Source organism: Rathayibacter sp. AY1A2 (assembly GCF_002930935.1).
GTDB lineage: Bacteria > Actinomycetota > Actinomycetes > Actinomycetales > Microbacteriaceae > Rathayibacter.
The window spans coordinates 1-40,713 of the sequence record NZ_PSTP01000026.1 but is presented as its reverse complement, the minus strand read 5'-3'; the positions used below and the strand labels follow the sequence as shown (position 1 = coordinate 40,713).

The window sequence follows — 40,713 nt, the reverse complement described above, 5'->3', positions numbered from 1 at the left end:
CGTGAACTTCATCGTCTCGACGGCCAACCCGAAGGGCTCCGGAGCGACCGTCCCGGTCCCGACGGACTCCGCGGCTCCGCCCGCTCCGCCCTCGGCCGCGTCGCAGCCGTCGGTGCCGCTCGCCGACTCCGCGCCGCCGGCCTACGGGTCGCCGCCGCCCCCGCCGGCGTACCCCTCGGCGCCCGCCTACTCCTCCGCGCCCGGCCACCCCGCCGCCTACGCGGCCGCACCGGCGCCCGTCGTCCCGCGCACGCTGAGCCTCGTCGGGATGATCCTCGGCATCGTCGGCCTGGTCATCACGCTCTTCGCCGCCGGCTTCGGCTTCCTGCTGTCGGCTCCGGCCGTCGTGCTCGGATTCCTCGGACGCCGGCGCGAGCCGGCCGCACGCGGCTTCGCGCTGACCGCGATCATCACCGGGTTCGCCGGCATCGCCGTCTCGCTGATCTACCTGGCGGTCTTCCTCGTCTTCGTCGTGGTCGCCCTCGCCGCCGGCACCTCCGGCTACTGAGCCGGCGCGGGCCGCTCGACGCGCTCCGCGAGCAGCGCGCGGTGGCGCCCGGCGATCCGCGTCAGGATCAGCACCGCGCTGCCGGTGCCGGAGAGGCCCAGCCGCTTGCGGAAGCGGGCGGGGTCGACGTCCACCCCGCGCTTCTTGATCTCGAGCACGCCGATGCCGCGGGTGCGCAGCTCCTTCGCCAGCGTGCGCTCGTCCAGCGGCAGCTCGGCGAGGACCCGGAAGCTGCGGAGGAAGGGCGAGGCAGCCGCATCGTCGCCCGTCAGATAGGCGATGCCGGGCGAGAGCATCCGCGAGCCGCTGGAGCGCGCGAGCTCGCCCAGGAGGCGCGCGCGGATCGCGGAGCCGTCCGGCTCGTGCACGAACGCGCCGAGGGGGCCGACCTCCTCGTCCTCGCTGTCGCCCGCCGCGGTGAGCTCGGAGGAGCCGGTCGCGCCGAGCAGCAGAGCGGAGCGGCGCACGCCCGTGCGCGCCAGAGAACCGAACCAGAGCCCGGTCTCGACCAGCTCCCCGTCGACCGAGACCCACTGCGCCTCGGCGTCCCGCGGCAGGCGCTCGCGGTCGAAGCCGGGACCCACCTTCACGCCCACGGGACGATGCTCGGCCAGGCCGAACGCGAAGTCGAGCGAGGGGGAGTAGTCGTCCGGATCGTCGAGCCGGCGGGTCTCGCGGTGGCCCGCCGTGCGGCGTGCCGGGTCCAGGTAGACGGCGTCGAAGCCGTCGAGGTCGAAGGCCTCGGCCGTCGAGTGCACGGCGCTCGCCGCGGGGAACGGGGCGAGGTTGAAGCTGGCCAGGGTCGCGGTGACCTCGTCGGCCTCGACGGCGGTGACCGCCAGGTCGATCGCGGCCATCGCGAGGGCGTCGCCGCCGATCCCGCTGCCGAGGTCGGCGACGCGCGCCGCTCCCGCCGCGGCGAACCGGCCGGCGTGCAGGGCGGCGACGCGCAGCCGCGTCGCCTGCTCGAGTCCCGCGTCCGTGAAGAGCATCGAGCGGGCGAACTCTCCGAACTTCGCCTCCGCCTTCTGCCGGAGCCTCGCCTGGGTGAGCACCGCGGCGACGAGGACGGGGGAGTGGCCGGCGGCCCGGAGGCGTGCCACGGCCCGCACCAGGTCGTCGGACCGGTAGCCGTCGAGGGAGTCGAGGAGCCGGAGGCCCTCGGGGGAGAGGAGCTCGACCAGCTCGTCGCGTCGCATCCGGCCATGGTAGGCCACGGCTTCCCGGCGGGTCCGCCGCCCCGCTTGGCACTCTGATTGCACGAGTGCCAGCGGAGCCCCTACGATGGATCTAGCACTCTCGGAGCGTGTGTGCCAGAACCGCGTTCCGCCCACATCGTCGTCAAGAAAGAGGTCAACCGTGTCGGTGTCCATCAAGCCGCTCGAAGATCGCATCGTCATCAAGCAGGTCGAGGCGGAGCAGGTGACCGCTTCCGGTCTCGTCATCCCCGATACCGCCAAGGAGAAGCCGCAGGAGGGCGAGGTCGTCGCCGTCGGACCCGGTCGCATCGACGACAACGGCAACCGCGTGCCGCTCGACGTCGCCGTCGGCGACAAGGTGATCTACTCCAAGTACGGCGGAACCGAGGTCAAGTTCGGTGGCGAGGACCTGCTGGTCCTCTCCGCTCGCGACGTCCTCGCGGTCGTCGTCCGCTAGGCAGCATCCCTCGGAAGGGCCCGTCGACCTCGGTCGGCGGGCCCTTCCGTCGTTCCCGGTCCTCCTCGCGGCCAGTGGCCTGATCCGCCCGCTACGGGGCCGTCTCCCCACCCCGCGGCTGCGTAGCATCGGGGGAGTGACCAGCTCCCGCACCCCTGCCGAGTCCGTCTCGCCGTCCCCTTCGGACGTGCCCGTCGGCGAAGGAGTGGAGGCGCTCGGAGCGGCGGGACGCCCGGGCGGGATGTCCGGCACGGGGCTGCTGTTCGCGTTCTCGGCCTACCTGCTCTGGGGTGCGATGCCCCTCTACTTCATCGCGATGGCGCCGGCCTCGCCGTTCGAGATCGTCGCGTTCCGAGTGCTCTTCTCGCTCGTCTTCTGCGTGATCCTGCTCACGGTCCTCCGCGGCTGGCGCTCCTTCGGCGCGCTGCTGCGCCGCCCCCGCCTGCTCGGCGTGATGGCGATCGCGGGCGTGCTCATCTACGTCAACTGGCAGGTCTACGTGATCGCCACGACCACGGGCCACGTCATCGAGGCGGCCCTGGGCTACTTCATGAACCCGCTGGTCACGGTGCTGCTGGGCGTCCTGGTGCTGCGCGAGCGCCTCCGGCCACTGCAGTGGGCCGCGATGGGCGTCAGCGCGGTCGCGGTGCTGGTCATCGCGGTGGGCTACGGATCCTTCCCGTGGATCTCGCTCGCCCTCGCCTTCTCGTTCGGCCTCTACGGCCTGGTGAAGAGCCGCGTCGGCGGCACGGTGGACGCGGTCGGCGGACTGACGCTCGAGACGCTCTGGCTGACGCCGCTCGCCGTCGTGCAGCTGGCGGTCGTCGGCTCCACGGTGGGGCTGACCCTGACGACGGAGGGGACGGGGCACGCCCTCATCCTCGCCTCGGCCGGCATCGTCACGGCCGTCCCGCTGCTCCTGTTCGCGGGCGCCGCGCGCCGGCTCCCGCTGTCGATCGTCGGCTTCGTGCAGTACCTGACGCCGTTCCTGCAGTTCCTCGTCGGGGCCTTCGTCCTGCACGAGGAGATGCCGCTCGAGCGCTGGATCGGCTTCGCGCTGGTGTGGGCCGCCCTGGCGATCTTCTCAGGCGACCTCGTCGCCGCGGAGCGCAGACGGCGCCGATCCTCCGTCTGATCTGCGGAACGCGTCGTCCTGGCGCGGCGCGACAGCGGAATGGTAACGATCCGGTCGCGAAACGTATTGGTAACACCCCTGTATTGTTCACGGCTGCTTCGGAGGTTAGGTTGGCCGAGCGGTTGCCACCGGCGCCGCTCCCACTGACACACACCTCTCAAGGAGCAACATGGGCGTTTACGCGAAGGCCGGCTCGGCCCGCGCGCGGTCCCTCCGGGCAACCCTCAGCGGCGTCGCCATTCTGGGCGCCAGCGCTCTCGTCCTCGCCGGCTGCGCCGGCGGCGGCGACAGCGGATCGAGCGGCGACAGCGGCTCGGGCGACCTGTCCCTCAAGATCGGCACGATCCTCCCGCAGACCGGCACCCTCGCCGTCCTCGGCCCGCCCGAGATCGCGGGCGTCGACCAGGCGGTCGTCGACATCAACGACGCCAAGGCCGGCATCACGATCGACGTGGAGCAGAAGGACTCGGGCGACACCACGACCGACATCGCGACGCAGTCGGCCACGTCCCTCATCGCCGACAACGTCTCCGCCATCATCGGCGCGGCGTCCTCGGGCGTCTCGAAGACCTTCATCGACCAGGTGACCCAGGCGGGCGTCGTCCAGATCTCGCCGGCCAACACCTCGCCGGACTTCACGACCTACGACGACGACGGCTACTACTGGCGCACCGCTCCCTCGGACGTGCTCCAGGGCCGCATCCTCGGCAACAAGATCCTCGGCGACGGCAAGACCAACGTCTCGATCCTGTACATGAACGACGCGTACGGCACCGGCCTCGAGAAGAACATCAAGGAGACCCTCGAGGCGGGCGGAGCATCCGTCGCGGCCGAGGAGATCTTCGAGCCGGCCTCGACCGACTTCAACTCGGCGCTGACCTCGGTCCTCGCCCCGAACCCCGACGCGCTGGTCGTCATCTCGTTCGACGAGATCAAGACCATCGCGGAGCAGCTCTCGGCCAAGGGCTTCGACTTCTCGAAGCTCTACGGCACGGACGGCAACTACGGCGTCATCGGCGAGTCCGACACCAACGTCGACATCGCCGGCGCGCAGTTCACCAACCCGGGCGTCCAGGCGTCCGAGGACTTCCAGGGCAAGCTGCAGTCGCTCGTCGAGTCGCAGGGCAACGACGCGCTGACCGTGTTCAGCTATGCGCCGGAGTCGTACGACGCCACGGTCCTGACCGCTCTCGCCGCGCTCCAGGGCAAGGCGACGGACGGTGCGACCATCCGCGACAACCTCATGTCGGTCTCGGAGGGCGGCACCAAGTGCACGACCTTCGCCGACTGCGCGAAGCTCATCGCCGACGGCGAGGACGTCGACTACGACGGCCTCTCCGGCCCGATCTCGTTCGACGAGAACGGCGACACCAGCGAGGCCTCGGTCTCGATCTACAAGTACGGCACGGGCAACACCACCTCCTTCGAGGAGACCGTCGAGGGTTCGCTGAACTGACGACGCGGTGACGCGGCTCCTGCCGCATCCCTGAGGGGCTCGGTCTTCGGACCGGGCCCCTTCGCCGTTCCCGGAGGGCAGAGGCGGAGACGCGCCGGTCGCGCGGACGCAGCGAGGCGCGGCGGTCGTCCGCGCGGGCGTCCGCTGTCGGGTGCGGGCGGACGGCTGCGCGGCGTCCAGGGCCTGGCGTCGCGTCGAGGAGACACCCGGGAGGAGGAGCGGCTCGGACGGCCTGTGAACGCCTCCGAGCGCCTCTCCCGGCCTCGAGGGGCGCCCTGCCGGACCGCGGGCGGGAGCGACGACGTCGAGCGGGAACGCAGAAGCGCGCGCCCTCCCGAGGGAGGACGCGCGCTCGTGGAGTGCGGAGGACCTAGGAGGCGCGGAGCAGCTCCGCCTCCTGCGCCAGGCGGTACGTGACGAAGGAACGGCTGTAGTTGCGGCGCTTGCCGCCGGTGGTCTCGGCGATGACGACCTGGGCGTAGACGCCGACGACGCGCCAGCGCTCGTAGTCGCCGATCGCACCGGTGCCGAAGCCGGCTCCGAGTTCCACAGGGGCGGGGGTGTAGCTCTTCATGGTCGGCTCCTTCGAGGCGGACGACGCGGCGCTCGAGGCGCTGCGGGGAGGGGAGGAGATCGGCGACCGATCGCGGTCCCTACCGGGGGAGAGGGGAGCGGGACGTCCCCCTGCAGGGCTGTCCCGTGTCCCCAAAACTACGGCAGGCAGGGCGATATCCTGTCCCCCTCGTGGGGGTCGCTGGTGCGGAGAGACTCTCGCTGTCCTGCCCTCGTCCCGCGGACAGGAGACCGAGTGTCCAGACCGTCGTTCCGCCGACTTGCCGGGGGTTCGGCGGGCATCGCGGAGAGACCGGTGAAGGCGTGTCCGCGCCGGGAGAGCGGCTCCCTCGCCTCCCTTCTCCGGTACCCCGTGCCGGCGCATCTCCGGGCACCGAGCCGCCTGCCTTCCCGCCCTGCTCGGAGTGGTCTCCGAGCCGCCCGGCGCCCTGGGCGAGCGGCCCCGCCTCCGCCCCGGAGCCGCCCCGGCCCCTCGGCCCCGCTCGCGCCCGATCCGCGCCCCGGCAACGACGAAGGGCCCGCCGTCCGGAGACGACGGGCCCTTCGCAGCGGGGATCAGCCGCCGACGGTCGGGGTGCTCGTGGTGACCTCGTTGGTCGTCGCGAGCGTGCCCAGGTAGAGCTCGATGACCTTGGGGTCGTTCATCAGCTCCCGGCCCGCGCCCTCGTAGGCGTCGCGGCCCTGATCGAGGACGTAGCCGCGGTCGCAGATCTGCAGCGCCCGCCGCGCGTTCTGCTCGACGATCATGATCGAGACGCCCGCGCGGTTGATCCGCTGCACGTTGACGAACGTCTCGTCCTGCCGCATCGGGGACAGGCCGGCGCTGGGCTCGTCGAGCAGCAGCATCGACGGGTCCATCATCAGAGCCCGCGACATCGCCACCATCTGGCGCTCACCGCCCGAGAGCGACCCCGAGCGCTGCTTGAGCCGCTTGCTGAGCTCCGGGAAGAGCTCGGTGACGAACTCGAGCCGCTCCTTGTACAGCTTCGGCTTCTGGTACATGCCCATCTCGAGGTTCTCCTCGATGGTTAGCGACGGGAAGACGTTGTTGTTCTGCGGCACGAAGCCCACGCCCTTGGACACCAGCTTGTCGGCCTTGAGGCCGGTGATGTCCTCGCCGTTCAGCAGGACGGTGCCCTGGCGGATGTTGACCAGGCCGAACATCGCCTTCAGCAGCGTCGACTTGCCTGCACCGTTCGGGCCGATGATCCCGACGAGCTCGCCGCGCTTCACGTAGACGTTCGAGCCGTTGAGGATGTTGACCCCCGGCACGTAGCCCGCGTGCAGATCGTGCGTCTCGAGGGTGTTCGGAGTCGTCGTGTCGGCGGTCATCTCTCGTCCTTCTCGAATTCGACGGCCGGGGCGTCGGTCGTCGGGGCGACGCTCGTCGGCGCGGAGGCCGACGGGGACGCCGTTCCGGCCGCCGGAGCGTCGTGGCCGGGCGTCGGGATGCCGGCCTTATCCGCCTGCCGCTCCACGTCCTCGCGGACGAGGTCGGAGTCCATCTCCTCGGCGATCTCGAGCTGGCCCTCGATCGTGCCCAGGTCGGTGTCGTGGTGCGCGCCGAGGTACGCGTCGATGACGGCCGGGTCGTTCATCACGGTCGAGGGCGGGCCCTCGGCGACGACCTTGCCCTCGGCCATCACGATCACCCAGTCGGCGATCGTGTTGACCATGTGCATGTCGTGCTCGACGAAGAGCACGGTCATGCCCTCGTCCTTCAGGTTCACGATGTGACCGAGGAGCGACTGCGTCAGCGCCGGGTTCACGCCGGCCATCGGCTCGTCGAGCATGACGAGCTCGGGCTCCGACATCAGCGCCCGCGCCATCTCGAGCAGCTTCTTCTGGCCGCCCGACAGGCTCGACGCGTAGTCGTCCCGCTTGGTGTCCAGCTTGAACTTCTCGAGCAGGCGGATCGCGCGCTGCTCGATCGAGTCCTCCTCCTTCGACCACAGCGGGCGGATGAGCGAGGTGAAGATGTTCTCGCCCTTCTGCCCCTTCGCGCCGAGCAGCATGTTCTCGAGCACTGTCATGCCGCCGAGCGCCTTGGTGAGCTGGAACGTGCGCACCATGCCCATCCGCGACACCCGGTAGGCCGGGACGTTGGCGAGGTTCTTGCCCTTGAAGTTCCACTTGCCGGTGTTGGGCTTGTCGAAGCCCGTCAGCAGGTTGAAGAACGTGGTCTTGCCGGCCCCGTTCGGGCCGATCAGGGCGGTGATGGATCCGCGGGGGATCTCGAGGTGCTCGACGTCGACCGCGGTCAGGCCGCCGAAGCGGCGGCTGACGTTGTCGGCGACGACGATGGGGTCCTTCTTCCTGACCCCGGGGACGATTGCTTCCTCGGTGATGTCCGAGACCGGCGTCTTAGGCAAAGTGCAGATCCTTCTTCTTGCCGAAGATCCCCTGGGGTCTGAAGATCACCAGGAGCATGAGGGCTACCCCCACCACGATGAACCGGATGGGTCCGGTCTGCACGGTGGTGAGGCGGATGAGGTCGTTGTTGAGGACCCCGGTGTCGATCCCGAGCGTGAGCAGTCCGTCGGTCAGACCGAGGACGACCCAGAAGATGATCGAGCCGACGACGGGTCCGAAGACCGTCGCGGCGCCGCCCAGCAGCATGATCGTGTAGAGGAAGAACGTGAGCTGGGTGCCGTAGTTGTCGGGCTGGAGCGAGCGGGGGAGGATGAACAGCGCTCCTGCGAGGCCTCCGAGCACGCCGCCCAGGATGAGCGCCTGGATCTTGTACGAGAAGACGTTCTTGCCGAGCGAGCGCACGGCGTCCTCGTCCTCGCGGATGCCCTTGATGACGCGGCCCCAGGGGCTGCGCATCAGGAGGAACACCAGGAGGCAGGCCAGGAGCACGAGGCCCCAGCCGACGATCCGCACCCACCACTGGTCCTGGCTGTAGGTGAGCACGCCGATGCCCCAGCGGCCCTCGGGCAGCGGGTTGAGGTCGTTGAACGCCTTCGCCGCGCCGTTGATGCCCTCCGAGCCGCCGGTGATCGCCGAGAACTCGGGGGTCTTGACCGAGAGCCGGATGATCTCCGCCGCCGCGATCGTGACGATCGAGAGGTAGTCGGCCCGCAGCCGCAGCGTCGGGATGCCCAGGATGAGCGCGAAGACGGTCGCCGCGACGATCGTCGCGAGGAAGGAGCCCCAGACGGGCCATTCGAACTTGACCGAGGTGATGGCGAAGGCGTAGCCGCCCACTGCCATGAAGCCGGCCTGTCCGAAGTTGAGCAGCCCCGTGAATCCGAAGTGGATGACCAGGCCGATGGTCGCCAGCGCGTACGCGGCGACAGTGGGATCGACGATCTGCCCGATCGCCAGCCAGATGAAGTTGAGGTTCATGGTGTCCTAGCCGATCCGTTCCTTGCGGCCCAGGATTCCCTGCGGCCTGACCAGGAGGATGATGATCATGAGAACGAGCGGAGCCACGTACTTGAGGTTCTCCGGGATCCAGATCGTCGAGATGTTCATCATCAGTCCGATGATGAGCGAGCCGACCAGCGCGCCGTAGGCGGAGCCGAGTCCGCCGAGCGTGATCGCCGCGAAGATCAGCAGCAGGATCGACGCTCCCGTGTCCCAGCGCAGCGACTGGTAGTAGCCGATGTAGACGCCCGCCAGCGCGGCGAGAGCGCCCGACATCACCCAGACGACGCGGATGACGCGCTCGACGTTGATGCCCGAGGCGGAGGCGAGGGCCCGGTTGTCCGAGACCGCCCGCATCGCCTTGCCGATCTTCGTCTTCGTGAGGACGTAGGCCACGGCGACGATGCAGACGACGCCGACGACGGCGCCGACGATGTCGGTGAACTTCAGGCTGATCCCGAGCTCCGGCACCGTGAAGAACGGAGCGGTGCTGTTGGGGAGCGAGAGCCGGTCGGCTCCGAAGAAGAAGACGAACACGTAGCGCAGGGCCAGCGAGAGGCCGATCGTCACGATCATCAGCGGGATGAGCTGGATGCCCTTCTTCCGCAGCGGCTTCCAGAGCAGTCCGTCCTGGACGAAGCCGAAGGCCCCGCCGAGGATCACCGCGATCGGGATGGCCAGCAGCGCCGGGAGTCCGAAGACCCCGGAGAAGAGGTACGCCATCAGCGCGCCGAAGGTGACCAGCTCGCCGTGGGCGAAGTTGTTCAGGCCGGTCACGCCGTAGATCAGCGAGGCGCCGATCGCCGCGAGGGCGATCAGGAGCCCGAAGATCAGGCCGGTGACGACCTTCGGCCAGAAGATGATCCAGAACGTGTCGGCCGACACCGGCTGGTTCACCGCATTGGACGTGCCGTCGGGGTTCGTCGCGTCGTTGCCGGTCGTGCCCTCGGTCGCGGGGCTCGTCGGAGCCGCGGAGTCCGTCGGGACCGGGACGGTCGCTCCGGAGCCCTTCGGGTTGGCCGTCGAGACGATGAAGTTCACGATCTGGTTCTGCGAGGCGACGATCTTCACCTGCTTCGGGTTCTGACCCGCGGCGGGGTAGCCCTTGTCGGCGGGCAGGGACTCCTCGTCGACCGTCACCGTGTAGGTGCCCGCGGCGTCGAGGGGGAACGTGGCCCGGCCGTCCTCGCCGGTGGTCACGGTCGCGGAGGCGTCGCCGCCGATCTCGACGGTCACCCCCGTCAGGTTCTCGTTCGTCCCCTGCACGCGGACCCAGGCGATGATCGACTGGTCGGCGGTGGTGGCGGCGAGTGCGGCAGGGGCCGCCGCGGCGATCCCGGTGAGGGTCGCGGCGAGCAGACCCAGGGCCAGGAGCCGGTCTCGGAGCCTCGGGCGTCTCCTATCCACGGGGCGCCTCCCGGTCCGTCGGATGCAGGGTCGTCGAGCGCTGGCGGCGCATCGAACGGCTGGCTGTGAGCAAGACGTCTACCTCTCGTCAGGGTGCACAGACGGATGGGGTCTCCGGGCACGCCCGAATCGCCGTCGTCAAACAACGTTGGTTGACCATACGTTCCGCATGTGTCGGCGGTGTTTCACCGTCCGCACTTACGCGTGACGACATTATGAGGGAGAGGAGAGCGCTCCAGCGCCCATCCGCGGCCCGGCGGCCGCGCCGTCGAGGAATACCGCGGGCCCTGCGGCGCTTAAGATCGAACAACCGTGGCGCTCGTGAGCGGACTCCTCCCGTCCTCTCCGGGCTCCCGCACTCGACCTGCTAAGGGGCATTGATGGACCAGCCGGATCCCTTCGGATTCCTCGGACTCACCTACGACGACGTCATGCTCCTTCCGGGGCACACCGACGTCATCCCGAGCGAGGCCGACACGGCCTCCCGTCTCACCAAGCGCATCAGCGTGGCGACCCCGCTGCTCTCCGCGGCGATGGACACCGTCACCGAGGCGCGCATGGCGATCGCGATGGCCCGCCAGGGCGGCTTCGGCGTCCTGCACCGCAACCTCTCCATCGCCGACCAGGCCGACCAGGTCGACCGGGTGAAGCGGAGCGAGTCGGGCATGGTCTCGAACCCCGTCACCACCACCCCGGACGCCACCGTCGCCCAGGTGGACGACCTCTGCGGCCAGTACCGGATCAGCGGCCTCCCCGTCGTCGACTCCACCGGCGTGCTCGTGGGCATCATCACCAACCGCGACATGCGCTTCGTCTCGCCGTTCGAGAAGGCGACCACGCTCGTCCGCGACGTGATGACCAGCACCGGCCTGATCACGGGCCGCGTCGGCATCCCCGACAGCGAGGTCATCGCCCTCTTCGCGCAGCACAAGATCGAGAAGCTGCCGCTCGTCGACGCGCAGGGCAAGCTCGCCGGCCTCATCACGGTCAAGGACTTCGACAAGTCGGAGCAGTACCCCAACGCCACGAAGGACGACGAGGGCCGCCTCCGGGTCGGCGCCGCGATCGGCTTCTTCGGCGACGCCTGGCAGCGCGCCACCGCCCTGCTCGACGCGGGAGTCGACGTGATCGTCGTCGACACCGCCAACGGCGACTCCGCCGGCGTGCTCGACATCATCCGCCGCCTGAAGTCCGACTCCGCGTTCGCCGGCGTCGACGTCATCGGCGGCAACGTCGCGACCCGCTCCGGGGCGCAGGCCCTCGTCGACGCGGGCGCCGACGCCATCAAGGTCGGCGTCGGCCCCGGCTCGATCTGCACCACCCGCGTCGTCGCCGGCGTCGGAGTCCCGCAGGTCACCGCGGTCTACGAGGCGTCCCTCGCCGCGCGCGAGTCCGGCGTGCCGGTGATCGCCGACGGCGGCCTCCAGTACTCCGGCGACATCGCCAAGGCGCTCGTCGCCGGCGCCGACACCGTGATGCTCGGCTCGCTCCTCGCGGGCTGCGAGGAGAGCCCCGGCGACCTCGTGTTCCAGAACGGCAAGCAGTTCAAGACCTACCGCGGCATGGGCTCCCTCGGCGCCCTGCAGACCCGCGGCGAGCGGACCTCCTACTCGAAGGACCGCTACTTCCAGTCGGACGTGCCCACCGACGACAAGCTGATCGCCGAGGGCATCGAGGGCCAGGTGCCCTACCGCGGCCCGCTCGCGAACGTGGCGTACCAGCTCGCCGGCGGGCTCCGCCAGTCGATGTTCTACGTCGGAGCGCGCACCATCCCCGAGCTGAAGGAGCGCGGGAAGTTCGTGCGCATCACGGCGGCCGGGCTGAAGGAGTCGCACCCGCACGATGTGCAGATGGTGGTGGAGGCGCCGAACTACCGGCGCTGAGGGGTCTGGTGGGGGCCGGCGGCGGATCGGGATCGCGGCCCCTCTGCCCGATGGGCCTGCGGCCCATACGCCCACCACGCCGGAGGGGCCGGGATCCCGATCCGCCGCCTCCCTCCGGGAGACGAGCACCGATTCTCGGCTGAGGGGCGGGGGACGCAGCGCGAGCGGCGCGGGGCGCCGCCGCGACTGCGGGGGGAGGGCCTCCGCCTTTCCGCATGCGGGGGAGTGGTCGTGCCTCACCGCGTGAGCGCGACGGAGTGGGGACTGGCGTCCCGTGTCCCAGCAAGTCGTCGTCGCGGCCGCGCAGGCTTCACCTGCTGGTGGTGTGCGCCCGCTCGCGTCGATCGCGGCCTGGTGTGGAGCCCGGTGGGAGCGGAAGCAAGCGATCCGCTTTCCAGCGGATCGGCGTAGCGCGGACGCGTGACGCTCTGCGGAACGCGACCGCCCGCTCGGGCCGACCGCGGGCGAGCGGCGAGCGGAGCGAGGAGCGAGCCACGGCTGATACCGCTCAGCGGTGACCGGCGATCCGCGTGCGAGCGGATCGTCGTAGCGCGGACGCGGGACGCTCTTGGGAACGCGACCGCCCGCTCGGGCCGACCGCGGGCGAGCGACGAGCGGAGCGAGGAGCGAGCCACAGTAAACTCTGCGTCATGGAGATCGAGATCGGGCGCGCCAAGCGCGCCCGCCGCGCGTACGCCTTCGACGACATCGCCGTCGTCCCGAGCCGCCGGACGCGCGACCCCGAGGTCGTGTCGGTGAAGTGGTCGATCGACGCGTACCAGTTCGCGACGCCGATCCTCGCCGCGCCGATGGACTCGGTGGTGTCGCCGGCGACGGCGATCCGGCTCGGGCATCTGGGGGCGCTGGGCGTCCTCGACCTCGAGGGTCTGTGGACGCGGTACGAGGACCCGGAGCCGCTGCTCGAGGAGATCCGTCGGCTTCCGGCCGAGACCGCGACGCAGCGGATGCAGGAGATCTACTCCGCTCCGATCCGCCCCGAGCTGGTGACCGCGCGCCTGGCCGAGATCCGCGCCGCGGGCGTGATCGTCGCCGGGGCCCTGTCGCCCCAGCGGACCGCGGAGCTGTACCAGACCGTCGTCGACGCCGGGGTCGACGTGTTCGTCATCCGCGGCACGACCGTCTCGGCCGAGCACGTCTCGCGCGACACCGAGCCGCTGAACCTCAAGAAGTTCATCTACGAGCTCGACGTGCCCGTCATCGTCGGCGGCGCCTCCACCTACACCGCGGCCCTGCACCTCATGCGCACGGGCGCCGCGGGCGTCCTCGTCGGGTTCGGCGGCGGTGCCGCCTCCACCACCCGCACGACGCTCGGCATCCAGGCTCCGATGGCGACCGCGGTCGCCGATGTCGCCGGCGCTCGCCGCGACTACCTCGACGAGTCGGGCGGACGCTACGTGCACGTCATCGCGGACGGCGGCCTCGGCACCTCCGGCGACATCGTGAAGGCCGTCGCGGTGGGCGCGGACGCCGTGATGCTCGGCTCGGCGCTGGCCCGCGCGACCGACGCTCCCGGCGGGGGCTGGCACTGGGGCGCGGAGGCGCACCACCCGCAGCTGCCGCGCGGCCGCCGCGTCGAGGTCGGCACCGTCGGCACCCTCGAGCAGGTCCTCTACGGCCCGGCAACCGGCGCCGACGGCACGGCGAATCTCATCGGCGCCCTGCGCCGCTCGATGGCGACGACCGGCTACTCCGACCTCAAGGAGTTCCAGCGGGTCGAGGTCGTCGTCGCGCCGTACCAGCCCAGCTGACGCTCACCGACCGAGGCGATCCTGACCGTCGAGGCCGCCGCGAACAGCGGGCTCCCTCGACGGCCCGGGGGTCCCTGGACGCGGCGGACGCCGGCGCGGGTCGGCCGGACGGGCTGGCGTCGTAGGCCTCGCGCCAGCCCGGCGGACGACGCTGCGGACCCGCGCGCGCGGATCCGGTCTTCCCGGCGCTTCTCGGCGAGAAGCACGAGCTCGGGCGAGCGGCCCCCGAGGAACGCCGGGTCGGTTCGGATCGACGGTGGTCTGCGCGAGATCCGAGACGGCGAGTCCGTCGATCAGTGCGGGTGAGGGCGGACGCGCGCTCCGCGACGCCGTTCCACGTCCGGCTGCCCGGGTCCGTCGCCCCTCGACATGCACGGTCTCCGCAAGAGGCTCGACCAAGGGGCGTCCCGGACCGCCGCCGCCGCCGCCGACTCGCGGAGGACGAAGGGCGCGCTCCAGGTCGCGGCCACGGCGTCGATCCGCGCCCGCTGCCGCTCGTCCGCGGAGGCCCCCGCCCACTCGCCGGTCCGCGCGTACCGCGGCGCAGCCGCACGGACTCGTCCGACCGGCCTCACGCCCCGCCTCGATAGATCCCCACTGCACGCTTCCGCCCCCCTTTCCCTCCCTCCGCTCCTCCTGTGGAGACTCCCCCCACCCCCTGTGGACAGCGAGGGACGCAGGACCGCCGAGGCCGCCGGGAAACTGCGGGATCCCTCGACGGGTCGGGGTTCCCTCGGCAGGAGGGCTCCGCACGCGCCTAAGCTGGAAGTCCCGAGTGGGAGCGCCGCACGGCGCGGAGGGAGCACGCATGGTCGAGGTCCGCAGGGTCAAACTGCCCGGTGTCGGCGTTCTGCACACGTTCCTGACGGCCGACGGCGGCAAGGTCGGGGTCATCGCCCACCGCTCCGGCCACAGCGACCTGATCACGTTCGCCGAGGGCGACCAGGACGGCGCCAAGGTGTCGCTCCGCCTGAGCGACGACGAGGCGCACACCCTCGCCGAGCTGCTCGGCGGCACGCAGATCACGGAGTCGCTGACCGCGCTCGACCAGATCCCGGGCCTCTCGATCGACTGGTTCACCGTGGACTACGACGACCACATCGCCGGACAGCAGCTCGGCAAGCCCGCCGACCGCGGGATCGTCGGGCTGACCGTCGTCGCCGTGGTCCGGGGCGACGCCGCCAATCCGGCGCCGGCCCCCGACTTCCGCGTCTTCCCCGGCGACACCCTCGTGGTCGCCGGCAGCCCCGAGAAGGTCGCCAAGGCGTTCGCGTTCTTCCGCACCGGCAGCTTCGCCAAGACGGTCGACGCCCCGCCCGGAGCCTGAGGATGCACCACGGCGAAGACCTCATCGTCCTCGGCGTCCTGTTCGTCGTCGCCTACGTCCTCGGCCGGCTGGGGAGGACGATCGGGCTCCCGGCCATCCCGATCTACATGGTCGTCGGGCTCCTCGCGAGCCCGAACTTCCACCTCTTCCCGCTCGACTTCGAGTCGAGCTACATCGAGCTGACCGCGGTCTTCGGGCTGATACTCCTGCTGTTCAACCTCGGCCTGGAGTTCGACCAGGACGAGTTCTTCGGGAACGCCGGCCGCCTGATCCTCTCCGGCGGCTCCTACATCGCGGTCAACATGGCCGTCGGCCTCGGCTTCGGCTTCGCGCTGGGCTGGGGGAGCCGCGAGGCGCTGATCATCGCCGGCATCACGGCGACGAGCTCGAGCGCGATCGTCACCAAGCTGCTGATCGAGCTCAAGCGCCTGGCGAACCCCGAGACGCCGATGATCCTGGGCGTCACGGTCGTCGAGGACATCTTCATCGCGGTCTACCTGGCGATCGTGTCCGTCGTGCTCTCGGGCGAGACGGAGCCGTGGCCGGTGGTGCTCAAGCTCGTCATCGCGTTCGCGTTCCTCGTGGTGATGTTCGCGATCGCCCGCTGGGGCGGGAAGGTCGTCTCCCGCTTCTTCCGCACTCGCGACGACGAGCTGTTCACGATCCTGTTCTTCGGTCTCGCCATCCTGTTCGGCGGCATCGGCGAGGTCCTCGGAGTGACGGACGCCATCGGCGCGTTCCTGATCGGACTGGTCATCGGAGCGACGCGGTTCCGGTCGAGGGTCGAGCACATCGCGATCCCGCTGCGCGACGTGTTCGGCGCGTTCTTCTTCGTCAACTTCGGTCTCGGGCTGGATCCCGGCGCGTTCCCGAGCGTCGTGGTCCCGGTGCTGATCGCCGCGGTGATGACCATCGTCCTCAACCTCGGCGCGGGGCAGTTCGTCGCGTGGCTCAACAAGCTCGGACCGCGCGCGGGCCTGAACGCGGCGTTCATCCTGCACAACCGCGGCGAGTTCGCGCTCATCCTGGCGACGCTCTCGCTCTCGGCGGGGCTCGACGAGCGGATCCAGCCCTTCGCCGGCCTCTACGTGCTGATCATGGCGATCGTCGGGCCGATCCTCGCCTCGCGCTCCGAGAGCATCGGCGCGTTCCTCTCGCGGCGGCGGCACCGCCCGGCACCCGCAGCGGCCACGGCCATGGACGAGGAGGACTTCGCGCTCGTGGAGGCGGCGATGGCCGCGCCCGCCGTCTCCGCGGAGGAGGCCCCCGCTCCTCCGAGGCGCCCCGCGGAGCCGGACGAGCTCGACGACGAGTTCCCCGATCCGATGCGCCAGGCGCTCATCGACCAGGCGATGCAGCAGTCCGACGGCGCCGACGACGCCCGGCCCCGCCGCCCGAGGGAGCCCGACTACTGATCCCACGGAGCTCCCACACTCACGGGTTAGGCTCGATCCGGCCCGCGGGACACCGCACGGATCGAGGGCGGACGAGGGACGAATGACGCAGAGCACGGTCGGGCAGGTGGCCCGGCGCCCGCGCTGGATCGCCGCGCTGGCGCTCGCACTCCTGATCGCCGGGCTCTTCGCCGCGCTCGGGCAGTGGCAGGTCGGCCGCGCGGTCGAAGCCGCCGCGCCCGACTCCGGAGTGTCGGAGACGACGCTCCCGCTCGCCGAGGTCGCGACCCCCTCCCGCTCGATCACGGCGACCGCCGACGGACAGCGCGTGGAGGGCTCGTCCGTCTTCGTGCCGGGCGGTGCCGAGATCCTCGGCGGCCGCCTGAACGGCGAGCAGCCGGGCTGGTGGGTCATCGCCCGTACCCGCACCGCCGACGCCGATCTGGTGCTCGCCTACGGCTGGACGCAGGACGAAGCGCAGGCGCAGTCCGTCGCGGACGCGCTCAACAGCGGGAGCGAGCAGGCGCCCTCCTCCTTCATCGGCCGCCTCGTGGCCAACGAGGCCGCGGAGGCGCCGGCGGAGGGCCTGGACCCCGCCACCCTCACCGCGCTCTCCGTCCCCGCGCTGATCAACCGCTGGCCGGACCCGCCGCAGGACGTCTACCAGGGCTACGTCGTCGTCGACGAGCCGGTCGCCGGCCTCGAGGCCATCGACTCCCCGGCGCGCGTGAGCGACGTCTCGCTGAACTGGCTCAACGTCTTCTACGCGATCGAGTGGGTCGTCTTCGCCGGCTTCGCCCTCTACCTCTGGTTCCGCCTCGTCAAGGACGCGTGGGAGCGCGAGGCCGAGGAGGCGCTCGACGCCGAGGAGCGCGCCCGCGCCGACCTGGGCGACCGGGCCGAGGCCCCCGCCCCCGCACCGTAAACTGGTCGTCATGCCCCTCGAGCCCAAGCCCGCGCAGTTCCCTGCGATCCGGAGCGCGCTGCGCTTCTACCGGGTGACCTCGATCATCACCGGCGTGATGCTGCTCCTGCTCTGCGCGGAGATGCTGCTCAAGTACGTCTTCCACCTCGAGCTGTTCGCCTTCGGCCAGCAGGGCGTCCTGCACTTCGCCCCGATGTACGAGGTGCCCGGAGGCGAGTTCACGTCGAGCGGCACCGGCGCGAACCTGTCCACCGGCATCCTGATCGCGCACGGCTGGTTCTACGTCGTCTACCTCTTCGCCGACTTCCGCCTGTGGAGCCTCATGCGCTGGCCGTTCACGCGATTCGTGCTCATCGCGCTCGGCGGCGTGGTGCCCACCCTCTCCTTCTTCGTCGAGACCCGCATCGCCCGCGAGGTCGAGCAGTACCTCGAGCGCCGGACCGCCGGCACCGACCCGAAGACCCCGACCGACTCCGTGGAGGCCCCCCATTAGCGAGCAGCCCACCGCTCCCCAGCCGCACCTGGCCGCGCAGCCCGTCCTCGTCGTCGACTTCGGCGCGCAGTACGCGCAGCTGATCGCCCGCCGGGTCCGCGAGGCGAACGTCTACTCCGAGATCGTGCCCTCCAACGCCACGGCCGCCGAGATCGCCGCGAAGTCGCCCGTCGGCATCATCCTCTCGGGCGGCCCCTCCAGCGTGTACGAGGAGGGCGCCCCGCAGCTCGACCCCGCGATCTTCGACCTCGGGGTCCCGGTCCTGGGCATCTGCTACGGCTTCCAGGTGATGGCGAAGACGCTCGGCGGCGAGGTCGCCAACACGGGGCTGCGCGAGTACGGAGCGACGGACGCCGCCCTCTCGACCGACGGTGGCGTGCTCCTCGGCGAGCAGCCCGCCGACCAGACGGTGTGGATGAGCCACGGCGACTCGGTCGCACAGGCGCCCGAGGGCTTCGAGGTCCTCGCCTCCACGAGCTCCACCCCGGTCGCCGCCTTCGGCAACGACGAGCGCCGTCTCTACGGCGTGCAGTGGCACCCCGAGGTCAAGCACTCCGCCTACGGCCAGGCCGTCATCGAGAACTTCCTCCACCGCGCCGCGGGCATCCCGGCCGACTGGAACTCCTCCAACGTGATCGACGACCAGGTCGCCGTGATCCGCGAGCAGGTCGGCACCGGACGCGTCATCTGCGGCCTGTCCGGCGGAGTCGACTCCGCCGTCGCCGCTGCGATCGTGCACCGTGCCATCGGCGACCAGCTCACCTGCGTCTTCGTCGACCACGGACTCCTCCGCAAGGACGAGCGCCGCCAGGTCGAGGAGGACTACGTCGCCGCGACCGGCGTCCGCCTGGTCACCGTCGACGCGCGCGAGCAGTTCCTCGACGCGCTCGCCGGCGTCAGCGACCCGGAGCAGAAGCGCAAGATCATCGGCCGCGAGTTCATCCGCACCTTCGAGGCCGCCGCCGAAGCGCTCGTGCTCGAAGCGCAGGGCGAGGGCGAGACGATCGACTTCCTCGTCCAGGGCACGCTCTACCCCGACGTCGTCGAATCCGGCGGCGGGACCGGCACCGCCAACATCAAGTCCCACCACAACGTCGGCGGACTCCCCGAGGACCTGCAGTTCGCCCTCGTCGAGCCGCTCCGCACCCTCTTCAAGGACGAGGTCCGCGCGATCGGCCGCGAGCTCGGCCTCCCCGAGGTCATCGTCGGCCGCCAGCCCTTCCCCGGACCCGGCCTCGGCATCCGCATCGTCGGCGAGGTCACCCAGGAGCGGCTCGACCTCCTCCAGGACGCCGACGCCATCGTCCGCGCCGAGCTCACCGCCGCCGGCCTCGACACCGAGATCTGGCAGTGCCCCGTCGTCCTCCTCGCCGACGTCCGCTCCGTCGGAGTCCAGGGCGACGGCCGCACCTACGGCCACCCCATCGTCCTGCGCCCCGTCTCCTCGGAAGACGCGATGACCGCCGACTGGACCCGCCTGCCCTACGACCTCCTCGCCAGAATCTCCAACCGCATCACCAACGAGGTGAGCGGCGTGAACCGGGTGGTGCTGGATGTGACGTCCAAGCCCCCCGGCACCATCGAGTGGGAGTGATTCCGCGGGTCTCCGCACGGTCATCTGCGGCGTTGTCGGCGGTTGCGATACCTCCGGTATCGCGCCCTTCTCCGCCTTGCAGCTGACCGCGCGGAGACCCGCGGAACGTCAGGAACGGCTCCCTTCGAAGGGGGCCGTTTCTTGTTGAGGGGAGCGGGTGGGGGAACGAGCCCCTGCGGGGCCGTTCCCGGGTGCAGGTAGAGGGGAACGAGCCCCTGCGGGGCCGTTCCCGGGATGCAGGTCGGGGAACGAGCTCAGGTGGCTGTTCAGGGAACGGGTGGCCGCGGTTCGGCCGGGGGATCGGTCGGGGTTGACCGGTGCCTGGCGAGGCGTTCCGAGTGGCGGTCAGCGGGACGAGGCCCTGCGGGGACGTTCCTGGGGTGCCGGCGGAGAAGCGAGCTCCTGCCGAGCGGTCGGGGAACGCGGGTCGGCGCTGGTCCGGGGGCCGAGGTGCAGGCGGCAGGCTCGCGAGCGCGGGTCAGGCGGGGGTGTCGAGCACGCCGATGAAGCGGGTGCCGATGCCGTCGTACTCGTCGCGGCGGTGGCCCTCGGGGTGGTGCGGCCAGGAGGCGGGGGAGTGGTCCTCGCAGACGAGGAACGTGAACTCGGGCCACCACTTCTTCGGGCGGGCGGCCTCGGAGCGGCCGCAGACGGCGCAGTCGAGGGTCACCCACACGGGACGCCTGCCGGTGCGGTTCGCGCGCGACTGGACGAGCCAGGCGGGCGGATCCTGCTCGAGGGCGGCGAGCTCCTCCTCCGACAGACGGGTGGGGATGCCGTGCCGCGTCGCCATCTCGAGGGGGATGTCGAGGCGCTGAGCGGCCTCGCGACGCGTGATCATCCGGCCACCCTAACCCAGCGCCGCGCGCGGACCCCGAGGCCGCAGCGACGCGCGCGCGAGCAGCCACTCCAGCGGGCCCTGCCCCACGAGCCGCCTCCAGAGGAGAGCGGCGACGATCGAGCCGACCACGAAGACGCCGAGCAGCGTCCAGCTGCGCCACGCCTCGAAGTCGAACGGCTCGTACGGGACCAGGTACACCGCCAGCGCCACGAGCTGCAGCGAGTAGATCGTCAGCGGCATCGCACCGACGGCCGCGATCGGAGTCGCCGCCCGTGCCAGGAGCGGCAGCCGCTGCAGCAGAGCCGTCAGCGCGCCGAGGACCACGCAGGCGACCCCGCCCGCCCCGAGGAGCTCGGCGGTGGTGCTGGCGTGCGCCTCCACCGCCTCCGGACCCCCGAGCAGCAGCCCGCCGCCGTAGCCGAGCACGGCCGAGACGGCGCCGCCGACGACGACCCAGCGCTGGGTGGTCGCGGACCGGACGTCGCAGCGCGCGATCAGGAGGCCGAGTACCACGTACGCCAGCCACGACGGCACCGGGTAGTACTGGGTGAGCCAGATGAGGGGCTGCGCGGCCAGGAGCGCCTCGTCGGGCGACAGGGTCGAGAGCCAGGAGCCGCCGGCGCTCGTCAGCGCGTCGACCGCGAGGGGCCCGGCGATCGCCGCGACCGCGACCAGCAGGGCGAGGACCGCCCGCGGCAGGAAGAGCAGCAGCGCCGCGACGAGGAACATCACCCCGTAGTGCGGCAGGATCACCGCGATCGGCGTCCCGAGCAGGGTGAGGGCGACGCCGATGACGAGCAGGTACAGCCCGCGGAGCAGGATCGATCCCGTGTCCTGCCAGGGCCGCGAGGAGCGCTGTGCGCCGCCCGTCATCAGCCCGATCGACACTCCCGCCAGCACGGCGAAGAGGACGGAGCTGCGGCCGTTCCAGAGCATCTCGCTCTCGACGGGGGCGAGGTGGGCGGCGAACATGCCGAGGACGGCCAGGCCGCGTGCGACGTCGAGGCCGACGATCCGGAAGTCTGCGGCGCTCATCCCTCCATCGTGCCAGGCGCTCCCGGCAGTGCACCGGGAACGACGCTGAGGCCGGGAACGACGACGGGCGCCCGACCCGGAGGTCGAGCGCCCGTCGGACGTGGTGCGCCGTGCTACTCGCGGAAGATCGCGACGAGGCGCAGGATCTCCAGGTACATCCAGACGACGGTGACCAGGATGCCGTAGGCGCCGGTCCAGCCGTAGATGCGGGGGAGGCGGTTGCGCACGCCCTGCTGGATGAACTCGAAGTCCATCACGAGCGAGTACGTGGCGAGCGCGACGGCGATGAGGCCGATCACGATGCCGATGAAGCCGGTGCGGAGACCGAAGCCGCCGCCGACGCCGAAGAGGCCGAGGCCCAGGTTCACCAGCGAGAACACCGCGTAGCTGATCATGCCGATGAAGAAGATCTTGTTGAGCTTCGGCGAGGTGCGGATCTTGCCGTTCATGAACAGCGCCAGGGTGACGCCGATCACGATGACGGTCGCCATGAGGGCCTGGACGACCGCTCCGGCGTACGCGCTCTCGAAGAACTTCGAGATCGCGCCGACAGCGATGCCCTGGGTCGCGGCGTAGCCGAGGATCAGGGCGGGCGACGGCTGCTTCTTGAAGGCGTTGACGATGCCCAGCACCAGCGCGACGAGCACGGCGGGGAGCATCAGGCCCGGGACGAACCAGCCGACGGCCGCACCCGCGAGGAGCACGACGAAGGCGAGGGCGGTCTTGGCGAGGGTGTCCTCGACGGTCATCCGGTCGGTCTCGACGGAGCCGGCGGCCGGACGGGAGTACATCTGGTCGAGCGTGCCGGGGGAGACGTCCGGGAGGTCCTGCACGCGGCCGGCGTAGCCGCGGTTGCTGAACTCCGGGCGTCCGAAGGCCGGATTGTTGCTTGCCATGGTTCCTCTTCTCTCAGGTGCGCTGGTCTCCGAGGGAACTCGCGGATCTGAGTCGCTGTGTGTGCGGGGTGCGCCGCGGATCCGAGAGGACTGCGACGATGGATACCACCTTATCTGAGAGCACCTCTCAGAGTCTGGCTGTTCTCTTCGAGCGGACCTCGACTCCGCTGCGAGCCGTGCAGAGCCGCCCGTAGGATCGCGGCATGCCCGCGCGCCAGTCACCGCTCGTCATCGGCCACCGCGGAGCGAGCGGCTACCGACCGGAGCACACCCGCTCCGCCTACGAGCTGGCGATCGCGCTGGGCGCCGATGCGCTCGAGCCCGATCTGGTGGCGACCCGCGACGGCGTGCTCGTCCTCCGCCACGAGAACGAGATCTCCGGCACGACGGACGTCGAGAAGCGCCCGGAGTTCGCTGCGCGCCGCACCACCAAGCGGATCGACGGCCGCGAGATCACCGGCTGGTTCACCGAGGACTTCACCTGGGACGAGCTGTCGGAGCTGCGGGCCCGCGAGCGGCTGCCGGCGGTGCGCGGCTCCAGCGCCACGTTCGACGGGCAGTTCCCGCTGCTGCGCTTCAGCGAGCTGCTGGCGCTGCTGGACCGGGCGGCGGAGGACGATCCGCTCGCTCCGCCGGGGCTCGTCGCCGAGATCAAGCACGCGACGTACTTCGCCGGGATCGGGCTGCCGCTGGACGTGCTGCTGTGCGAGGAGCTCGCCGCCGCGGGCTGGGGTCCGCGCGACCCGCGGCTCACGATCGAGAGCTTCGAGAAGACCGTTCTGGAGCGGCTCGCGGTGAGCGGAGTCGGCACCCGCCGGATCTACCTGCTCGAGTCGCGCGGCGCCCCGCCCGACCTCGTGGCCGCCCACGGCGCCGACGCGGCCCCCTACTCCGCCTTCACCACGCCGGCGGGACTGCGGAACCTCGCCGGAGCCGTCGACGGGATCAGCGTCGACAAGAGCATGCTCTTCTCGCGGGACGCGGCCGGCCGGGCGACGGGGACCGGTCCGCTCGTCGAGGACGCTCACGCGGCCGGGCTCGAGGTCTACTGCTGGACGCTGCGCGCCGAGAACCGGTTCCTCGAGAAGGTGCACCGCCGCGGGAAAGACCCGGCGGAGTACGGCGGCTGGCAGGAGGAGTTCGCGATGATCCTCCGCTCGGGAGTGGACGGCGTCTTCGCCGACCAGCCCGATCTGGCGATCGAGGCGCGGGCGGCCGAGCAGGAGCGCCTGCTCCGCGGCTGAACCCGGATCGTGATCGTTCGCTCCTCCGGCGCGTGCCGAGCGGACGCGGAGGCTGCGCTGGCATCATCGGCTCACCACCGCCCGCCCGACCCTCGAGAGGAGGCCCCGTGTCCACCCGAGAGCGCATCACCCGCCGCTGGATCACCACCGCCGTCCTCGCCGTGATCGGCGTCGCCGTCGTGTACTGGCTCGCCGTGCTCACCCCTCAGGGCCAGGGCGTCGAGAACTCGGGGCTCCGGGGCGCCGACCTCGTCTTCGGCCGCGCCACCGGCGCCGCCGCGGGGGCGCTCGCGGACGTCACCCCGCTCTCCATGGTCGTCGGCGCCCTGCTCGTCGCGGCGATCGCGCTGATCCGGAGGCGCCCGGCGCTGGCCGTCGCCTCCGTCGGCTCGATCGTCGTCACGGCCGGGCTCACCCAGCTGCTCAAGAACGTGGTCCTCGAGCGGCCCGAGCTGGTCGACACCGACTCCTGGTACACCGGCGGCAGCTTCCCGAGCGGGCACACCGCGGCGGCCGTCTCGGTGGTCTTCGCCCTGGCGATGGTCGTCCCCGGGCGCGCGCGGACCGTCGTGCTCGCGCTGGGCGGCGCGGTCGTGGTGCTGGTCGGCAACCTGACGATGGCCGCCTCCTGGCACCGGGCGAGCGACGTCCTCGGGGCCGACCTCGTCGCGCTCGCCTCCGCCTCCGCCGCCTGCGCGTGGCTGACCACCAGGGCCCAGGTGGGCCGAGCGCCGAAGAGGCCCGCGCGGCGCGGGGTGAACCGGCTGCTCCTGGTGTGCTCGGTGATCGTGGTGGTGCTGCTCGCGGCGCTCGCCGTCCAGGGCATCCAGTACTACCCCGACGACACGAAGGACCTCACCGCCTTCGCGCTCCTGCAGCTCCTGGCGGTGTCGACGTCGGCGCTCGCCGTGCTCGGCTTCTCCCTCGCGTGGCGCGGACTGGACGTCGGCGGGGCGCTCACCTCGCCCGCGCCGCGTCAGCGGACCGCCTGACCGCTCCCGGTGTCGGAGGGGCGATCTACACTCGGAGGGACATGAGCTTCCTCTTCGATCCGAGCGACTCCCGCGCCACCCCGGTCATCGTCGGTCCCCCCGGCGGCCCCGGGGACGCGCCCCGCACCGACCCGGCGCACGAGCAGCTCGTCGCGGGGCTGAACCCCCAGCAGCGCGAGGCGGTCGAGTACCGCGGAGACGCGCTGCTCATCGTCGCGGGTGCGGGCTCGGGCAAGACCAGCGTCCTCACCCGGCGCATCGCGAGCCTCCTGGGCAACGGCGAGGCCTGGCCGAGCCAGATCCTCGCGATCACGTTCACCAACAAGGCCGCGGCCGAGATGCGCGAGCGCGTCGAGAAGCTGGTGGGGCAGAGCGCCGAGGGGATGTGGATCTCGACGTTCCACTCCGCGTGCGTGCGGATCCTGCGCCGCGAGGCCGAGAACTTCGGCATGACCAAGTCGTTCACGATCTACGACTCGGGCGATCAGCGCGCCCTGCTCAAGCGCATCGTGAAGGACCTCGAGGCCGACTCGCTCGGGATCACCGTCGCGAGCGCCTCCGCGAAGATCTCCAAGCTCAAGAACGAGCTCGCCGACGTCGACTCCTACGCCCGCACCGCGAACCTCAGCGACCCGAACGAGGAGATGTTCCTCCAGGTCTTCCGGGCCTACTCGCGGGCGCTCGAGGGGGCGAACGCGTTCGACTTCGACGACCTGATCGCGCAGACCGTCTACCTCTTCCGCGCCTTCCCGCACGTCGCCGCGAAGTACCAGCGGCGCTTCCGCCACGTGCTGGTCGACGAGTACCAGGACACGAACCACGCCCAGTACTCGCTGATCCACGAGCTGACCCGGCCCGTGCCGCCGGCGACGATGGCGGCGGCGCAGTTCGACCGCCCCTACCGCGGACCGGTCACGGCCGACGGCTCCATCCCGGGGGCCTCGCTCACCGTCGTCGGCGATTCGGACCAGTCCATCTACGCGTTCCGCGGCGCCGACATCCGCAACATCGTCGAGTTCGAGCGCGACTTCCCGGGCTGCCGCGTGATCCTGCTCGAGCAGAACTACCGCTCGACGCAGAACATCCTCTCGGCGGCCAACGCCGTCATCTCGAACAACTTCGACCGTCGCGCGAAGAACCTCTGGTCCTCCAGCGGCGACGGGGAGAAGATCGTCGGCTACACCGGTTACTCGGGTCACGACGAGGCGCAGTTCGTGGTCGACGAGATCGCCCGCCTGCACGCGGCGGGCACCGGCTACGACGAGATCGCGGTCTTCTACCGCACCAACGCGCAGACCCGCGCGCTGGAGGAGATCTTCATCCGCTCCGCGCTGCCCTACCGGATCCTGGGCGGCACGAAGTTCTACGAGCGCGCCGAGATCAAGGACGCCCTGGCGTACCTGATCACGGTGGCGAATCCGGCCGACGTGCTGGCGCTGCGGCGCATCATGAACACTCCGAAGCGGGGCATCGGCCCCGCGACCGAGGCGCAGCTGCAGTCGTTCGCCGACACCAACGCGGTGACCCTGCGGGAGGCGATGCGCAACGCCGGCTCGCTCGGGATGGGCCCGAAGGTGACGAAGGCGATCGTCGACCTCGCGACCCTCCTCGACGAGTGCGCGCTGATGCTCGACCCCGCACGGGAGGGCGGCGAGGCGAAGGTGCACGAGGTGCTGACGGCGCTCCTCACCCGCAGCGGCTACCTCGACATGCTCCGCGCCAGCCGCGACCCGCAGGACGAGGCCCGCGCCGAGAACGTCGACGAGCTCATCGCCGTCACCAAGGAGTTCGCGCGCAACAACCCGGACGGCGGGCTCGTGGACTTCCTCACCGAGATCTCGCTGGTCGCCGCGGCCGACGACCTCGACGACGACTCCGGCACCGTCTCGCTGATGACGCTGCACACGGCGAAGGGCCTCGAGTACGACGCCGTGTTCCTCACCGGCATCGAGGAGGACCTGCTCCCGCACCGCATCTCGGCGAACGAGCCCGGCGGCCCGGCCGAGGAGCGGCGGCTGTTCTACGTGGGGATCACCCGGGCCCGCAAGCGCCTCTACCTCTCGCTCGCGATGACCCGCGCGCAGTACGGCGAGACGTCGGTCGCGATGCCGAGCCGGTTCCTGCAGGAGATCCCGGGAGAGCTGATCCAGTGGCGCCAGTCGCCCGGCGCGGCGACCTCGCGCGGCGGCACGCAGCCCCGGGCCCTGAACGCTCAGCGGCCCGGCTTCGGCAAGTCGCGATCGAACACCGAGTTCCGGGAGGCGCTCGCCGCGGCGCCGAAGGCCAAGGGCGAGTTCCCGAACCGGATCACCGGCATGGTGCGCGACAACGGCGACCTCGAGCTGATCGCAGGCGACCGCATCCGGCACACCGACTTCGGTGAGGGGCGCGTGAACGCGGTGACGGGCGAGGGCTCGAAGCGCGTCGCGCACGTGCTCTTCGACCAGGTGGGCGCGAAGAAGCTGCTGATCAAGGTCGCGCCGATCGAGAAGATCTAGTCCGGTGGCGGCCGGATCGGCGGCCGCGCGGCTCGCGACGGAGGTGTTCTCCCCGGCGGTCCTCGCGGTGCTCGTGCCGGTCGTGGTCGGCGCGCGCGTCGCGGATCCGCCCCTGCTCGGCGTCGCCTGGGGAGCGCTCGCGGCGCTCTTCGTCGGCGTGGTGCCCTACCTCGTCATCCGCCTGCTGATGCGCACCGGCCGGATCCACGGCGACCATCACGTGCCCGACCGGCGCGAGCGGGCGCTGCCGATCGCGCTGGCGCTTGGGTCGATCGCGGCCGGCCTGGTACTGCTCGCCGTGCTCGGCGCTCCTGCCGCGGTGACCACGTTCGGCGTGGTGACGGTGGCCGTGGTGCTCGCCGTCGGCGTGGTCAACCTGGTCTGGAAGCTGTCCGGGCACGCGGCGGTGGTCGCCACCTGCGCCGTCGTCGTGCTGATCGCCTACGGACCGCTCTCCCTGCTGATCAGCGTGCCCATCGTCCTCTGGGTGCTCTGGTCGAGGGTGCGCCTCGGTGCGCACACCCCCGCTCAGGTCCTCGCGGGCGCCGCGGTCGGCACCGTCCTCGCCGGGACCGTCTGGTCCCTGCTCGGCTGACGTCCGTCCCTTCCCGTGTGCCCTCTGGTCGCCGTCCGCGAGATGCCGCTCCGGTGCGCGGTACGCCGTGGTGGGCTCACCCGAGCGGCATCTCGCGGAAGTGGTCAGCCGGCGTAGCGCGCGACGAGCTCCCGCTTGAGGATCTTGCCGCTGGGCCCGAGCGGAAGGGCGTCGACGAACTCGACGCGGCGGGGGAACTTGAAGGCGGCGAGATGCTCGTTCGCGTAGGCGATCAGCTCCTCCGCGGTGGCGGTCGCCGACGGGGCGAGGATCACCGCGGCCATCACCTCCTGGCCGTGGCGCTCGTCCGGAATCCCGAAGACCGCCGCGTTCTGTACGGCCGGGTGCCCGATCAGCACCTCCTCGACCTCGCGCGGGTACACGTTGTAGCCGTTGCGGATGATCATGTCCTTCGTGCGGTCGAGGATGCGGATGTAGTCCTCCTCGTCCTTCGTGCCCAGGTCGCCGGTGCGGAACCAGCCGTCGATCACCGCCTCCGCGGTCGCCGCCGGGTTGCCGAGGTACCCCTTCATCAGGTTGTGCCCGCGCACCACGATCTCGCCGAGCTCGCCCCGGGGGAGCAGCTCGACGCGGTCGGTCACGTCGGGGCGGGCGACCTCGACCTCGACGCCCCAGATCGGCGTGCCGACCGTGCCCGGCCGCGGCGGGACTCCGACGTGGTTGAAGGTGGCGACCGGGGAGGTCTCGGTGAGCCCGTAGCCCTCGTAGATCTCGACGCCGAACACCTCGCGGAAGCGCTCGATCACGGCGACGGGCAGGGCGGCGCCTCCCGAGACCGCGTAGCGCAGCGGCGGCCGGTCCTCGCGCCGGGTCGCGGCGTCGAGCAGGGCGACGTACATCGTGGGCACGCCCTCGAAGACCGTGCAGCCGTGGGCGATCATCGCCTCGAGCGCGGCGTCGCCGTCGAACTTCGGCACCAGGACGACCGTCGCGGCGGTGCGGAAGGCCGTGTTCATCGCGCAGACCTGCCCGAAGGTGTGGAAGAGCGGCAGCGCCCCGAGCACCACGTCGCCGCGGTGCAGGTCGAACGTGTTCATCAGCAGCACGTCCGACTGCGAGACGATCGCGAAGTGCGTCCCCTCCGCCCCCTTCGGGCGGCCGGTGGTGCCGCTGGTGTAGAGGATCGTCGCCGTGTCGGAGGGGGAGCGGGGCACGTAGCCGTCGATCGGGGTCGCCTCCGCGGCGAGGTCCTCCAGGCGCGGGAGGGGCGAGGCGGTGCCGTCGGGCACCATCACGCTCAGCACGGGAACGTCGGCGAGGTCCGCTCCGGCGGCCCCCTCGGCGAGCAGCGGAGCGGCGCACACGAGCGCGACGGCTCCGGAGTCGCGCAGGACGTAGGCGATCTCGTCGTGCTTGAGCAGGGCGTGCACGGGGACCACCACGGCGCCGAGCGCGAGGACGGCGAAGTAGCCGCGGGGGAAGTCGGGGACGTTCGGGACGAGCAGGGCCACGCGGTCGCCCGGTCCGATCCCCTGGGCGCGCAGGGCTCCGGCGTAGGCACGGGTCTGCCGCCAGAGGGTCGCGTAGTCGACGGCCTGCTCGCCGACGCGGATGGCGATCGTGTCAGGGGTGCGCCGCGCCGCCTCCGCCAGGATGGCCGCGACGGAGAGGGTGCCGAAGCCGGCGGCGGGCGGGGGAGCGGCGGGGGCCTCGGCCGTGCGGGGTTCGGTGATGCTCATCAAGGCTCCAGTCGTCGTTGACCGCCGCGGCGGATGCCGGGTGCTTCACCGTAGATCCGCCGGGCGGCCGCGTCGAGCGATCCGCACCGGATGTTCAGCACGGACGGGCGGGGAGTGCGCATCCCGGCGCCGAGCGGAAGGGGGTGCGGGAGGCGCGGGCGGCTGCCTACAGTCGGACTGCTGCGGCCCGGTTCCGCGGGTCGGACGACGGGAGGCGCGATGCGCGGCGAGGCGACGCTCTACACGGATGCGGTGGTGACGGCTCCGTTCGCCCTCGCGGTGATCGCAGAGGCGACCGGCTCGCGAGTGGTCGGCGCGCGGACCGCGGACGCGCACGTCCCGCTCTACAGCGGTCCGACGAGCGCGCGGGTCGAGATCGCGGGGTTCGGCGACAGCGTGCCGGTCACCGTCGACGTGCGCGACGAGCGCGGGATCGACGAGGCGCGTGCGGCCGCGCAGGCGCTCGGGCTGGAGCTCGCCGCCTACGCGGGCTGGGAGGTCGTGGCCGGCTTCTGAGCGTCGCGTCGGACCCGGGCGAGGTAGTAGCGGCTGGGCGCCGTCCTCACGATCGCGGGAAGCAGGCGGTAGACGGCGAAGGTGCGCGAGAGCGCCCGCTCGAACCGCGCCTCCTGCCGTGCGGTCCAGTGGAAGCCGAAGGGCTCGCGGAGCGCCGCCGGGAGCAGACCGGCGGTGATCAGGCGGAGGTAGGGGCCGAGCGGGCGCAGGTACCAGGCGGCGATGCTCGGGCCCAGCAGGTCGTGGGCGACCCGGCGGGCCGCGGGCGTGACCTCGAGGCGCTCCAGCTCCCGCTCCCAGTAGGCGTCGAACGCGGTGCGGGAGTCGGGCCAGAGGTCCGCGGGCATCTGCAGCGCCGCGCCGACGACGACGGAGCGGCGCACGATGTCGTCCGCCTCCTCCTCGCTCAGCGCACCGAAGGCGCCCTCGTAGAGCTGCAGCATCGACTGGGTGAGCGTCGCCGCGACCCAGCGCTGCAGCTCCGGGTCGAAGGCCGTGTAGCCGGGGCCGCGCACGGGCACGTGCGCCCTGTTCACGCGGCGGCGGACGGCGCGCACGTCCTCGGGAGTGCCGTAGTGCAGGACGTAGAGGTAGGAGAGCGTCCCGTGCAGGCGGTTCACGGCCCGGTGCACGAAGTCGGAGTGGTCGGCGACGCCCTGCCCGACCGCCGGGTGCGCGATCTGGAGGAGGATCGCGCGCGCGCCCGCCAGGAGGAACACGCCCTCGCGGAAGACGTCCGGGGTGCGGGAGGCCGACGACATGGCTCCACGCTACGCGGGAGCGGCGGGCGGAGGAGGAGCCGGCGCCCCCGGCGGGCGTCCGGCGGGCGCGGAGCGACCGCACGGGAAGCCCCCGGCGGGTGCGGAGTAGACTCGGCGCGGCCCAGGGACAGTGCCGAGACTCCGGCGTCGTCCGGGCCACCTCGAACTCGAAACGCAAGCGCGCTCGGCGCGGAATGGGAATGCAGCGTGGATCTCTTCGAATACCAGGCCCGTGATCTGTTCGAGAAGTACGGCGTCCCCGTGCTCCCGGGCATCGTCGCCGACACGCCGGAGGAGGTGCGCGCCGCGGCGGAGAAGCTGGGCGGCGTCACCGTCGTCAAGGCGCAGGTCAAGATCGGCGGCCGCGGCAAGGCGGGCGGCGTGAAGGTCGCGAAGACCCCCGAGGACGCGTTCGCCGCGGCGCGGTCGATCCTCGGCCTCGACATCAAGGGCCACGTCGTCAAGCGCGTCATGGTCGCCGGCGGTGCGCGCATCGACCGCGAGTTCTACTTCTCGGTGCTGCTGGACCGGGCCAACCGCTCCTACCTCTCGCTCACCTCCTACGAGGGCGGCATGGAGATCGAGCAGCTCGCCGTCGAGCGCCCCGACGCCCTCGCGCGCGTCGAGGTCGTCCCCGGCCAGGGCATCGACCAGGCCAAGGCCGAGGAGATCGCCCGCGCGGCGAAGTTCCCGGAGGAGCTGATCGCCAAGGTCGCGCCCGTCCTGGTGAAGCTCTACGACGTCTACACCGGCGAGGACGCCACGCTCGTCGAGGTGAACCCGCTCGTGCTCACCGAGGAGGGCGACATCGTCGCGCTCGACGGCAAGGTCTCGCTCGACGAGAACGCCGGCTTCCGCCACGCGGACCACGCCGCGCTCGAGGACAAGGACGCCGCCGACCCGCTCGAGGCGAAGGCCAAGGAGAACGACCTCAACTACGTGAAGCTCGACGGCGAGGTCGGCATCATCGGCAACGGCGCGGGCCTGGTCATGTCGACCCTCGACGTCGTCGCCTACGCCGGAGAGAGGCACAACGGCGTGAAGCCGGCCAACTTCCTCGACATCGGCGGCGGAGCCTCCGCCCAGGTGATGGCGAACGGCCTCGACGTGATCCTCGGCGACGAGCAGGTCAAGAGCGTCTTCGTCAACGTCTTCGGCGGCATCACCGCGTGCGACGCGGTCGCCAACGGCATCCTCCAGGCGCTCGAGATCCTCGGCGACTCGGCCACGAAGCCGCTCGTCGTCCGCCTCGACGGCAACAAGGTCGAGGAGGGCCGCGCGATCCTCCAGGCCGCCGCCAACCCGCTCATCACGCTCGCCGCGACCATGGACGAGGGCGCCGACAAGGCCGCCGAACTCGCCGCCGCGTAACGGACCCGACGACTCAAGGAATCAGAGAACAAGCATGTCGATCTTCCTCACCAAGGACTCCAAGGTCATCGTCCAGGGCATCACCGGCGGCGAGGGCACCAAGCACACCGCGCTGATGCTCAAGGCCGGCACGAACGTCGTCGGCGGCGTCAACGCCCGCAAGGCCGGCACGACCGTCACCCACGGCGACGTCGAGCTCCCCGTCTTCGGCACCGTGAAGGAGGCGATGGAGGCCACCGGCGCCGACGTCTCCATCGCGTTCGTGCCGCCCGCCTTCTCGAAGGACGCCGTCATCGAGGCGATCGACGCCGAGATCGGCCTCCTCGTCGTCATCACCGAGGGCATCCCGGTGCAGGACTCCGCGGAGTTCTGGGCGTACGCGCAGGAGAAGGGGAACAAGACCCGGATCATCGGCCCGAACTGCCCCGGCATCATCACGCCGGGCGAGTCGCTCGTGGGCATCACCCCCGCGACGATCACCGGCAAGGGCCCGATCGGCCTCGTCTCGAAGTCGGGCACCCTGACCTACCAGATGATGTATGAGCTGCGCGACCTCGGCTTCTCGACCGCCATCGGCATCGGCGGCGACCCGATCATCGGCACGACGCACATCGACGCGCTCGCCGCGTTCGAGGCCGACCCCGAGACGAAGGCGATCGTGATGATCGGCGAGATCGGCGGCGACGCCGAGGAGCGCGCCGCGGACTTCATCAAGGCGAACGTCACGAAGCCCGTCGTCGGCTACGTCGCGGGCTTCACCGCCCCCGAGGGCAAGACGATGGGCCACGCCGGCGCCATCGTCTCCGGCTCGGCCGGCACCGCGCAGGCCAAGAAGGAGGCCCTCGAGGCCGCGGGCGTGAAGGTCGGCAAGACGCCGTCCGAGACGGCCGCCCTGCTCCGCGAGGTCTACGCGGCGCTCTAGCGCCCGTCCTCCCCGCACCACCGTCGGAACGGACGGTGCCCCTGCTCCGGCGGGCGGCGCCGTCCGTTCCGTCGTCGGGGCGGGTCCGGCCGGAGTAGCGTCGCAGCGTGACCCGCCGCCTCGGACTCGACCTGCTGACCTTCGTGCCGTACCCGGAGGGCCCCGAGCAGCCCGGCGACGCCGCGCGGAGCCTCGAGGACGGGCTGGCACTGCTCGAGCTCGCCGAGGAGCTCGGCTACGGCACCGGCTGGGTCCGCGTGCGGCACTTCGAGCGCTACCTCGCGTCTCCGATGACCTTCTTCGCGGCCGCCTCCCAGCGGACCCGCCGCCTCCGCCTCGGGACCGCGGTCATCGGCGCCCGCTACGAGTCGCCCGTGCGCCTCGCCGAGGACGCCGCGACCGTGGACCTGCTCTCGGGCGGACGACTAGATCTCGGCGTCAGCAGCGGCTTCGCGCATCTCGCCTCCGTCTTCGACGGGGTGTTCGGGCAGGCCGAGCGCGACTTCCGCGAGGAGGCGCAGGAGCGCATCGCGCGACTCCGCGAGGCGCTCTCGGGCGCCGTGCTCGGCGTCGCGGAGTCGGCCCTGATGTCGGTCCCGGTCGGCGCTCCGCTCGTCCAGCAGCCGCACGCGCCCGGCCTCGCCGACCGGCTCTGGTACGGGGCGGGAACGGTGGCCTCCGCGGTCCGGGCGGGCGAGCAGGGCATGCACCTGCAGGTGTCCACGCTCAACACGGAGGAGACGGGCCTGCCGTTCGCCGAGCAGCAGGCGGTGCAGATCCGCGCCTACCGCGAGGCCTTCTCCGCCGCGCACCCGGGGCGCACGTCGAGGGTGACGGCGGGCCGCATCGTGCTGCCGCTGCTCGACGCCGCCGACGAGGAGGCGCACCGCCCCTTCATCGAGGGCTACCTCGCGCGGATGGACGACGAGGGCCGCCCCCGCACGGCCGACCGGTCGATCATCGCCGCCCCGATGCGCTTCAGCCCCCTCCACGTCGGGAGCCCGGAGCGGATCGTCGCGTCGCTCGCCGCGGATCCGGCGCTCGCGGAGGCGGACGCGCTCACGGTGACGCTCCCGGCGGTCGGCGGGGTGGAGTCGCACCGGCGCATCCTGCGCGCCGTCGCCGAGCGCATCGCCCCGCAGCTGGGCTGGACGCCCGGCGCCTGAGGATCAGCGCCGCGCGAGCAGTGCCCGGACGGGCCGCTGCAGCAGGAGCAGGAGCAGCCACCAGAGCCCGACCGACGGGATCAGCAGCGCCAGCGCCAGTGCGACGAGGAGCAGCGCGAGAGGCAGCAGGGCGGGCGCGAGCGGCAGGGGCCCTGCGCCGGGCCGCCTGAGCTCCGGGTGCCAGGAGAGGCGCAGCTCGATCAGGACCAGCGCCCCGCTCATCGCGGCCATCGTGCCGATGTAGAGCCCGATCGTCGCCCGGGAGTCCGGGAACAGCGCCAGCGCGCTCGTCGAGAACGGGAAGAACGCCAGCGCGGCCAGCCAGAGCAGGTCCAGCCACACCAGGGCGCCGTCGTAGTCCCCGGCGATCTCGAAGACGCGGTGGTGGGGGATCCAGAAGACGGCGATGACCGCGAAGGAGAGCGCGAAGGCGAGGACCGAGTCCAGGTGCTCCGCGAGCAGCGCCGGGACTCCGCCGCCCTCCCGGGCGACCTCGGGAGCCAGCTGCACGAGCGGCAGGACGAGGACGGTGATGGCGATGGCGGCGGTCGCGTCCGAGAAGTTGACGAGCCGGTCGAGCCCGCGCTCCGTCCGGCGGTGGGCCGCGCGTCCCCCGGGGCGCCCGCGGTGCACCAGGCGCTCGATCGGACCCGAGAGCAGGAGCAGCAGGAGCGCGAACATGTTGACGGCCGGCACCGCGACGGCGAGCACGAGGGCCGCGAGGAGGACGCTGATCACGATCAGCGACCTCGAGAGGGAGCGCCGCGGCTCCGCCCCCGGGGCCAGGAGATCCGGATCGCGGCGCACGATGAGCTGCATCGCGAGGGTCGCCGCGCTCGCCGCGATCATCGTGCCGATGTAGAGCGCGATGACGCTGCCGTCGGTGTCGAGCACGTTCGAGATCAGGTTCGCCGCGAAGGGGAGCAGCACGACCGCGGCCAGCCAGACGAAGTTCGCGACGACGAGCGCGGGCGAGTACCGGGCCACGCCCTCGAAGACGGAGTGGTGGACCGCCCACAGCCGCCCGATCACGGCGAACGTGATGAAGAAGGCGGAGAGGGTGCCGTAGTGCCCGGTGAGGAGGGACCCCAGATCGGCCGCGCGGCCCTCCTCGACCACGTCGACCAGGGGGAGGACGAGGAACGTGATGGCGATGGCGACGACGGCGTCGGAGAAGTTCACGAGGCGGTCCAGGCCGCGCTCCGTCCGTGCGTCCGAGGTCCCCGTCATGGCTCCGACACTAGAGGGCCGGGCGGCGCGCCCCTGACCCGCCTCCGAGCGCGCCGCCGCTAGGCTCGTCAGGCCCATGAACCGGATCACCGTCGCCCTCCTCGCCGCCTTCGACGCCGCGCTGTCGGCGCTGATCGGGATCGCGATCCCGCTCGTCCCGCTGACCGTCCTCTGGGCCGTGCAGTACGACACGACGGTCGACTTCGGCGTGTTCTGGCGGGTCGCCGCCGACGCCTGGCTGCTCGGCCACGGGGCCGACCTGCAGGCGGCGCTGGCCCCCGACTCCGCCCTCGCCGTGGCGCTGCCCGGAGGCGCGGACGCCTTCCCGGTGACGATCGCTCCGCTGGCCTTCGCGCTCCTCACCGTGCTGCTCGGCGCGCGCACCGGCCGCCGCGCCCAGGAGTCGCCGTTCCGGGCCATCGGCGTCCTCGTCGCGATCGCGACCTACCTGGCGATCGCGCTCCTGGTCTCGCTCGGATCCGCGGACCCGGCCGCCACCGTCGATCCCCTGCAGGGGACGCTGCTGCCGCCGCTCGTCTTCGCGCTGGGGGTGCTCGTCGGAGCAGCGCTCCACTCCGCCCGCAGCGACGAGGCCGACCCCCTCGGCGAGCTGGCCGCCTCCGCGCTCGACCGCGTCCCCGCGCCGGGGCCCGGGCTCGTCCTCGCGTCGCTGCGCGGGGGAGTGCTCGCCGCGGCCGGCGTGGTCGGAGTCGCGGCGGTGCTCGTCGCCGTGCTGCTGGTCGTGCACTACACCTCGGTCGTCGCGCTCTACGAGAGCCTCGGCGCCGAGGCGCTCGGCGGCCTGGCCCTCACTCTCGGGCAGCTCGCGTTCCTCCCGAACCTGGTGATCTGGGCGGCGAGCTGGCTGATCGGCCCGGGCTTCGCCCTCGGCACCGGCTCCTCCGTGAGCGCGGCCGGAACGCTGCTCGGACCGATCCCGTCGATCCCGGTCCTCGCCGCACTGCCCGCAGGGGACTCGGCCTTCGGCTTCCTCGGGCTGCTCGTGCCGCTGCTCGCCGGGTTCGCCGCGGGATGGCGGCTGCGGCGCGGCGTGATCGAGGCGCTCGACGGACGCTCGCTTCTGCGCTGGGGCGCGGCCGCGGCCGGCGGGATCGGCGTGGTCGGCGGCCTGCTGCTCGGGCTCCTCGCCTGGTTCTCGGCGGGCGCCGCCGGGCCCGGGCGGCTCGCCCAGGTGGGCCCGGACCCGCTCGTCGTCGGGGCGGTCACCGCCCTCGAGCTCGCGCTGGCCGCGGGCCTGGGCCTCGCCGCGGGCCGCAGCCGACGCGGCTGACGCCGGCGGAGGCGTCCCCTTAGACTTGCGCAGTGCTGAAGTTGGTCGTGCTCCTCTCCGGCGGCGGATCGAACCTCCGCGCCCTGCTGGACGCCACCGGCGACGAGGGCTTCCCCGCCCGCATCGTCGCGGTCGGCAGCGACACCGACGCCGAGGGCTTCCGCCACGCCGAGGAGCGCGGAGTCCCCGCCTTCACGGTCGCGCCGCGCGACTTCTCCTCCCGCGACGAGTGGGGCGCCGCCCTGCTCGGGCGCATCCGGGAGTGGGAGCCCGACCTCGTCGTCTGCGCGGGCTTCATGCGCATCCTGCCGCCCGTGGTGGTGGACGCGCTCAGCCCGCGGATGATCAACACCCATCCCGCCCTGCTGCCCCTCTTCCCCGGCGCCCACGCCGTCCGCGACGCCCTCGCCGCCGGCGCGACCGAGACCGGCGTCACCGTGCACGTGATCGACACCGGCGTCGACACGGGCCCCGTCATCGCCCAGGAGAGCCTCGCCGTGCTCCTCGGCGAGAGCGAGGACGCGCTGCACGAGCGCATCAAGACCATCGAGCGTCGCCTGCTGGTGCAGACGGTGCTCGACATCGCCCACGGAACCGTCGACCTCGAGGAGCTCGCCCGCGCATGAGCATCACCGCCCACGACCCCAGCAGCTACGACGACCGCGACCGGGTCCCCGTCCGCCGGGCGCTGATCTCGGTCAGCGACAAGACCGGCCTGCTCGAGCTCGGAGCGGCGCTCGCCGCGGCCGGCGTCGAGCTCGTCTCCACCGGCTCGACCGCAGCGACCCTCCGCGGCGCCGGCCACGAGGTCACCGACGTCTCGGCCGTCACCGGGTTCCCGGAGTCGCTCGACGGCCGCGTGAAGACGCTGCACCCGGCCGTGCACGCGGGCATCCTCGCCGACCTGAGGCTCGCCTCGCACCGCGAGCAGCTGGAGCAGCTCGACATCGCCGCGTTCGAGCTGGTCGTGGTGAACCTGTACCCGTTCCGCGAGACCGTCGCCGGCGGCGCCGACGCGGCGACCGTGGTCGAGAACATCGACATCGGGGGCCCGGCCCTCGTCCGCGCCTCCGCGAAGAACCACGCGAACGTCGCGATCGTCGTCGATCCGGCCGACTACTCCGGGATCGCGACCGCCCTCGCCGACGGCGGCACGACGCTCGCCGCGCGCCGCACCCTGGCGGCCCGCGCCTTCGCGCACACCGCCTCCTACGACTCCGCCGTCGCCGCCTGGTTCGCCGGGCAGGAGGCGGCCGAGGGCGTCGAGGGCTCGGTCGAGATCCGCGGGACCCTGCAGCAGGTCCTCCGCTACGGCGAGAACTCGCACCAGAAGGCGGCCCTCTACGTCTCTCCCGACGGCACCGGCATCGCGCAGGCGACACAGCTGCACGGGAAGGAGATGTCCTACAACAACTACGTCGACGCCGACGCGGCCGTCCGCGCGGCGTACGACTTCGTACTGCCCGCCGTCGCGATCATCAAGCACGCGAACCCGTGCGGCATCGCGATCGCGAGCTCGAAGGCGATCGACCCCATCGCCTCCGCCCACCGCCGCGCCCACGAGTGCGACCCGGTGTCGGCCTTCGGCGGCGTCATCGCCGCGAACCGGCCCGTCACCCTCGCCATGGCCGAGACGGTGAAGGAGATCTTCACCGAGGTGCTCGTCGCCCCCGGCTTCGAGCCCGAGGCGCTCGAGGTGCTGAAGACCAAGAAGAACCTGCGCCTGCTGCAGCTCCCCGACTTCTACGCCCCCGTCGAGCGCGAGTTCAAGCAGATCTCCGGCGGCCTGCTGCTGCAGGAGCCGGACCGCTTCATCGGCGGCCCCGGCGAGGTCAGCTCCGGCTGGCAGCTCGTCGCCGGCGAGCCCGCCGACGCCGACACGATGCTCGACCTCGAGTTCGCGTGGAAGGCCTGCCGCGCCGTCAAGTCGAACGCGATCCTCCTCGCCAAGGGCGGCGCCTCCGTCGGCGTCGGCATGGGCCAGGTCAACCGCGTCGACTCCTGCCACCTCGCCGTCACCCGCGCCGGCGACCGCGCCCCCGGCTCCGTCGCCGCCTCCGACGCGTTCTTCCCCTTCGCTGACGGCCTCGAGGTGCTCCTCACCGCCGGCGTGAAGGCCGTCGTCCAGCCCGGCGGCTCCGTCCGCGACGCCGAGGTCATCGACGCGGCCGCCCGCGCCGGCGTCACGATGTACACGACGGGGGAGCGGCACTTCTTCCACTGAGTGACGGGCGCTCCGCGCCCGTCACTCGGTGGAAGAAGTGGTGTTCGATCTCCCCGCCGCTCCCTGCGCGGCGGGGCGCGGTCGGCTTCGCGACGGGGTGCGTTCCGTAGAGCGGGGTGCGTCGCCGGTCGCGGGAATCGCTTGGCACGCGATTCCCGCTGAACCGGCTCTGCCTTGCGGTGCTCGTCTTCCCCGCCGCTCCCTGCGCGGCGGGGCGCGGTCGGCTTCGCGACACGGAGCGTTCCGCGGAGCGGGTAGCGTCGCCGACCGCGTGAATCGCTTGGCACGCGATTCCCGCTGAGTCGGCTCTGCCTTGCGGTGGGCGGTTTCCCGGCCGCTCCTCGCGCGGCGGGGCGTGGTCGGCGTCACGACGTGAGGCTTTCCATGGAGTGGGGGCGTCGCCGGTCACGGGAATCGCTTGGCACGCGATTCCCGCTGAAACCGCTCTGCCGTGCGGTGGGCGGCTCTTAGGGGGCTGCTAGGGGATCGACAGGCGAGGCGCGGGCGGGGGCGCGTAGGGTCACCGGGTGCCTTCCGACTCGACGCCCGCGTCCACTCCCGACACCCCGACCGCCGCGACCACGATCGCCCCGAACCGGGGCCGCGCGCCCGGGACGGGCCGCCGGATCCTCGTCGCGCTGCTCGCCGCCGCGGCGACCGCGCTCGTGGCGCACCTCGCCAACCTGCTGGCCTTCTTCATCGGCAACCAGCTGCAGCCCGGCTCCATCCCGCAGGTCAACGCCTACTTCCTGCTCTCGAGCGTGCTCGGCTTCGTGGTCGTCCTCGTCCTCGCCGTCGCGGGGATGCTCGGACGCACCTGGAGCGCCGCGCTCGCGGGACTCGTCGCGGGAGTGGTCGGAGCCGTGTTCGGCACGCTCGTCCAGGCCAGCGCCACCGGCGAGGCCGTCACGGGCGCCGTCTGGGCCTCCATCTTCCAGACCTTCGCCGGACTCAACCTCGTCTTCCTGCTCGCGTTCACCGTCTCGGCGGCGAGCGTCGGCCGCGCGCTCTGGAACCGCCTCCGCACCACGGGCGCTCCGGCCGCCGTCGTCACCGACCGCCGCATCGCGATCGTCCGGGCCCCGGCCGCCGACCTCTCGGCGGGCGAGCTCACCCACCTCGAGCGCGTCCCCGTCGACCAGCAGCGCGCCCAGCAGCAGTGGGAGGCGTACGTCGACCTGCTCGAGCGGGCCGGCTGGGAGACGGTCGAGGCCGCACCGGCGCCCGGACTCGCCGACTCCGTCTTCCTCGAGGACGCGGTCGTCGTCTTCGGCGACCACGCCGTGATCGCCCGGTCCGGAGCGGAGTCCCGCCGCGGAGAGACGGCGGGCGCCGAGGAGGCCGTCCGCGCCCTCGGCCTGACGGTCGACCGCATCGAGGAGCCGGGCACGCTCGACGGCGGCGACGTCCTCAAGGTGGGATCGACGGTCTACGTCGGCCGCGGAGGCCGGACCGACGCGGCGGGGGTAGCCCAGCTGCGCGCGATCCTCCGCCCCCGCGGGTACGACGTCGTCGCGGTCCCGCTGACCAAGGTGCTGCACCTCAAGAGCGCCGTGACCGCGCTGCCCGACGGCACGGTCATCGGCTGGGAGCCGGTCGTCGACGAGCCGCGCCTGTTCCCCTCCTTCCTGCCGATGCCCGAGGAGCCGGGCGCCCACGTGGTCGTCCTCGACGACGACACCCTCCTGATGGCCGCCTCCGCTCCCCGGAGCGCCGAGCTGCTGCGGAGCCTGGGCTACCGCGTCCTCACCGTGGACGTCTCGGAGTTCGAGAAGCTCGAGGGCTGCGTCACCTGCCTCTCGGTCCGCGTCCGCTGACGGCGGAGGCGGGGGGAACCGCCGGATCGCGGCGGCCGCTGGACGGAGCACATAGCCCGGGTATAGCCTTCAAGGCTGCCCGGAGCTCTTCGGCCCGGTGGCACCTCCCGCCTCCCCGCCTC

At 71.9% G+C, this 40,713-nt stretch carries 35 protein-coding genes; 23 read left to right on the top strand and 12 right to left on the bottom strand.

Annotated features, from left to right (window positions below; genetic code table 11):
• A partial coding sequence (locus tag C5B93_RS17390) for a hypothetical protein (protein WP_181068418.1) occupies nt 1-508 on the top strand: 508 nt, incomplete at its 5' end.
• Here the strand turns inward: C5B93_RS17390 and C5B93_RS15800 are convergent.
• Nucleotides 502-1,707: an SAM-dependent methyltransferase gene (locus tag C5B93_RS15800; protein ID WP_104292894.1), complete on the bottom strand. Its 1,206-nt coding sequence runs from the start codon at nt 1,705-1,707 to the stop codon at nt 502-504. The two genes, C5B93_RS17390 and C5B93_RS15800, sit on opposite strands and share 7 nt — an antisense overlap.
• A gap of 160 nt (nt 1,708-1,867) precedes the next feature.
• On the opposite strand from C5B93_RS15800, the gene groES reads away from it, so the two are divergent.
• From groES to C5B93_RS15785, 3 genes are all read left to right on the top strand, one after another.
• The gene (gene groES / locus C5B93_RS15795) at nt 1,868-2,164 is read left to right on the top strand and encodes a co-chaperone GroES (protein ID WP_097167691.1); all 297 of its coding nucleotides are present in this window, start codon (nt 1,868-1,870) and stop codon (nt 2,162-2,164) included.
• 241 nt (nt 2,165-2,405) lie between these two features.
• The gene (rarD, locus tag C5B93_RS15790; protein ID WP_104224726.1) at nt 2,406-3,299 is read left to right on the top strand and encodes an EamA family transporter RarD; all 894 of its coding nucleotides are present in this window, start codon (nt 2,406-2,408) and stop codon (nt 3,297-3,299) included.
• A 169-nt stretch (nt 3,300-3,468) separates the two neighbouring features.
• Nucleotides 3,469-4,755, top strand: coding sequence for an ABC transporter substrate-binding protein (locus tag C5B93_RS15785; RefSeq protein ID WP_104292893.1), 1,287 nt, complete (start codon nt 3,469-3,471; stop codon nt 4,753-4,755).
• 370 nt (nt 4,756-5,125) lie between these two features.
• On the opposite strand, the gene C5B93_RS15780 is transcribed toward C5B93_RS15785, so the two are convergent.
• The 5 genes from C5B93_RS15780 to C5B93_RS15760 form a co-directional block, all read right to left on the bottom strand.
• On the bottom strand, nt 5,126-5,329 hold the full coding sequence (locus C5B93_RS15780) for a hypothetical protein (RefSeq protein ID WP_104234164.1): 204 nt from the start codon (nt 5,327-5,329) through the stop codon (nt 5,126-5,128).
• A 554-nt stretch (nt 5,330-5,883) separates the two neighbouring features.
• Nucleotides 5,884-6,660 (bottom strand): ABC transporter ATP-binding protein, encoded by a 777-nt coding sequence (locus C5B93_RS15775; protein WP_104224729.1) that lies wholly within the window; start codon nt 6,658-6,660, stop codon nt 5,884-5,886.
• Nucleotides 6,657-7,700: an ABC transporter ATP-binding protein gene (locus C5B93_RS15770; RefSeq protein ID WP_104234165.1), complete on the bottom strand. Its 1,044-nt coding sequence runs from the start codon at nt 7,698-7,700 to the stop codon at nt 6,657-6,659. Before C5B93_RS15770 ends, C5B93_RS15775 begins: the two co-directional genes overlap by 4 nt.
• Complete coding sequence (locus C5B93_RS15765; RefSeq protein WP_104224731.1) at nt 7,693-8,679, bottom strand: branched-chain amino acid ABC transporter permease; 987 nt, start codon at nt 8,677-8,679, stop codon at nt 7,693-7,695. The genes C5B93_RS15770 and C5B93_RS15765 overlap by 8 nt, the downstream gene beginning before the upstream one ends.
• A gap of 6 nt (nt 8,680-8,685) precedes the next feature.
• The gene (locus C5B93_RS15760) at nt 8,686-10,107 is read right to left on the bottom strand and encodes a branched-chain amino acid ABC transporter permease (RefSeq protein ID WP_104224732.1); all 1,422 of its coding nucleotides are present in this window, start codon (nt 10,105-10,107) and stop codon (nt 8,686-8,688) included.
• A gap of 380 nt (nt 10,108-10,487) precedes the next feature.
• On the opposite strand from C5B93_RS15760, the gene guaB reads away from it, so the two are divergent.
• The 7 genes from guaB (at nt 10,488) to guaA (ending at nt 19,492) form a co-directional block, all read left to right on the top strand.
• Nucleotides 10,488-11,990 (top strand): IMP dehydrogenase, encoded by a 1,503-nt coding sequence (gene guaB, locus C5B93_RS15755; protein ID WP_104256107.1) that lies wholly within the window; start codon nt 10,488-10,490, stop codon nt 11,988-11,990.
• Nucleotides 11,991-12,640: 650 nt separating this feature from the next.
• Nucleotides 12,641-13,759, top strand: coding sequence for a GuaB3 family IMP dehydrogenase-related protein (locus C5B93_RS15750; protein WP_104292892.1), 1,119 nt, complete (start codon nt 12,641-12,643; stop codon nt 13,757-13,759).
• A gap of 808 nt (nt 13,760-14,567) precedes the next feature.
• Complete coding sequence (locus C5B93_RS15745) at nt 14,568-15,086, top strand: cation:proton antiporter regulatory subunit (RefSeq protein ID WP_068256939.1); 519 nt, start codon at nt 14,568-14,570, stop codon at nt 15,084-15,086.
• Between the two features lie 2 nt (nt 15,087-15,088).
• The gene (locus tag C5B93_RS15740; protein ID WP_104234167.1) at nt 15,089-16,501 is read left to right on the top strand and encodes a cation:proton antiporter; all 1,413 of its coding nucleotides are present in this window, start codon (nt 15,089-15,091) and stop codon (nt 16,499-16,501) included.
• An 82-nt stretch (nt 16,502-16,583) separates the two neighbouring features.
• Nucleotides 16,584-17,405 carry an SURF1 family cytochrome oxidase biogenesis protein gene (locus C5B93_RS15735; RefSeq protein ID WP_104292891.1) on the top strand — a complete coding sequence of 274 codons (822 nt, stop codon included), beginning with the start codon at nt 16,584-16,586 and terminating at the stop codon, nt 17,403-17,405.
• Between the two features lie 10 nt (nt 17,406-17,415).
• Nucleotides 17,416-17,898: a DUF3817 domain-containing protein gene (locus C5B93_RS15730; protein WP_104234169.1), complete on the top strand. Its 483-nt coding sequence runs from the start codon at nt 17,416-17,418 to the stop codon at nt 17,896-17,898.
• A 28-nt stretch (nt 17,899-17,926) separates the two neighbouring features.
• Complete coding sequence (guaA, locus tag C5B93_RS15725) at nt 17,927-19,492, top strand: glutamine-hydrolyzing GMP synthase (protein ID WP_104227304.1); 1,566 nt, start codon at nt 17,927-17,929, stop codon at nt 19,490-19,492.
• A 478-nt stretch (nt 19,493-19,970) separates the two neighbouring features.
• Here guaA and C5B93_RS15720 read toward each other — a convergent pair whose 3' ends face one another.
• From C5B93_RS15720 to C5B93_RS15710, 3 genes are all read right to left on the bottom strand, one after another.
• Nucleotides 19,971-20,333: a DUF5997 family protein gene (locus C5B93_RS15720; RefSeq protein ID WP_104224739.1), complete on the bottom strand. Its 363-nt coding sequence runs from the start codon at nt 20,331-20,333 to the stop codon at nt 19,971-19,973.
• 9 nt (nt 20,334-20,342) lie between these two features.
• Nucleotides 20,343-21,368: a DUF418 domain-containing protein gene (locus C5B93_RS15715; RefSeq protein ID WP_104292890.1), complete on the bottom strand. Its 1,026-nt coding sequence runs from the start codon at nt 21,366-21,368 to the stop codon at nt 20,343-20,345.
• A 113-nt stretch (nt 21,369-21,481) separates the two neighbouring features.
• A complete protein-coding gene (locus C5B93_RS15710) occupies nt 21,482-22,264 on the bottom strand; it encodes a Bax inhibitor-1/YccA family protein (RefSeq protein WP_104224741.1) in 783 nt (260 codons plus the stop codon).
• Between the two features lie 203 nt (nt 22,265-22,467).
• On the opposite strand from C5B93_RS15710, the gene C5B93_RS15705 reads away from it, so the two are divergent.
• From C5B93_RS15705 to C5B93_RS15690, 4 genes are all read left to right on the top strand, one after another.
• Complete coding sequence (locus tag C5B93_RS15705; RefSeq protein ID WP_104292889.1) at nt 22,468-23,508, top strand: glycerophosphodiester phosphodiesterase family protein; 1,041 nt, start codon at nt 22,468-22,470, stop codon at nt 23,506-23,508.
• A gap of 107 nt (nt 23,509-23,615) precedes the next feature.
• The gene (locus C5B93_RS15700) at nt 23,616-24,500 is read left to right on the top strand and encodes a phosphatase PAP2 family protein (protein WP_104224743.1); all 885 of its coding nucleotides are present in this window, start codon (nt 23,616-23,618) and stop codon (nt 24,498-24,500) included.
• Between the two features lie 41 nt (nt 24,501-24,541).
• The gene (locus C5B93_RS15695; RefSeq protein ID WP_104292888.1) at nt 24,542-26,998 is read left to right on the top strand and encodes an ATP-dependent helicase; all 2,457 of its coding nucleotides are present in this window, start codon (nt 24,542-24,544) and stop codon (nt 26,996-26,998) included.
• Between the two features lie 4 nt (nt 26,999-27,002).
• Complete coding sequence (locus tag C5B93_RS15690) at nt 27,003-27,593, top strand: phosphatase PAP2 family protein (protein ID WP_104292887.1); 591 nt, start codon at nt 27,003-27,005, stop codon at nt 27,591-27,593.
• 104 nt (nt 27,594-27,697) lie between these two features.
• Here the strand turns inward: C5B93_RS15690 and C5B93_RS15685 are convergent, their stop codons facing one another.
• The gene (locus C5B93_RS15685) at nt 27,698-29,293 is read right to left on the bottom strand and encodes a long-chain fatty acid--CoA ligase (RefSeq protein ID WP_104234174.1); all 1,596 of its coding nucleotides are present in this window, start codon (nt 29,291-29,293) and stop codon (nt 27,698-27,700) included.
• 219 nt (nt 29,294-29,512) lie between these two features.
• Here C5B93_RS15685 and C5B93_RS15680 point away from each other — a divergent pair, with 219 nt between their 5' ends.
• The gene (locus C5B93_RS15680) at nt 29,513-29,809 is read left to right on the top strand and encodes a hypothetical protein (protein WP_104224926.1); all 297 of its coding nucleotides are present in this window, start codon (nt 29,513-29,515) and stop codon (nt 29,807-29,809) included.
• Here the strand turns inward: C5B93_RS15680 and C5B93_RS15675 are convergent.
• A complete protein-coding gene (locus C5B93_RS15675) occupies nt 29,776-30,570 on the bottom strand; it encodes an oxygenase MpaB family protein (RefSeq protein WP_104292886.1) in 795 nt (264 codons plus the stop codon). The two genes, C5B93_RS15680 and C5B93_RS15675, sit on opposite strands and share 34 nt — an antisense overlap.
• 207 nt (nt 30,571-30,777) lie before the next feature.
• Between C5B93_RS15675 and sucC the strand changes: the two genes are divergently transcribed.
• From sucC to C5B93_RS15660, 3 genes are all read left to right on the top strand, one after another.
• Nucleotides 30,778-31,941, top strand: coding sequence for an ADP-forming succinate--CoA ligase subunit beta (gene sucC, locus C5B93_RS15670; protein ID WP_104292885.1), 1,164 nt, complete (start codon nt 30,778-30,780; stop codon nt 31,939-31,941).
• 34 nt (nt 31,942-31,975) lie between these two features.
• Nucleotides 31,976-32,863: a succinate--CoA ligase subunit alpha gene (gene sucD, locus C5B93_RS15665; RefSeq protein ID WP_104224929.1), complete on the top strand. Its 888-nt coding sequence runs from the start codon at nt 31,976-31,978 to the stop codon at nt 32,861-32,863.
• 107 nt (nt 32,864-32,970) lie between these two features.
• The gene (locus C5B93_RS15660) at nt 32,971-34,029 is read left to right on the top strand and encodes an LLM class flavin-dependent oxidoreductase (protein WP_104292884.1); all 1,059 of its coding nucleotides are present in this window, start codon (nt 32,971-32,973) and stop codon (nt 34,027-34,029) included.
• A gap of 3 nt (nt 34,030-34,032) precedes the next feature.
• Here the strand turns inward: C5B93_RS15660 and C5B93_RS15655 are convergent, their stop codons facing one another.
• Complete coding sequence (locus C5B93_RS15655) at nt 34,033-35,259, bottom strand: TMEM175 family protein (protein ID WP_181068417.1); 1,227 nt, start codon at nt 35,257-35,259, stop codon at nt 34,033-34,035.
• A 76-nt stretch (nt 35,260-35,335) separates the two neighbouring features.
• Here C5B93_RS15655 and C5B93_RS15650 point away from each other — a divergent pair, with 76 nt between their 5' ends.
• The 4 genes from C5B93_RS15650 to ddaH all read left to right on the top strand — a co-directional run bounded on the left by C5B93_RS15650 (nt 35,336) and on the right by ddaH (nt 40,591).
• Nucleotides 35,336-36,550 carry a DUF6350 family protein gene (locus C5B93_RS15650; RefSeq protein WP_104292882.1) on the top strand — a complete coding sequence of 405 codons (1,215 nt, stop codon included), beginning with the start codon at nt 35,336-35,338 and terminating at the stop codon, nt 36,548-36,550.
• Nucleotides 36,551-36,582: 32 nt separating this feature from the next.
• The gene (gene purN / locus C5B93_RS15645; RefSeq protein WP_104234179.1) at nt 36,583-37,176 is read left to right on the top strand and encodes a phosphoribosylglycinamide formyltransferase; all 594 of its coding nucleotides are present in this window, start codon (nt 36,583-36,585) and stop codon (nt 37,174-37,176) included.
• Nucleotides 37,173-38,774, top strand: coding sequence for a bifunctional phosphoribosylaminoimidazolecarboxamide formyltransferase/IMP cyclohydrolase (purH, locus tag C5B93_RS15640; RefSeq protein ID WP_104292881.1), 1,602 nt, complete (start codon nt 37,173-37,175; stop codon nt 38,772-38,774). The genes purN and purH overlap by 4 nt, the downstream gene beginning before the upstream one ends.
• 527 nt (nt 38,775-39,301) lie before the next feature.
• Entirely contained in the window at nt 39,302-40,591 is a 1,290-nt protein-coding gene (gene ddaH, locus C5B93_RS17840; RefSeq protein WP_308471258.1) for a dimethylargininase, read from the top strand.
• Nucleotides 40,592-40,713: the final 122 nt, after the last annotated feature.

What these genes read in the sequence shown, in the direction of transcription:
- C5B93_RS15780 (WP_104234164.1), bottom strand. Translation starts at nt 5,329, where the DNA reads ATGAAGAGCTACACCCCCGCCCCTGTGGAACTCGGAGCCGGCTTCGGC.
- C5B93_RS15675 (WP_104292886.1), bottom strand. Translation starts at nt 30,570, where the DNA reads ATGTCGTCGGCCTCCCGCACCCCGGACGTCTTCCGCGAGGGCGTGTTC.
- C5B93_RS15715 (WP_104292890.1), bottom strand. Translation starts at nt 21,368, where the DNA reads ATGAGCGCCGCAGACTTCCGGATCGTCGGCCTCGACGTCGCACGCGGC.
- guaB (WP_104256107.1), top strand. Translation starts at nt 10,488, where the DNA reads ATGGACCAGCCGGATCCCTTCGGATTCCTCGGACTCACCTACGACGAC.
- C5B93_RS15705 (WP_104292889.1), top strand. Translation starts at nt 22,468, where the DNA reads ATGCCCGCGCGCCAGTCACCGCTCGTCATCGGCCACCGCGGAGCGAGC.
- C5B93_RS15720 (WP_104224739.1), bottom strand. Translation starts at nt 20,333, where the DNA reads ATGATCACGCGTCGCGAGGCCGCTCAGCGCCTCGACATCCCCCTCGAG.
- purH (WP_104292881.1), top strand. Translation starts at nt 37,173, where the DNA reads ATGAGCATCACCGCCCACGACCCCAGCAGCTACGACGACCGCGACCGG.
- C5B93_RS15655 (WP_181068417.1), bottom strand. Translation starts at nt 35,259, where the DNA reads ATGACGGGGACCTCGGACGCACGGACGGAGCGCGGCCTGGACCGCCTC.
- C5B93_RS15740 (WP_104234167.1), top strand. Translation starts at nt 15,089, where the DNA reads ATGCACCACGGCGAAGACCTCATCGTCCTCGGCGTCCTGTTCGTCGTC.
- C5B93_RS15745 (WP_068256939.1), top strand. Translation starts at nt 14,568, where the DNA reads ATGGTCGAGGTCCGCAGGGTCAAACTGCCCGGTGTCGGCGTTCTGCAC.
- C5B93_RS15730 (WP_104234169.1), top strand. Translation starts at nt 17,416, where the DNA reads ATGCCCCTCGAGCCCAAGCCCGCGCAGTTCCCTGCGATCCGGAGCGCG.
- sucD (WP_104224929.1), top strand. Translation starts at nt 31,976, where the DNA reads ATGTCGATCTTCCTCACCAAGGACTCCAAGGTCATCGTCCAGGGCATC.
- C5B93_RS15800 (WP_104292894.1), bottom strand. Translation starts at nt 1,707, where the DNA reads ATGCGACGCGACGAGCTGGTCGAGCTCCTCTCCCCCGAGGGCCTCCGG.
- C5B93_RS15695 (WP_104292888.1), top strand. Translation starts at nt 24,542, where the DNA reads ATGAGCTTCCTCTTCGATCCGAGCGACTCCCGCGCCACCCCGGTCATC.
- C5B93_RS15765 (WP_104224731.1), bottom strand. Translation starts at nt 8,679, where the DNA reads ATGAACCTCAACTTCATCTGGCTGGCGATCGGGCAGATCGTCGATCCC.
- C5B93_RS15785 (WP_104292893.1), top strand. Translation starts at nt 3,469, where the DNA reads ATGGGCGTTTACGCGAAGGCCGGCTCGGCCCGCGCGCGGTCCCTCCGG.
- C5B93_RS15680 (WP_104224926.1), top strand. Translation starts at nt 29,513, where the DNA reads ATGCGCGGCGAGGCGACGCTCTACACGGATGCGGTGGTGACGGCTCCG.
- C5B93_RS15750 (WP_104292892.1), top strand. Translation starts at nt 12,641, where the DNA reads ATGGAGATCGAGATCGGGCGCGCCAAGCGCGCCCGCCGCGCGTACGCC.
- C5B93_RS15735 (WP_104292891.1), top strand. Translation starts at nt 16,584, where the DNA reads ATGACGCAGAGCACGGTCGGGCAGGTGGCCCGGCGCCCGCGCTGGATC.
- C5B93_RS15710 (WP_104224741.1), bottom strand. Translation starts at nt 22,264, where the DNA reads ATGGCAAGCAACAATCCGGCCTTCGGACGCCCGGAGTTCAGCAACCGC.
- C5B93_RS15775 (WP_104224729.1), bottom strand. Translation starts at nt 6,660, where the DNA reads ATGACCGCCGACACGACGACTCCGAACACCCTCGAGACGCACGATCTG.
- rarD (WP_104224726.1), top strand. Translation starts at nt 2,406, where the DNA reads ATGTCCGGCACGGGGCTGCTGTTCGCGTTCTCGGCCTACCTGCTCTGG.
- C5B93_RS15685 (WP_104234174.1), bottom strand. Translation starts at nt 29,293, where the DNA reads ATGAGCATCACCGAACCCCGCACGGCCGAGGCCCCCGCCGCTCCCCCG.
- C5B93_RS15650 (WP_104292882.1), top strand. Translation starts at nt 35,336, where the DNA reads ATGAACCGGATCACCGTCGCCCTCCTCGCCGCCTTCGACGCCGCGCTG.